Here is a 57,125-nt window from a genome sequence, read left to right as displayed (position 1 = left end):
CTGAATACCCGTTTCAATTTTTCGGAGTTACTCATGAATAAGCTATCGTGTTCGATTGCCGCGCTACTGGTTTCAACAACAGCTCTCTATGCGCAGGCCGCCGATCTGGTCTTTACCAATGCCTCTGTTCTTACCATGAACGACGATGCGCCGACCGCGCAGGCCGTTGCGGTCACGGGGAACCAGATAAGCTACGTTGGCGATGCCGCAGGGGCGGAGGCGCTGATTGGTGATAACACCGAAGTTCTCGACTTGGGCGGGGATACCCTGTTGCCGGGGTTTGTGTCGGGACACGATCACATCGTTGCGTCAGGATGGACATCGCGCGGTGTCAGTCTGTTTGGAATTGAAACGCTTGAAGAGGCCTTGGCGGCCATCAAGGAGTATGCCGATGCAAACCCCGACGAAGAGTTGATCCTTGGCTATGGGTTCAATCAAGTGGCTTATGGCGGGTGGCCCACGAAAGAAGATCTGGATTCGGTGGTTTCTGACCGTCCGGCCTTTATCCTCGACTTCACAATCCACGACGTTTGGATGAACTCCAAAGCTTTCGAAGCGGGTCAGGTCAGCCCCGACGAAGAGGATCAGGTGCCGGGCGTAATGTTCTGGCAGCGCAACGCCGAAGGCAACCAGACGGGAATCGGCATTGAGTTCCAGTGGGCTGCGGCATTTAGAAATGCAGGCGCTTGGGACCCGGCAGGTGAAATTCCTGACATCCAGAAAAACCTCTACGATCAGGCCGTCAAAACCGGGATTACAGCCGTTCACGTGCCTCTGATGGCTATGCCGACAGTTACCGATCTGTCTCTTGTGAAAGATGACGAGAAACTCGCGCTGGCCCACCTACACGAACTGGAAAAGAACGGTGAGCTTACGATCCGCACCTTTGTTGCGACGGGGTTCAAGGACCCAACCGCCACTGCTGACGAAATCGTAGAACACACTCTCGAGTTACGAGAGCAATACGACAGCGACATGCTGCGCATTTGGGGAATTAAGATCCATCCAGAAGGGAACTGGAGTTCAAAGACGGCCTGGATGCTGGACGATTACGCCGATGGGTCTGCAACGCGTGGAGCGGCTGCCATTGAAGGCCCAATGATAACTTCGGTCTACCTGCAGGCCAATCAGAACGGACTTCCGGTGGGCACTCACGTCGATGGATCACAAACAGTGCGCAACACGGTGGACGCGATCATGACCGCGCGCGGCGCAGGTTATGACGTTCCGAACAACCTTTTGCACCATTATTTCTGGGTATCTGATCAGGACCACGAGACTGTTATTGAAAACGAAATCATGGTGAACACGACCCCACTTTTCCACGTTGACTGGGAAGCGCAGGATGTAAACGCGTTGGACTTGTTGGGGCGTGCTAAGGTCGAGGCGATTTTTGCGCGCTATTCGTCGCTGATGGCATTGGGGCACAACGTGTCGATTTCTTCGGATGTGCCATCCGCGCCGATTGATCTGATCGGTCCGCTCCTGAACGTTGAAATTGCGATGACACTGCAAGACCCGCTGAACCCCGACAGCAAGCCGTTCCCATTGTCTCGTAAACCGGCCTCACTGGAAGAGTCGTTGAAGGCAGTCACAATCTATCCTGCCGCTCAGCAGGCGATGCAAGATAAGATCGGTTCAATCGAAGTGGGCAAGTATGCTGACCTCGTCGTTCTCGATCAGGATATTACCGCCGTCGAACCGCGTGAAATCTCGAACATCAAGGTGCTGGGCACGCTGATGGACGGTCGGTTCACTCATCGCGATGGGATCTGACAATGTGATGGCGGTCAGCGTGTCATTGTAGCGCTGTCCGCTCCTACGGGCTTTCTGAATTGGGCTCACTTGGTGGAATACCGGACGTTCCTGAGCCTTTGGGGTGTATCAATCGGAATTCAGATCATCAGAAAAAACCCGTACTAATGAATGGAGGCTGAATTGAACTTTCGACCGCACATCACGGTCTTGGGGCTGATCGCAACTCTGGCGACAGCAACTGCTGCGTTCGCGGAAGAAGTGGCTTTTATTGCGATCCTGAAAGTGCCTGATGAAAACGCACAGGCCTTCGATACCCTTGCCAAGGAAATGGTCGCGGCGTCTGCCACAGATGACGGGCTTTTGGTTTATGAGTTCGTCCGGGTTGGTGAAACGGTATATGGCTATGAGCGCTACGTTGATGCCGCGGCCCACGCACGACACGAGAGACTTATCGAACCGTTTCTACCAAAATTGGTGGAACTTGCGCTGTTTGAACGGATTGTCACCCTTTCACCACTCTCAGATGGCCATCAAGAGCTTTTTGAAAGCATTGGCGCAGAGATTGGTCAACCAATTGCAGGCGTAGCACAGGACCGCCCCCAATAGCCTGAAGCACAAGCACGTGCATCAGGGAAACCCAAAGAGAGGCCAATAGGGATTGTTCATGACAAATCGGGTTTTCATCGTCGCCGCGCTCCTGACGGGAGTTCTGCTTACAGATCCGGATCATGTATTCGCCTGTGACGCAGCATGTCAGGCAGCCCGTAAGGCAGCAAATCCACTTGCGGACACAAAGGCGCTGATAACAGACAACACAATCGCATTCAGGACCGGCACAAATGACGATGATAGTTATAACTTTCAGCTACAGCCGGTATACTCGGTTCCATTGGAGAATGCCTCGCTTGTGCTGCGGGGGATCATTCCCATTCAGGGCGTTCAACCAGGTGCGGTGCTGCCGCCCGGTATAGTCGACCCTTCTCCTGACGACGATCTGACCTGGGGCATCGGTGATTCAACAGTGCAGGCGTTTTATGCACCGATGCCAGGAGCAAGCGGGATTGCATTGGGATATGGGTTACAGGTTTCCATGCCGACCCACACGAATGACGCACTGGCCGGTGCAGGCTGGGGTGCTGGACCTGCGTTCGTGGTATTCGGGCAGGCAGGGGAACTTTCCTGGGGTGCCGTCGTCGCCCATATGTGGGGTGAAGACGATTTCAGCGTAAGTATCCTTCAACCCATTCTGAACTATGGGCTGGGTGAGGGTTGGTACGTTGGGTACAATAATGTCATCTCCTACAACTGGAATGCCCCGGGAAGTGACGAAGCATGGGCCGTTCCGCTGGGTTTGACTGCGGGCAAGACCTCGATCATCAACGAAGCCAAAGGAACGGCTATGGATGTGAGCTTGGGATACTATGTTCTAGAGCGTAGACCTGAAGGCGGTCCGAACAGGCAAGTCAAAATTGGCCTTTCATTCTTTTTCTGATTGGCTGCAGAAATGCTGGAACTGAATACGGATCAGAGACCAAAGCGATAAAGCGAACAAAGCTGCAATTTGTGGTTTGCCCAAAGATATGAAGGGCCGGCTCGCATTAATGCATGGTGAAGAAACGATGACTGTATGTAACCGGAACGCTGACATGATACGCACCGTACTTACCCTTTTTGCATGCCTTTTAATTACGATATGCCCTCAGATCAGCCTAGCGGAATTTGCTCAGAATACGCCTGAATCTTCAGTTGGACGCGCCCCTTCGGGGGCTCCAAGGATCAATCTCGATACACGCGCAATTGATGCCTCGGCATTCTCGGGTGTTTCTGGCTTAAGCGAAACTACTCAGAAACACTTGGCCGTAAGTTGGAAAGAACTTTTACCTCCGCTTACATCGCTTGAAACTCCGTTCGCATCACTGTCTGCACCACAACTGGAAGCTATGCGAACACATGTGCGCTGGCAGACGTCCAGCGCACATAAGCGTTCAGATGAGAGCTTTATTGCGGAACACGATGCAGCAACCGCCCTTCTCGCAAAACACAAGATTGATGTGGAAAACCTCATGCGAGAGCGCCGAAAGATCATTGCCCAAAACAATGCAAATAGTCGCGGCCCGAACCCTCGTATTCTTGGCAAGACGATAGTGATCCCAGGTTACATTGTACCACTCGCGCTCGAAGGCGGTATGGTTACCGAGTTTCTTCTTGTGCCGGTTGCCGGATCTTGCGTTCATACGCCTTCACCGCCCCCAAATCAGATCATTCATGTCGCTTATTCGAAGGGTGTCGAGTTCAGATCAATTTTTGACGCGTTTTGGGTCGAAGGTGAGATAAACGCACAAGAACGGCTTAGTGATGTTTCTTTCTATGATGGTGCAGCGATAGTGGTTTCCAACTACAGCCTCGATGCACGTGCCGTTCTTCAGTTCGATGGCTAAGTATTGGACATCTACGAAGGGTTTGAGGAAGTTACTGCTGAACCGTTCAGTCAACATCTTGCGATTTAGTGAGCGATTTCGGGGTGTAAGCTGATGGATTGGATGCCCCTCCTGCCGGTTAATATTGATCCGGAGCACCCAATGCGGGTCGCGATAGGGAGGAATAACCGATGGAAAACATACACATCTTAGGCATAGATTTGGCCAAGCGCTCGTTCGCTATCTGCGGCACAGATAAGGATGGTTATGAAAAACAACCTGTTGCAACCAAGTAGAAATGTCACTGGTTCTGCAAAGCTGAAGTGTCACCACAGGGCACGACGGTAGCAAAGCCTGTCAGGGCGGAGACTTCAGATATCGCAGCCCTGGCTGGCTTTGCGATCAGCGATGCGCTTGCGGTCAGCCAGTGAATTCCAGCCAGTGTTTCGATGCCCGTTCTTGTTGTAATTGTTCTTCGCACTGACGGGTTTGACCTTTGGCGAAGACGCGGCTTTTTCCTGTTCTTTCTTGATGTGAGCCAAGACAGCACCCAGGCGCTTATTCTCCGTGATTGCTGTGTGTGTGACGCGCTGTTGGTGTGGGTCGAAGATGCTGCAGGGCAGGGCGACGCCTTTGGCACGCACCTGAATACGCCCATCCGGCATCTCGTAGACATCGACATATTTGCCGACGAGGCCACGCGTCAGGTCGTTCACTTCCAACCGTATGCGTTTGCGTTCGTACTTCAGCGTCAAATCCTTGGTGACATAGCGCTTGTCGCGCAGACAGAAGACCTCGGCGAGGCGATCTGGTTCAATGTTCAAAGCGCGGTGCAGGTTGTCTGGCTTGGCCGGGGCCTTTGCAAACTTGGCATTGTACCGTTCAACAAAGCCCGCCAGAAACGCGTTGCCGTCGTCCATGTTGGAGATGCCCTCAATGCGCAGTTCTTTGACCAGCCGGTCTTGCAATGTGCGGTTCGCGCGTTCGACACGGCCTTTGGCTTGGGAAGAATTGGCGCAGATGATCTCGATGTTCAGCTCGGCCAGAGCGCGCCCAAACTGCGTCATGCCAGTCATATGTTTGTTAGGCTTGGGAACTCGAAAGACGGTGTGTTTGTCACTGTAGAAAGCGACGGGGCGACCGTGCTGCAGGAGATAGCTTTCTAAGGCCTCGAAGTAGCTGAACGTGCTCTCGGACGTCACAAACCGCAATTCCATCAATGTGCTGGCGGCGTCGTCAATGAAAACGAGCAGGGTGCAGGGATCGCCCCGATCCTCGAACCATCGGTGATCTGACCCATCAATCTGGATCAGCTCACCGAAGCATTCCCGTCGCAGACGAGGCTGATGAAACGTCCGGCGCTGCTTGCGCGAGAGCCAAATGCCGTCTTCCTGCATCCACTTGCGAAGCGTCCCGCGAGAGACTTTGAGCCCGTGATGTTCGGCCAGCATCTCAGCGGCCAAAGTCGGCCCGAAATCAGCATAGCTTTCTTTGATCAACGCCAAGGCATAGTCGCGCTTTGCCTTGTGAATCCGGTTGTTCGGAGGTTTACCGCGCGCCTTGTGCCGGATCGCAGTTGCTCCATCCACGCGATATCGCTTCAACAGCCGAAACACCTGGCGCCGCGTCAAATCCAGCAGGTTGGCCGCATTATCAACCGTCAGCCGGCCATCATCGACCTGCGCCAACACCTCTACGCGGTTCAACTCGCGCTCGCTCATCATCACCCAACCCATGTCCGCTCGTCCTCAATGATTTTTGAGGGCAAAGTGACATTCCTGAATTGCTCATGGGTGACATTTTAGCTTTGCGGCCACACAACCAAAAACGTAGAAGTGAAATTATGTTGAGTCAGGGGTCGCGAAATGACTTTCCGGAGAGATAGCCCGTAATCGTCCCAACAGACGGATCAAGAACCGTCTCGATGTCTTCGACCATACCTTGCGTTCTGATCATAGCAAAAATCCTAATCTCGGTGTTTGGCATTGCTTCTTGGAGCAGTGACGCACAAGCAAATGTCGTTCGTCCCATCGTCAGAACATCATCAATCAGTGTTACTTTGTCTGGGTAGATTAGGTCAGAGTTCACCCTCATACTGGACTTGTGTTCATCTATCAAAGGACGTTCGCTAGCAGGTGACGAAGAGGACTTTCGAACTGCAGTGACACGCTCGATAAGCGACGAAACGTCTCTTCCATAACCGTTTTCCGCCAAGACTTCAGCTAACACTTTCGATGGCCACAACGCACCTTCCGTCAATGGAGCACTGCGAGGAACCGGGACTAGCGTAACATCAGGGTTCAGAAATGGTTTTAGGACTTCGGCTTCCGGTTTCTTGAGGTGTGGAAGCGCTTTTTCAATTTGCGAAACGCTCCCAGCTTTGATTTTCCCGCAAATTCTGCGTGAACGGATTGACGTTTTGCTCATGCCGCGAGGTGAGTAGTTTGCAAATGTTGCGTACGGGTATTCAGAAAGCACTAACGCCGCCTGCCGTGAAACTCGGAATATCGTAAATGACGTCCGGCAGATCTTCACGCCTCAATACCTGTGCGCCGTAACTAATCATTTCCTTAGGCCACGACAAATCAGGGTTCTGCGCAACGCTTTGCATGATGTAGACGAGGCGACCGAGCCTAATAGCTTCCCACCCTTGGTGGCGCGTTCCACTTTTCTCGCCGGCTTCTACTACGACTGTTGCATCACAGATCAGTGCCATTGTGCGGTTGCGGCGCGGGAAATTGTCACGTTTGGGTGGATAGCCTTCCGGGAATTGAGAAATTGCCAGATGATCGCGCTTGATGGCTTCAAGCAAGTCTTTGTTCTTTGCTGGATAAGCTTGAGATAATGGAGTGCCTAGTACGGCTATGGTCTTACCGCCCATTGCTATCGCAGTTTCGTGCGCAACCGTGTCTATGCCCTCAGCCAGGCCGCTCACAACAGTAATGTCATGCTCCACAAGCGCTTTTGTGAAGGCACGAGCACGAGCAAGGCCTTCCGGGCTGGCTTTACGGGAACCGACAATAGCGACCCGTAGACCCTCAGTAAGTAGCGACTTGTCCCCTTCAAGAAATAGCTCTTCTGGCGCGTTCTTCGCCTCTATCTCGCTCAGATGGCCCAGAATCTGCTGTGTCCTGATTGGCTTGTTCATGCTCTTTTTGACGCCGGCTGAAGTGCCGCTTTCTCCCTTTGTTCTTAAGTTATCCTAATCGGATTTCGTGTTCCAGAAATATGTCAAAGCAAATTCAATTTTGAGTTTTACCATTGGCTGGCTGGATAACCTGCGCTTTTTACCGAGATCCGGTTAATCGCGTTTTGCCTTTAAACGCGTACTATAGAAAACAGAAGTGCTTTTTGAAACAGTGTGCTGCAACGCGGCAAGCCAACTGCACAACGACTTCTGCGAACCGGTTCAAAGGTATCTGATCCACACGCCTTGGTCCCGTTTGAGCCCAAGTTCTTCACGGATCCGTTCCGCATCCTGATTGAAGTCTTTGGCAATTTCTTGGACCTGAATTGCCTGAAAGCTATCAGCGTTCCGAACCAGCCTGCCGTCTTCAAAAGCGATAAACTCGTGAGACCTGCCACCCCAACGGACGATCCCACCACATAGTCGTTGACTTTCCATATTGACCAGTTCGGCCACAGGGTCGGCAAAGAAATCGCTCCACTTAAGAAATCCAGTACTGACTGCCCGCGCCACTGCCTGTTCAATCGTCCGGCTTTTGAGCTTGGTGGTGATCGAAGCAGTCAGTGCCTCTACCATTCGCGAAGAGTGCCCCGTCTGCCGGGCAATGACAGACGGTATCAAACCCGACGCGAGCATCTTCAACACATCCAGCTCGTCGCCAGACAGGGAATCCGAGGGAAAGTTGAATACGGTTTCAATGACATCTAGGGCAAGCAGGTGCAAAACCTGTGCTTCATGGCGTAGGGCAGGGAGCATTCTCGTGATCAATGCGTCCCACTCGGAGCGAGGCGCATTGGACGTGACGGTAAATACGCCCCGCTCTCCGAAGGGGTTGATAACCGGAATGGAAAGACCGTTCTGTCCAACGCCAAATTTTCTGGCAGCGTCGAATAGCGGTGCTTGCTCACGCTGATCATCAAACACAGCCCAATCAATTGGTGCAATCATAGCGGCACCAAACCGAATGAGTGGATCGACGAGAACCAGGGGTCACTGCATAAAAGTGACATTATTGTCCGGTTCGTGCGAACGAACGGAGAACTTATGCGGCATTGCGAAGATCATTTTTCCGAAGTGGCCTGAGGCGATCTGGGTTGAATGGCGGTTTCATGTTCCACAGGTAGTCGCCGGTCAATCCGACATGGGCCCAGCCAAGCGGCGCGATGTGTTTGACGATATCGATTGGGATGGTCACACCGTTTTTCCTCAGATCAGTGATCGAGGCTTCCAGATATTTTGTGTTCCACAGGATGATGGCGGCGACCAGAAAGTTGAGACCGGATGCTTTGTGGATCTGGTGCTCATAGCTGCGATCGCGCATTTCACCGAGTTGGTTGAAGAAGACCCCGCGTGCGAGGGCGTTTCGTGCTTCTCCTCTGGCCAGACTTGCGCTGGTTCGTTTTCGCAATTCCAGGCTTCGCATCCATTCCAGGGCAAACAAAGTCCGCTCCAACCGTCCCAGTTCGCGTAGGGCGATTGCTAGTCCGTTTTGCCTGGGATAGGCGGACAAGCTTTTAAGGATCGCTGATGCGGTGGTGGTCCCGGCCTTGATGGACGTCGCCAGCCTGAGGATCTCGGGCCAGTTATCGACAATGTGACCGACCTTGATGGTGCCGCCGATGAAGGGTGTCATGACGGCCGGAGGCTTCATGCCGGGCAGGAGATACAATTTTCGATCCTTGAAGTTTCGCAATCGTGGCGCAAAGCGGAACCCCAAGAGATAGCACAGTGCAAAGACGTGATCCGTCGCGCCGCCAGTATCCACATGGTGCTCTTCGATTGCGACACCCGATTGGTGGCGAAGCAGACCATCCAAAACGAAGGGCGCTTCGCTTTCGGTGGCGGTGATGACCGTCGAATGAAACGGGCTGAATTGATCGGAGATGTGGGTGTAGAACTTGAGACCCGGGGTACGCCCGTATTTTGCGTTGATGTCTGCCGAAGCCTCACCGCGACCGCCTGCCCGGAAGAACTGCCCGTCAGAGGATGACGTCACGCCATCCCCCCAGAGTTTGGCCAGCGGGAGTTCGCGGTGCATGTCGATCAAACAAGCCAAGGCGCTTGAATATGTTTCCTCACGCAAATGCCAGTCATGAGCCCATGCGATCTGCCGGGCGGACAGATTGTGGGTTGCTGCCGCCATGCGGGATACACTCAGGTTGATTCCATCGGCCAGGACTGCGGCAAACAGGGCCTTTTGATCTTCCGCCGGTCTGCCCGAGCGATAGTGGGTGAAGCACTCCGCAAATCCAGTCCAGGCGTTCACTTCTGTCAGCAGGTCGGGGATCTTGATCTGTGGCAATTGCCCGTAAACCAGACGGCTCATGGCCGTGGCGGCGTCGGGTGTTTCGTCTTTGACCGGGGTAACGCTCAGGGTGCCACCCTGAATGGCGACGTCCGGCAGAGTCCCCGCTTCAGCCCGGGCCGCGACAATGGCCATGGTCACCTCGATCTGCTGTTGCCGCTCCGCAAGATAGGTTTCTGCATCCGCGGCGGCCGCTATCGGCAATGATCCGTCGGTACGCAAGATCTCGAAAGTGGTCTTGGGGATGAGCCGATCATCAAAGTTGCGGCGCTGCCGACTTCCTTCGACCCAGACATCCCCTGCCCGAAGCCGATCGCGTAGTTCGAAGTAGACGCAAAGCTCGTATGCGCGCCGGTTGACCTCCCCGGGCGCCGGAAAGACAAATGGACGCCAGACTTTCCGAATGAACCCCGTTGGCGGGTTGTCAGGCAGACTGCGCTTGTTCGCCTCAAACATGATGCGCAAAAGATCTACTGCGCGCAGAAGGCTGGCAGCGCTGGCCGCACCTTTGAAGCCGAATCCCCTTATTATCATGGGCGCAAATTGACGAGCCGTCTGATATTTCCCGATGAGCTCCGCGTATTTGTCGGGTTTTCCGTCTCCCAGGGCCGTTTCAATTGCGGATGTGGCACTCTCGATCTCATCCCAATTGGCCGTGTCCAGCATCCCGTTGAGATTGCCGCTTTGCAGGCGGGCCGTCAGTGCCTCACGGCAAAAGGCTTTGAGAGACTGCAAGGGGCGGATGATGTCCATCAGGAGCTGTGATGCTTTATCGGAACTTTGCTGTTCCGCCTTTCGAAAGCTTCGACCCAGCAATTTATCGAACACATCCAGTGCAAGGTCGGTGAGCTGTTCTTCCAGCCGCAAACAGGCGGCTGACAAAACCGCCCACAACCGTGGCAAGGCCATACGGCGCAGGTTTTGCACCGTGATCCGCAAGCCTTCGCCGGCCAGATTGTCGAGGGCGGATGTCGAAATGTTCTGCCGCAAACTGGTGGGCAAGCCGATCGCTCGAACCACCAACAGGCGATCCAAAACTGCCTTGATGGACTTGGCCGACGCCGATTTAGGTGCAGCCTTCAACCAACTCAGCGTCGATACCTCGCCCAATTCAGGGGGCGCAATCAAAGCGCGCAGAGCATCGTGGTGGTCCGGATGCAGGTCCTGGGTCAGAGCAGAAATCCTGACATTCTCCGCGCGTCGGATCGCGTGCCTGACAATCAGTTCAACGGTCCGGCGGGCCGGGACCAGGATACGCCGGCGCCTCAGTTCTTCAATCAACGAGATCGCCAAAGGCTCGGCACGTGGGTCTTCTCCGGCAGATGGTGTCAGCCAATGAACAAGTTCCCGGATGAGTGGTCTTGTGAAGGCCTGATATCCGAACCGGGCCATGATTTGCGCGATATGTTCGCGTCGAGACTGTGGGCGTCGATCATAGGCCGCCAGATCGGAAGCACTGGCATCAACCTGATCTGCAAGAAAGGCCAGCATCGCATGATTGGGCTGTTCTCCAACCTCACGAACCCGCCCGGGATGGCGCAGATAAGCCAATGATACGGCATAGCCCAGACGGGCAGCTGCTGTTCGCTTTCTGGCGACAGCCTCAATCTCGTCCGGGGTGAGCGTGCAATACATCGCAACCTCTCGATCCTCCGAGGGCGGCGCCATCAACCGAGACCAGAACCTTGCCGTCAATAATTGTCGCCGTGCCATGAAATACCCTTCTTACATGCATGTCCGTGAAACGCTCGTTTGGCGGAACGTCCCGTTCCGTCCGTCAATATGGCTTGACAACGGGAAGTCGGACAAGTTGATTTAAGGACGGGAAAACGGACAAGGTTATCTTCATGGCGCTGATTGGATATGCGCGGGTCTCGACAACAGACCAAAAGCTGGAACCACAGGTCGACGCACTCAAGGCTGCGGGCTGCGAAACCGTGTTTGAAGATGTCATCTCCGGCGCCAAAGCTGAACGCCCTGGCCTCGATGAATCCCTGGCCTTTCTGCGCAAAGGCGACACGCTTGTGGTCTGGAAACTCGACCGCCTGGGTCGGTCAATGAAGCACCTGGTCGAAACAGTGACAGATCTCGGGGACCGTGGCGTTGGCTTCAAATCTCTGACGGAAGGCGTGGACACAACCACCACCGGCGGCACGCTGGTGTTCCATCTGTTCGGCGCGCTTGCCCAGTTTGAGCGCGACCTTATTGTCGAACGCACACAGGCAGGATTGAAGGCTGCCGCAACGCGCGGCAGAAAAGGCGGGCGCAAGCCTGTCGTAACACCCAAAAAACTGCAGCAGGCCAGAGATCATATCAGCGATGGATTGACGGTCCGAGAGGCCGCAGCGCGCCTCAAAATCAGCAAAACCAGCCTCTACAATGCTCTCAGAGACCAAAAAGCGGACTGAAAATACAGATGTTCCGGTTAAGTTCGCGCGAGCCGGACAATAAAGTCACTTTTATGCAGTGACCCCTCTTTGTTTATTTAATTGTGAAGCCGGTGTGCGATCATCGAAGGGTAAGAAAAGCTGTTACCCTTGCGCGGGAAGACGACTTTGTTGTCAAGACGCGGCTCGACTTCTACGGTCAGGACAATCGTTTGTTGTTCACCTTCAACGGAATATCTTTCAAACGGCTCTAGCGGGGTGCCCGCACCCAAACGTAAGCGAGACTGGGTCAGATAGCGTTGCTCCGATAGGGTGCTGGACAAAAGCTCATCCTCGAACCGAAGAAATTGGGCTCAACCGATATCAATGCGCGGGGATCAGATTCCTTTGAACGGCGTTGGCGTGCCAATACGATGTAGCGGGATATGCAGGGAAGTTTGTTTCTGGATAGTAATGGCAATAAAACACGTTCGTTCGCGCCCAATATTGACTGTTGTTTGCAGCAGCTTATACTACTCAGTAGTATACATGAGGCTTGATATGAGCGTTAAAGCATCAATATCCCTGACTGAGTCACAAGACGCCTACGCGCGGAATCTTGTCGCCCAAGGTCATTACGCCAGCCTGTCTGCCGTGCTTCAGCATGGGCTTGAACTGATGCGTGAGCAATCGCAAAACACTGACGCACTGCGAGAGCTGCTGGATCAGCGTCGAAACGGAACCTTCACTACTCTCGAAGAGGGCAAGGAGCGTACCAAAGACATGATCGCACGCAAGCGGGCTGCGCGTGGTCTATAAAGTCGTTCGCGCCGAAGAAGTCACCTCAGATCTCGATCTCATATTTGACTATCTTGTTGAAACCGCTGAGCACTTTGGCGAAGATCTGGAAACCGCTTTTCTGCGCGCTGAGAAGCGCGTCATTGAGATTCAGGAGAGCCTCGAAAGCCTGGCGAACGTTCCACATCAAGGCACCCTAAGACCACATCTCGGCAATAACATTCGGAACGTAACCAAGATCAAAGCGATCATTTATTTTGAAGTCGACGATGACAAACTGATCGTACGCGTACTCGCTGTCTTCTATAGTGGTCAAAACCACGATGCGCACATTCTGCTGCGCCTATTGTCCTGACCCCACGCATCCATTGGCCGAGCGATCGGCCGGCAGTTCTCATAAGTCGGCTACCTTTTAATAGCCGAACAGTGCTGAATCTCGAGTGCATTCCTGCGGTTCAAAACTAAGACCTAGCCAAGGATTTCAGTCTGGATGCCATCAGGGTCATGGAGGAGAGTGGTCCACTCAGAGCTGGATCTGCGCGATTGGTGAGCTTTGGTCATGCGATGGTTGGTGGTTTCCCGATCCTGAAAGACGCAAAAACGTACGGTCTGGGTGTTGGTTTTGTCTCTGGGCTAAAAACTGGTCAGTCAGCGCCGTTAGCGACCCGTCGGCTTCTCGCTCCGCGCCATTGAACTTGCTAGTGGTCGAAAAATTCTACCTAGACGTGGTGATCTGCACCACTGGCGATGGAGCAGATCTGGATGAGTTCTTCGGCCACATGAGTGTGTGGGACAACAAGGGTTGGGCGACCCGACGAAAAGCACATCGGTTCATTGAACAATCGGAATTTGCCCTTTCGTTTTGGTGACCAGGTCCGTCGTGCTCTCAGAGAAAAGGCAACTCGCAAAGCGTTCCGCCAACCGGTCCAGCGCCACGTTTTACCGTGACCCTGTCGCCGGGTTCGGCATCGACCGAGACCAAAGCAAAGCCGATATTCTTTTTCATCCGGAAAGACCAGGCGCACGTCGTCAAATCACCAATTTTTACCCCCCCTTTCTCTATGTCGTTCCAAGTGAATTCTGGATTTGCAGGACTGCCAGCGTCCAGCACAACCCCCAACTGATGCCGTTTCGGCCCCTCATCCGCAATACGGCGCAACGCATCGATCCCAATCGTGTCGTCAGGCACATGCAAGTCCACATATTTGCCCATGCGGACTTCGTAGGGATTGGTCTGTCCATCGGTGTCGCCTCCATAGGAAACGAGACCGCTCTCGACTCGCTCACTCCAGTTGGGGTTCCCTGGACCAATACCGTGTGGCTGGCCGGCCTCTTTGACGATGTTCCAGAGTGTAGTGCCTTTGGCACTATCCATCAGGTAAATCTCGAACCCACCTTGTTTGGACCAGCCCGACCGGGCGACGGCGACCGGAATACCGTCAATTTCGGTTTCCCGGAACCAGAAGTGTTTCAGGTCTCGCACCCAATCACCAAAGATCGAGGCAACCACAGTTTCCGCCTTGGGACCCTGCACGGCCAGAGGTGAGACATCAGGCTCACTGACTTCCACATCCAATCCGCGCTCTCGTGCGACGGCTTCGGCCCAGAACCAGATATTGCTGTCCGCGATAGACAGCCAGTAGCGGTCTTGGTCCAGCTTCAGTAGGATTGGATCGTTGATAAGCACGCCATGGTGGTTGCAAAGTGGAACATACTTGCCTTGGCCCATCTTGCATTTTGAAAGGTCTCGCGGCGCAAGGATTTGCGCCAGACGCCCGGCATCTGGGCCCTTTAGCTGCACTTGCCGCTCTACCGCAACATCCCACATCGAGACATCGTTGATGATGCGCCAGTACTCCTCCTCTGGGCTGCCATAGGAGGTCGGCATCAACATGTGATTGTAAGTTGTCATGGCACACACACCATCGGCCAAGGTGGCCTCATAGAAGGGTGATGTGCGCAGACGCGTGGACGGAGAAATAGAGAACATGGCTTGATCGCGATTTAAGGGAGACAAGAGAAGGCCGCCGGTCCGGGTGGAACCGGCGACCAAAGGTCAGTTGACTGGTGCCACTGACGGGGAGAAAGCAGCCTTAGGTAAGCCAGATATTGCGTAGAGTCTGACCAAACCCACCAAGAGTTCCAACCGGATGGGGTGTGTACCCCATGACGTTTTGTGCTGTTGCCTCAAGTTGGTTCTGGAACACGGCGTTCACAAAGCCGCCATCGTCGTTCATCATATGCAACATGTCGCAATACATCTGCGCGCGTTTTGCCTCATCCAATTCGGCGCGGGCCGCCAGGATCATGGAATCGAATTCGTCAGAACCCCACATGGTTTCGTTCCAACTGCCACCCCTCATGTGAGCGATGGTCAGGAAGGCATCGACAGTAGGTCGAGCGTTCCAACCCGACATGGTCATTGGTTTCTGCATCCAGGTGTGGGTCCAGTACCCGTCCGATGGGGTTTTTATCACATTTACATCTACCGCTCCCTTTGCAGATTGCTGGAAAGTCAAGGCAATGTCGTTTGCCGAATTCCCAGCAGTCTCGGACGTATGGAGGTCGAAGCCCGAAACCCCTGCCTTGTCGAAGTAGAACTTTGCCTTGTCGGGATCGTATTCGGCAGGCTTTACGTCCGGACACCAGTACTTGTAGGTCGGGCCAATCGGTGTGTCTGCTGAAATAGTACCTATTCCCTTGAACACCTGGTTCAAAACAAGTTCACGGTCCAACGAGTGTTTGACACCTTTACGGAAATTCGCGTCATTTGTCGGAGCGCGGTCCACCATCATCACCATGTTGGTAAACGAACCAGTCGGTGTATTGTGAAGCGTCACAGCGTCGTTGGAGTTGAGCTGATCAACAGCGAAGGCCGGAACGTCGTATACGGAGTCTACATCCCCCGCTAACAACGCGCTCAACATTGCGTTTGCGTCCGGAACAGGGATGAAATCCAAGCCATCTAGGTAAGGCTTACCGTCCTCATAGTAGTTTTCGAAACGTTCGAAAACCACTCGCTCGCCGGGAATGAATTCCATCACCTTGAACGGGCCGGAGCCAATTGCATTCGTGAAATCGCTGTGCCCGGCTGGATGGATGGACAGATGGTAGTCTGACATGATCACCGGCAGGTCTGCATTGCCGGAGGACAAGGTGATCTTTACGGTCATAGCATCGGGTGCATCGATTGCAGTGACTGTCGAAAGCAGAGCCTTGGCAGGCGATTCCGAACCCTCGGCGATGTGGCGCGACAGGCTTTCGACTACATCGGCTGAGGTGACGTTCTGACCGTTGTGGAAAACTAGGCCATCGCGCAACTTGAATGTCCATTCGGTCGCTGCATCGTTGACACTCCATTCCTCTGCAGCGTCGCCTTCGACCTCAAGCGAGGGTAACAAACGAGTCAATCGCTGGTAGACGCAATTGCCGTAGACTGCATCCGAAGTGTCCGTCATCCTGACGGGCTCTAGGGTATCATCGGTGTTGCCCTGCGCGATCCGCAGCCAGCCACCGCGTGTTGGCGACTGAGCGTATGCGGGACCAGCCTGTGCAAGAATGCTGCTTGCTGTGGGCACCAATAAACCAAAAGCGCCTGCGCGTTTGAAAAAACCGCGACGACTGAGCGATCCCGCCTTATATTGGCGTACCAAGCTATCGATATCGGACATTTTTTCCTCCCAGATGACCGATGCGGGTTGCACCCGCTGTTCATCGAAGTTTGAGCGGACGGCACCCTGTACACAAACAACCGATTCCATGACTTTGCCATAACTGAGGTTATGGAAATGTCAGCAGACTTCGAAAAGCCCAGCCGCGCCCATACCACCGCCGACGCACATGGTGACGACCACATACCGAACCCCGCGCCGCTTCGCCTCAATCAACGCGTGGCCAACCAACCGGGAGCCAGTCATTCCATAGGGGTGACCGACGGAAATCGCGCCGCCATTCACGTTTAGCCTTTCGGGGTCAATACCCAGCTGGTCCCGGCAGGGAATGGCCTGGGCTGCGAAAGCCTCGTTCAATTCCCAAAGACCAACGTCATCCACTTTCAATCCGGCACGCTCCAGTAGCTTCGGAACAGCATAAACTGGTCCCATGCCCATCTCCTCTGGAGCGCAACCTGCCACAGCAAGGCCCCGGTATACGCCTAGTGGAGCGAAGCCGCGCCGTTCGGCCATACGGGCCGACATCAGCACACAGGCCGATGCCCCGTCGGACAATTGGCTCGCGTTTCCTGCGGTCACGACACCGGCTTCAACAACCGGCTTCAGCCCCGCAAGCGTTTCGATTGTCGTTCCCGGCCGGTTGCCTTCGTCCTGCCGAACCGTAACGGTTTCTTCGGTAATTTCGCCAGATTCACGGTTTTTGACCAGCTTGGTCGCTGTTACAGGTACGATTTCATCGTCGAATGCTCCTGCAGCCTGGGCGGCGGCCGTGCGCGTTTGCGACAGTGCCGCGAATTCATCCTGTGCCTCACGAGTTACCCCGTGCAGACGCGCTACATTTTCGGCGGTTACAAGCATCGGCATATACGCGTGCTCTGATGCTTGGACTACCGCTGGGTCTTTTTCGTCCATAACCCAGTCGAAATACCTGGCCTGCACCGCGGAAATGTTTTCTTGTCCTCCCGCCACGACAATGCCCATTCCGTCGACCGAAATCTGTTTTGCCGCTGTGGCAATGGCCATCAGGCCCGAGGCACATTGACGATCGAGAGTCTGGGCTGCAGCCGTTGCCGGGAGACCACCTGCAAGCGCTGCCAGGCGGGCGATGTTCAGGCCGGCAGTCCCAGCGGTCAGGACCGATCCCAGCACCACATCTTCTACCTCTGCTGGATCGATACCGGCCCGACTGACGGCGGCTCGTATGGCGTGTCCAGCGAGTGTCGGCGCCTTCGAGTTATTGAAGGCACCCTTGAAAGCCAACCCTATGGGTGTTCGAGCGGTTGATACGACAACGACATCTTTCATATCACGAACCTTCCTATTAGATGAACCGGGCCCTAAGGGCCTTCTTGTCCAGTTTGCCAACCGACGTTCTTGGCAAGCTGTCGGTAAATTCAATCCGGTCTGGGATCGCCCATTTCGAAATCGCCCCTTGGTCAACCGCCACATCGAACGCCATACGAAGACGGTCGTAGGTTTTTTCGGTTTCATCACAGCAGGTAACAATCAGCATAGGGCGTTCCCCCCATTTCGTGTCTGGAACGCCAATGGCGGCCGCTTCACTCACACCTTCAACGGTGCTCGCGAGGTTTTCCAATTCAAGCGAAGACACCCATTCGCCTCCGGTCTTGATCACATCTTTAACCCGGTCGGTGATCCGCAACGTGCCCGTTTCGTCGATGAACCCGACATCTCCAGTATGCAGCCAGCCGCCTTGCCAAAGTGCCCCCGTCCCGGCCTCGTTTTTCAGATAACCTTGAGTTAGCCAGGGCGCGCGCGCCACAATTTCTCCCGTCGTCCTTCCATCGCGAGGGGCATCGTTCATATCCCCATCAACCACACGGATTTGCACAAATGGCGCGGGTTTTCCTGTTGCAATCCGAGCACTCAGCGGTGTTTGCGGGTCCCGCGTGGCCATCATGTCCGCCACTGTCAGGAACGGACAGGTCTCTGACATGCCATAGGCAGCGTGCACGTCAACTCCGTGCTCTAATGCCTGCCTTGCCAGACCTTCGGACAGAGCAGAACCGCCTATGATGACCTTCCAGTTGCTGAGATCTGTTTGCGCGACTTCAGGTGCATTCAGAAGCATCGCAAGTATCGTCGGTACACAATGCGAGAACGTAACACCGTGCTTTTCGATTAGCCCCAAAAGGCGGGCGGGATCGTAACGACCTGGATAGACTTGTTTAAGGCCCATCAATGTGGCGACATAGGGTATGCCCCAACCATGCACATGAAACAGCGGGGTTATCGGCATGTAGACATCGCTCCGGTTCAGCCCGCCGCCTGGTACCGGGCCTAACCCGGCCGCGACCGCCATTGTGTGCAAAACCAGTTGGCGCTGGGAGTAGCTGACCCCCTTGGGATCACCTGTGGTACCGGTCGTGTAGAAAAGCGTCGCTCGGATATTCTCGTCAAAATCCGGGAATTCTTGCTCCGGTTCGCACTGCTGCAGCAGGGCCTCGTACTCGCCTTCCGAGGACTCCACCTCGGGGAACACCCCATCGTCGCTGAGGATTACCAACCGCCAAGGCCGCTCGATCCGCTCAGAGATCTCGAGTAGAAGTGGCAAAAAGTCGACGTGGCACAGGATTACGTCGTCCTCTGCATGGTTGATCGTGTAGAGGATCTGATCCGGCGACAATCGGATGTTCACGGTATGCAGCGTGGCCCCGATCATCGGAATAGCAAAGAAACACTCGAGATACCGATGGCTGTCCCAATCCAGAACGGCCACAACGCTACCCTCACCCACGCCAAGTGAGCGCAACGCCCCTGCAGCCTGGCCGACGCGCCTGGCAAAAGTGCGATAGTCATACCGCTTCGTATCGGCGTGTACAATCTCCTGATCTGGCGTGTTTGCCAGCGGCGTGGCGAGGATTTGCTTGATCAACAATGGGTAGGAATAGGCAGTCATGGGCATCTCCGATCGCCCCAGTCTTTGCGTTCTCCAGCCCTGCGGAACAAACAACAAAATCTCGGTCTTTGCCCAAACAAAAGAATACACATGCCTTTGCTATAACCAAAACGACCCCAAACTGGTCGCTATGGTTGTTTGTCTCGCTTCAAGCTTGCGCCGAATATGCCGGAAGCCTTGAAGGGAGGACCAAGGTGTACCGAATTATTCTGACCCGCCTGGCTCAGGGTTTACTAACCTTGCTCCTTGCTTCCATCATTATCTTCGGCGCGACGGAAATCCTTCCGGGCGACGTTGCTGAAGCCATTCTAGGACAAAGCCGCACCGAAGAATCGCTTGCCGCGCTTCGCGAAGAGATGGGACTCAACCGCCCTGCAGTAGTGCGTTATCTCGATTGGCTGGGCGGTATGATTCAAGGGGATCTGGGGACATCATTGGCCACCAAGCGACCTGTGGCTGACATGATAGAAAGCCGTATGTGGAACACTCTGCGGCTTGCGCTTTTGGCAGCGGCAATCTCGGTTCCGATGTCTTTGGCTCTTGGCCTTTGGTCTGCGATGCGCGCCGGTGGCCGGATCGACAAAACTCTTGCCATGACCACACTTGCGTTGATTGCAGTGCCTGAATTCTTCATTGGTCTCATTCTGATGAAAGTTTTTGCAGTCGAACTAAAGTGGCTCTCCGCGTCGGCCAACACGCGGCCCTACTTTGATTTCTGGCAGAATTTCCGGGCCTTGGCTCTCCCCGTAGCCACCCTCAGTTTTGCCGTTCTGGCGCACATGATGCGGATGACACGTTCTTCCGTCATCAACATCTTCACCTCCCCATACTTGGAGATGGCAGCACTCAAGGGCTTGCCCAAGCGTAGGCTGGTTTTGCGCCACGCGCTGCCTAACGCGCTGTCGCCGATCTTCACGGTTATTGCACTTAATCTGAGTTACATGGTGTCCGGTGTCATTATCGTTGAAACCGTGTTTGGCGTACCCGGCTTAACGCGGCTTCTGGTCGACGGTGTCACTCTGAGGGACATTCCACTCATCCAGGCCTGTGCAATGATTTTTGGCACTGTCTATATCCTTCTGAATCTACTGGCCGACGTCCTGTCCATCATGGCGAACCCGCGCTTAAGGTACCCAAAATGAGCGAAGCAACCGATATCCCCACTCCCCGGGCCTCCGTCTTTGCGGGCCTGCGCCTGACCTGGACTGCAGGTATTGCCGGCGCGGTGCTGCTGTTCTGGCTCATCCTTGCGTTTTTTGGGCCATGGATCGCACCCCATGGTGAAGCCGAAATCATCTCAGGCCAGACCTTTGCACCAATAGGCGAAGGCGGTTTGCTGGGTACTGACAAGCTGGGACGAGATGTATTGTCCCGCCTGATCTATGGAGTACGTACAACGCTGTTGCTGGCACTTGTCACCACCATGATCTCTTTTTTATTCGGCGTCGCACTCGGTTTTGCCGCCGCGATTCTGAGAGGCTGGTTCGATATCGTAGTAAGCCGCGTTGTCGAGGCATTCATGGCTTTCCCCTCCACCCTATTGGCTTTGGTTGTCATAGGCGCCTTCGGTACTTCTATCACAGTGCTTGTTCTGACTGTTGGGTTGGTCCTCTCGACCAGCGTATTCCGTGTCTCTCGAGCACTTGGTTATGACATCGGCGTTATGGATTTTGTCGAGGCTGCCCGTGCGCGGGGCGAAGGCACCTGGTGGATTCTGACACGTGAGATCTTACCCAATTCCATGGCCCCCTTGATTGCCGAGTTTGGCCTTCGATTCACCTTTTCGATCCTGTTCCTTTCGGGCCTGTCGTTTCTTGGCCTAGGAGTGCAAGAACCTGCGGCCGACTGGGGGCTCATGGTGCAGGAAAACGTGGGGGGGCTGTTCCTCGGTTCGTCCGCAGCGCTTATACCAGCTGCATGCATTGCCTCCTTGACCGTTTCCATGAACCTGCTTGTTGACTGGTTCCAACAGCGCCAGCAAGGCGAAACTGTTCTGGAGAAGATCGACCAATGACCGACATTCTGACCATCAAGGACCTGCGCGTCGAGGGACGCCCCCCAGGCGGTAACTATGTGCCAATTGTCAAGGGCGTGTCCATGAGCGTCGCCAAGGGCGAAGTGTTGGCACTCATTGGCGAAAGCGGCTCGGGCAAATCTACGATCTCTCTGGCATCAATGGGTTTTGCCCGCCCCGGCTGTCGCATCTCAGGGGGTGAAGTCTGGCTGAACGGACGGGACATTATGAAATTGCCCCCACGCGACCGCCACAGCTTGCGCGGGGACGAAGTGTCTTACGTGGCACAATCGGCAGCAGCTAGCTTCAACCCTGCGCTTAGGATCGGCAAGCAAGTTATCGAGGCACCTCTTTGGCATGGCACCGGAGATGCCGAAACTCTGACCGCGAATGCAATAGAGCTTTACCGCAAACTTGACTTGCCCGCCGCGGAAACCGTCGGCGACAAGTTTCCACATCAGGTTTCGGGTGGTCAGTTGCAGCGCTTGATGGCTGCAATGGCCATGTCCTGTGGACCCGACCTTCTGATACTCGACGAACCCACCACTGCGCTTGACGTAACGACCCAGATCGAGGTGCTGAAAGCCTTTAAGGACATTATCCGCGATCAGGGTACCGCCGCGATTTATGTCACACATGATCTCGCCGTAGTCTCGCAGGTGGCTGACCGAATTCTAGTGCTAAAAAACGGCGAGATGGTCGAGGAAGGCACAACGGATCAGATCTTGCACCACCCACAGCACGAGTACACTCGCACACTGATGGAGGCTGTCCGTCCTGCTCCACACTTGGTGGATCACGTGGAGACAGATCTGGCTCAGAGGCCGGTGATTTCGGCACGGAACGTGACTGCGGGTTATGGAGCTCTGACCATTCTCTCTGATGTATCCGTCGATGTACCTGCCGCTTCGGTCGTGGGCGTAATTGGCGAAAGTGGTTGTGGAAAAAGCACACTTGCCCGAGTTGTTGCGGGCCTCACACCGTTAAAGGGCGGAGAAGTCCAACTCGATGGCAATACCGCCGCTCCAGCAGTGAAGGATCGGTCGATTGAAACGCTCAAGGATTGCCAGATCGTCTTTCAAATGGCTGACACGGCGCTTAATCCTCGGCAACGGATCAGCGATATCCTGGGCCGTCCTCTGGAATTCTATCTGAACCTCAAGGGGCGCGCACGCGCCCAGAAGGTCGGCGACCTTTTGGAACTGGTCGATCTTCCTCGCGATTTCGCCTCCCGCTATCCCGGAGAGCTGTCTGGTGGGCAAAAGCAACGCATTAATCTCGCTCGCGCGCTTGCCGCCGAGCCCAAGGTGATCCTTTGTGACGAGGTGACTTCGGCGCTGGACACCGTGGTGGCCGCAGGTGTGATCGAACTCCTGAAATCGCTGAAGGACAAACTGGGCGTCGCCTACATGTTCATCAGTCACGATCTTTCCACTGTAGCTTCTTTCGCCGATGAGGTGGTTGTACTGTATGCCGGACGTGTCGTCGAAAAGGGACCATCAAAAGCGGTTTTTCGCCCGCCTTTTCACCCCTACACAAAGCTGTTGCTATCTTCGGTGCCCGAGATGCGCCAAGGCTGGCTGGAAGGCGTGGCAGATACAAGCGAGGCAAAGGCGGCTAGCGCTGGCAGCGTCGAAATCGGTGCGCGGGGCTGCCCCTTCGCCAACCGCTGCACCCATATCATTGCGGGAACATGTGATACTCGGACTCCACCTTTGCATGACCTACCCGGTGGATTGAGCATCGCTTGCCATTTGACCCAGACGAACCTGCCCCTAGACTGACGTCGCCTCAGTCCACCAGCGCCTGGTAACTCAGAACTCTAAGCTCACGGCGCAGGGTATAGGCGCTCGAAGGAATTAGCTGCGTCATAAGTATCACAGTCATCTCCTCGATCGGGTCCACCCAAAAGGCGGTCGAGGCCATACCGCCCCAGGCAAATTCACCGGGTGAGCCGATGATTTTGGCCCGCGCCGGGTCTAACATCACCGACACACCGAGTCCGAAGCCAACCCCCTCAAAGGTAGTTTCGCTGAAATGAGCCTGTCCCCGGCTCGCCAAATCGCCGCCCATGTGATTGCATACCATTAGATCAAAAGCCTTGCGCCCTAGTAACCTGCCTCCGTCACATCTGCCGCGCCGAAGAAGCATCGTTGCAAAACGCTGGTAGTCGTCCATTGTGGAGAGCAACCCACCGCCCCCGCTTTCCAAGGTAACCGGCGCAATGAAACCTTTCTGATCATCAGAAGCAACAAAGCCGCCTGGCGCGCGGTCATAGAGCGTGGCCAAGCGGCCAGACTTATCGGCCGATACGGCGAAGCCTGTGTCCACCATTCCGAGCGGATCAAAGATCTGTGTCTTAAGAAATTCGCCGAGAGGCTGACCACTGATAACCTCGATCAAATGGCCGAGAACATCCGTCGAAAGGCCATAAAACCAACGGTCACCCGGCTGAAAGGCCAAGGGAAAACTCGCTAGCACTTCAACAGCTTCCGCCATCGTCGTAAGACCTCTGTCAAAGTCGAGACCGCTATCCGAAAGGGCACGCTCCAGCTCGTTTCCCTGCGGATCACCATAGACGATCCCCGCCTGGTGTGTGAGAAGATCATGGATTGTAATACCCCGGTCAGCTGGCTCGGTCTCGTTCAGAGCGTGACCAGGACCCTTCCAGACCTGCGGGTTTGCGAAATCTGGGAGAAAGTCGCAAACAGGCTGATCCAGTTGAAACGCCCCTTCTTCGTAGAGCATAAGCAGGGCGAGTGAGGTCACAGGTTTGGTCATCGAATAGATGCGCCAAATAGTATCAGGTAATACAGGCCGCTTCGACTTTGCATCGGCAAATCCCGCACGCTCCGAAAAACATATCTTTCCCCGGCGAGATATTTGCACAGCCAGACCAGAAAGGCGTCCGTCATGCACATGGGCGTTCATCCAATTGGTGATGCGCGACAGCTTAATCGGGTCTAATCCCAAGGTATCTTCTGGTTGCAAGTCGTCAGCTCCATATAGTCTCAACGTCAATCTGCACCGAGATTCTCTTGGCGTTCAAGCGATAGATAATCTATCTATAACCTAACTGAAATTATGCTTGAGTTGGCCATGAGTACACGGCGACTTCCCCACCTGACCTGGCTGCGCGCATTCGAAGCGTCGGCCAGGCATCTGAGCTTTACCCATGCGGCGCAGGAACTGAACCTGACACAAGCAGCGATCAGCAAACAAGTGAAATTGCTGGAGCATTACTTGCGCGAGCCGCTCTTTGAGCGCAAACCCAGAAGTCTGGTCCTGACCAAAGTGGGCGCCGCCTATCTACCGAAGGTCAGAGACGGCTTTGAACGCCTGGCCGCGGGAACCGAGGAAGTGTTTGGCCTGCGGCGCTCCGAAGTCCTGACCGTGCGGGCGCCGGTCGGGTATTCAGTTAACTGGATCGCGCCGCGACTTCAGGGATTCTTTGACCGCCACCCGGACACTGAAGTGCGTCTGGTCTCAAGTGTATGGGGAGATCAGTTCGACAATGAGCGGTTTGATCTCGATATCCAATACGGCACAGGGAAGTGGCCAGGATACAAAGCCGACCGGTTAACTTGGGAGGTGATCAAACCGGTTTGCTCTCCAATTTTGCTTGAGGGTTCCAAAGCGATCCGCAAACCAGATGATCTTGTCCACCATCGCCTGCTACACGTGCTCGGTTACGAGGAGGGTTGGGCTGACTGGTTGCGTTATGCAAAGGCAAGCGGTGTCAACTCGGGCCAGGGGTTACAGTTCGACACCTCGCTGCTTGCTTTCGAGTTTGCCTCTCGTGGTGGCGGTGTAGCTTTAGCACGGTCCTCAATGTGCGGCGTCGAGATCGAGCGCGGACGACTTGTTGAACCCTTCGAGCTCGAAGCGCCCCTGCAGGAGGCTTTCTACTTGATCGCACCGGAAGCGGATCGCGACCATCCTGATGCCCAAAATTTTCGCGAGTGGCTGATCGAGACGTCAGAAAACGACCTCGAGAACAAGCGCATTCGAGAGACCTATCCGGCTTGAAGCCGCACGCCTGCGTCAAGACGAATGGTCTCGCCGTTCAGCATAGGGTTTTGGATGATGTTAACGGCAAGGCGCCCAAATTCCGCGGGCTCGCCAAACCTGTTTGGAAACATCCGGCCATCTAGCATCCCGTCGATTACCTCCTGCGGAATATGATCAGCGATCGGAGTGCGAAATAATCCGGGCGCAATTGTCATGACCCGCACTCCGCGGGGCATGAATTCACGGGCGGCCTGCAATGTCAGACTGGCAATCGCGCCCTTTGAAGCCACATAAGCCCCCTGCCCAATTTGACCCTCGATTGAAGTAATCGAGCCTGTGTTGATGATAATCCCGCGCTCGCCATCTTGATTGAGCGGCTCCTGCTGCATCATCCGGGCTGCGCATTTCGTCATGACGCTGACGGTTCCCATCAGGTTGACGTTGATCACCTTCGCGAAAGCTTCCATATCAACTGGACCGTCCCGTCCGACAAGTCGCATACCGCCGGGGATGCCCGCACAGTTGACAACTATGCGAATTGGTCCGCTCCGGTCTTCGGCCAGATCCAAAGCGGCCTCGACCGCAGAACTGTTTATAACATCACAACCTATGCCAAGCGCGCCGATTTCCGCTGCCGCGTTTTTTACCCGAACTTCATCGAGGTCCAGCAAGGTAACTCGTGCTCCGGCTTTGCTGAGCGCCTGTGCAGTAGCAAGCCCCAGTCCTGATCCTGCCCCGGTCACGATCGCAGATAGTCCTTCAATATCCATGCGTTATAATCTCCGTTTGTTCAAAACTTCTTAACCCAGAACCAGAAGGTAAACATCGAAGTTCTATTTACCCTTTGGCCAACCAAAAAACATTTTGCCTCCGCGTGCAGTGCAATATGTCGGGACGGTCGGGTCACAAACCTGCGCTGTTGTTTCGAACAATTGCTCCGCGATAAGCAACTTCGGGCGGGTTGAGTTACACCCGCGACATGCCTTGTTGACAACTTCGGCAGGATATCACGACAGACGTAAATGCCGCGCTGAGAAGAAGTTCAGTTTAGGTGATCGAAACTGGATGATCGAAGAGTGGGTCGGATCACTCTAAAAGACTCGGCCCAGGTCAAGGACTGCAAAGCGGCCAATCCGTGCCTTCCCCGCTGACACTTAGCTCGGCAACTGCAAACCCGTCAAATGACAGAAAGGCAGACGTCTCGAAGCGTTGTGGCCAGCTCTCCCATATAGGTGTCATCGTAACCCGAGTCATTCTCCAGCACACTTAAGAATGCACAGCTGGTGCCGGTGACCATATCCACCATGAGGAACTGCCCTCCATAGCCAGCATGACCGATTAATCGACCGTCGGTCATGGTCTGGTTTGAGTACTTGAGCCAATTCTTGGGTGATGTCATCGCTGGCGCGCGGCGGATCAGAGTTTCTTGCAGGAAACCGATGTTGGCCATAGGTCGACCGTGCAGGTCGCGGCCTTCCCGCGCCAGTAGCAACCCGAACCGCGCGAGGTCGCGCACGCTAAGGCAACCGCCACCAGAAAACGCTGGGTGCCCGTCCTTGCTGAGGCTGATGTGAAAGGCGCCCTCGTATCCTGCCGCATCAACAATTTCTTCGATTTGTTCAGCTAGTGGAATGGGCGAAACCTCGGCCGCTATCAGGGTCAGGACATCCGTGTTCGCGGATTTATAGTCGGCTTGTCGCACCCCCGAGTTTATCCTGAAACCAGTGATCGAGGCCGCAAATTCCGCAAGCGTGATTTCCTTTTCACCCTCGCCGGGCAAGCGCCAACCCAGGGCGACCTCTTCAGTATAGCAGTCGGCAGCGGGGTCAGCATAATCCTCGGTGAAGTCGTTATCGACGTTCATGTCGAGCAAAGATTGAATGCTGGCCTCGGCATACCCGCTGCCGATACCCGGCAGATAGTCGCGGACTCGCGCGTCCAATGACAACAGCCCCTGTGCAAGCAGACGACCTATGATTAAGTGGATGTGTAGCTTTGTCACCGACTGGATGGAATGCGGCGCTGAGGTCGAAAAGTCATTTGCGGCTTTTTCCAGAATGATCTTGTCGTTCTTTAAACAGCAGAACGCAGAGAACGCCGGATGGGCAAGCATTTGTGCCAGTTCAGGCACTCGGGCGCACAGATTCTGCTCGGCGGCTTCCAGCTGCAAAACCTCACTGGAACGCACCATGAGACATCGGCGGAACAGCCGATATGCGTTGTGGAACCCATGCCGGCGAAATTCCGGCTGGTTCCACCGTTGCTTGTTGTCGTCTCCAACAGCCAGATCGGGATTGGGTATGATCCTATTCCTGCTCATGACCGAGGCACCTGGATCAGGGCATCAACGGCGACGATGTGATCTGGGTAGACAAACATCGGGTTGATCTCGACCTCTGCGACCCGGCTGCGCGCCTCTAGGAACGCCGCACAAAACCGGTGCAGCGCATCCGAAATTCGCGGAATATCCGCTTTTTGACTGCCCCGGTACCCTTCCAACAGTCGAGCTACACGGAGCGAACACAATGCGCGCTCGATCTCGTCTTTTGAGGCAGGCAACAATACAGTGCGCGCATCTCGGACCAACTCGGTCAAAACACCGCCGCTACCAATCACCAAGCTGGGACCAAATTGCGGATCAGCACGCAGCGTGACGATCAGCTCTGCAAGCGGCTTGGGCGACATGGCTTCGATCAGGAAGCGATCCGTCACCGCCGCGCGGTCATAAGCCGCAACCGTTGCCATCATTGCCTTGATCGCCGAGGACAGCCCCTCCGCATCCTTGATCCCCAAAGCGACCGCGCCCGCTTCGGTCTTGTGAGGCAAGCTTGGTGACATCATTTTCAGCGCGACCGGATAGCCGATATCCTGCGCAACGCCAGCTGCCTCGGCCGCGTTGCAGACATGTCCGTTTGGCACAGCAACAGCCCTTTGCCTGAGCCAGGATTTACCTTTGTCTTCGGTCAATACTACTGGGTTCGGGATAGTTGCACCGGGTCGCAAGGCAGCAGGCCGGTCAATCCTTGTCCGCGCCCTTGCTTCGGACCACCAAATAGCATCACGCATGGCATTCAACGTCTCGTGAATACCCTGCATAGGCGCAACCCCCAGTTCAATGAGATGTCTGCGGGTCCCACGATCAAGATTTTCAGGTAGGGTCGCGCAGATCGCTGCCGGGACGGAGTGTTCCTGAGCGGCCTGCGCAAAAGCTGCAGCATCGTTCTGGTAGTAGATCTTGGACGCGTCCAACCCTTCTGCCGGGTAGTCCTGCACCAGAACAGCCAGATCCGCGTTGAGGGCCGATAGCGCCGTGGCAAAAACCGGGTAAGTCTTATCGCCCTGTCCCCAGATCGGGGTCGTATAGTCCAGCGGGTTGGAAACCGTCGCGATCTCAGGCAGCAAACTGGTCAGGCTTTCCTGCCCTGCAGAGCCCACTTTGGGAAAGCACACACCAATCCTTTCCGAGTGATCTGCGAGCATCGTCGCCCCGCCCCCAGAACAGGTAAAGCCAGCGACACGCCTGCCTTGCGGCGCGCCTGCTACGCAGAGGTACTTCAGCGTTTCTAGAAACTGCGACGGGCTGGTGACGTCGATCACCCCGGTGCGATCAAACAGTGCCTGATAAAGCTCGCTCGAACCGGACAGAGAGCCGGTGTGACTGACCGTCAGAGTCGCCCCAATGGCGGAATTGCCGGTCTTCAGTGCGACAACCGGAACCCCCCGATCCAGGGCTTTCAGCGCGGCGCGTTCAAAAGCAGCAATGTCACGCAACCCTTCGATGTGCAATCCAATGGCGCGCACAGCCGGGTCTTCAGAAAAGGCATCCAGGAATTCCTCAATCCCCAAGACCGCCTGATTGCCTGCAGAAACCATGTAGGCCATTGGCAATGAACGCGCGCTCATGGTGATGTCGGATGAGAACATACCGGACTGGGTAATGATCGCCGCACCGTATCCCGGCGACCAGCCGCCATGTTCAAATGACCAAAGAGCGGCATTGTCGATATAGTTGATCATGCCATAGCAGTTTGGGCCGATCAGAGCCATATCTCCGGCGACTTCGATCAGATCTCGTTCCGATTGTATGTCGCCAGTTTCCTTGAAGCCCGCGGAAAAACAAACGACACCACCTGCACCCATCTGTTCCAATTCTCTCAGGGCATCAGTCACCCCGACCGCAGGGATAGCGAGATAGACGGCATCAGGTGGCTCCGGCAGGTCCGAGATGCTGGGAACACAGCCCACGCCATCCAGATCGGCGCGTTTGGGATTAACGGCCCACATTTGCCCTTGAAATCCACGCCGGCGGGCTTCGCGCACGGCAATGGTCGCATCACGTCCACCAATAAACGCGATGTGGCGCGGCTTTAAGAGACGCTCAAGGTTTTCGCGCCGCGCCGGCGTCATGCGCCAAGTGGCCTCAGGATGGACCTGGTGATGATGTGGCGTTGGATTTCGCTGGTGCCGTCCCAAATCCGCTCCAATCGGCTATCGCGCCAGAACCGTTGGATCGGCATTTCCTCCATCAATCCCATGCCACCAAAAATCTGAACGGCATCATCGGCGATTTTGTTGAGCATCTCTGAGCAGTAAACCTTGACCATTGCCGCATCTGCATCACCCATGACACCCGCTTCGGCACGTGCAACGGCGTCTTGCACCATCAAATCGGCCGCACGCAACGTCATCGCACCGTCCGCCAAACGGAAGCCGGTGGCCTGAAACGTACCGATCGGTTTACCGAATTGCTTGCGCGTTGCGGCCCACTCGGTCGCTAGGTCAAGGATGCGTTCGGCCTTACCGCAGCAGGTCGCGCCGACCCAGATACGCCCCATGCCGAGCCACTTTCCCGACAGCTCAAGCCCGCGACCCTCTTCGCCCAGGATCTGGTCCGGACCAAGACGCACATTGTCGAAACTCAACTCAAAAGTCTTGTAACCGCGATAGCTGACGCAATGCGTCCCTTCGCGGCAGTCGAACCCCGGAAGGCCCACATCGACCAGAAAAGCCGTCACCCGTTTGCGTGGGCCGCGTGGTGTTTCATCTGTACCAGTTGCAGCAAAGACAATCGCGAAATCCGGCATGCAGGGACCGGAGATAAAGTGTTTGGAACCATTCAGGATCCAGTCATCCCCGTCGCGTATCGCATTTGTCTTCATCCCCATGACATCCGAACCTGCGTCAGGCTCTGTCAAGGCAAAGAGCTCACGCTTTTCACCGCGCACGGCAGGAAGCAAATATCGCTCGCGCTGGTCTCCTTCGCAGGCCATCAGCAATTCCGTCGGGCGGGCCGCCCAGCTTTGTAGCGCATGGCTTGTACGGCCGTATTCCCGCTCGATCAGGGACATGGGCCCATATCCCAGCCCTCCGCCACCGACCTCTTCGGGCAGGTTGCAGGCGAAGAGGCCCAATTCATGCGACCTCGCCTCAATCTGGCGGCCGATCTCCTCGGGCACATAGCCTAGGCGATCCACCTTTTCTTCATGCGGATACATCTCTGTTTCGACAAATCGGCGAACCGTTTTGACCAGCAGGTCTGTTTCGTGACTGGTTTCCAGATTCATGGCAGCCTCATTCATTCTGCCTGAGCCCGTGCGTTTCGCCGCGACAGTACCGCAGAGACGGCAAAGGCAATCAGGGTGATGGCAATCAGGATCACGGCAGCGGCAGCCACTGTCGGATCGGTGTTTTCACGGATGCCGTTCCACATGCGGCGCGGCAGCGTGTAGACGCTGTATTTCGAGATGAACAAGGTCACCACGATTTCATCCCAGCTGAGGATAAAGGCAAAAAGCGCCCCGGCAAAAACCCCCGGCCTGATCGAAGGCAGGATCACCCGGCGCATGGTGGTCCAGTTAGAGGCCCCGAGGTTCTTGGAGGCTTGTTCAAGCTTAGGATCAAACGTTGCCAAGGACGCGCTGACCGTGATCAGCACCATGGGGGCCGCCAGTATTGTATGCGCAAGGATCAAACCGGCGTAGCTGTCCAGGAGACCCAGAGGTATCCACAACCGATAAAACGCCATGGCGGAAATAATCTGCGGTATGATCAATGGCAGCAACAGAAAAGCGCGCACCAGTTCGCTGAAACGCGACGAAACCCGCCACAGCCCGATCGCGCAAAGCGTGCCCAATAGCGTCGCAAGCGCAGAACAGGACACGGCAATAACACCACTTTGGAAAAAGCTCGAAAGCCATTCTTCGCTGGTGAACAGCTTTTGGAAATGGCGCAGCGAATACTCACCCTGCGGCATGGACAAAAAGCGTTTTGGCGTCAGTGAAACAGGGATGGCGATCAAGGCCGGTGTGACCAGAAACAACAGCAGCACCCAGGCCCCCACGCGGTTGAAAAATGAGAACAGGCCCGGCTTCATCGCGCTGCCCCCCCGAACACCGTGCTCAGCTTCATGAACCGCGACATGATCCAAAGCATCGCCAGAACGCCGAACAACATGATGGCCGCCAGCATCGCCGCTGTGCCCCACTTCAAGGTCACCAGTAGCTGAACCGAGATGTATTCCGCCACCATCAGCACCTTGCCGCCGCCCAATACGGCCGGTGTGACATAAAACCCGAGGCTGAGGATGAAAACCAACAGGGTCGAAGCCACAAGCCCCGGCATGGTCATCGGCAGGTAGACCCGCCAGAAGGTCTGGCTTCCGCTGGCCCCCAGGTTGCGCGAGGCGTCCATCACCCTCTGATCAATGGATTGCATCGAGACCAGCAATGGCAACACCGCATAGGGGATCATGTAATGCACCATTCCAATCAGAACGCCCAACTCATTGCGCATGAAGGCGATGGGTTCAGCAACCAGGCCGATGTCTTCCAATGTGACATTGACCAGCCCCTTGCGTCCCAGCAACATGAGCCAGGCGAAGGTGCGTACGAGGATGGAGATCCAGAACGACACCAATAGCAGGGTCAGCATGTAAGTCTTCTGACGCTGGTGGCAATGCACCATCGCATAGGCGATGGAATAGCCGAAAATGACGCTGAAGACCGTCGTGATGATGCAGATTCGTACCGTGGTCCAGACAATGCGGATCAACGCATCACCTTCCGCCAGTTTGGCATAGTTGCCAAACCCAGGCTCGGGGTCTGTTACGCTCAGCCAAAGAATATTCAGGATCGGCCCGAGATAGAGCGCGACCACCATCAGCAGCAAAGGCGCGATAATCAGCCATCCTGGGTGGATATGACGGTTTAAGGCTTGCATCCAGAGCTTTCGGAAAGGGTTTGGCAACCCGACCCTTAGGATCGGGTGACCATAAGCTAAAGCGATCAGCTGATCGCTTCGAGGAAGGCATTCACCGCGTCGCCGCCGTTTTTACCCCACCATTCAGGATCGTTGTAAACGATCTTGTCGATGTTCATGGCCGAGGTGATCGCATAAGGCTGTTGGTCCTCGGGAATCTGGCCAAAGGCCTCGGGATTCGACGGAGTCATGCCAAGGCAATCCAACAGCGCCAGCTGCGCTGGTATATCCTGCGCCGTGGCGATGAAATCCATGACTGCGGCACCAGCGGGGTTGCCCTTAGGCACGATATACGCCCCCGGCATCGCCATCGCCTGATTGTTCACCAGCTTGTATTGACCGTCAGTGTCGTTTTCGATGTTGCGACCCCGGTTCTGCCAGATGATCGCCATCGAGACCTCGTTGTTGACCACCATCGAGTGAACTTCCGATCCAGAGCCCCAGTAAAGGCTGTCATCTTTGATCGACTGGATTTTGTTCAGAGCGCGTTCCATGTCAAGCGGGTAGAGATCGCTGCCAGCGACGCCATCGGCCATCAATGCGGCCTCGAGCGACCCATTTGCCCATTTGTAAAGCGCACGGGTCCCGGGGAATTTCTCGGTATCAAAGAAATCGGCCCAGTTTTGCGGTGGATTATCGCCATAGGCTTCAGTGTCATACACAAAGGCATACCCGTAGAGGATGATCGACACCCCATATTCCAGCGCATAGCCGGGCAGCGTTTTCTCCTTGGACACCACGGAATAGTCAATCGGCTCCAGATGCCCGGTTGGTCCAAGTGACACGGCGTTGAACAAATCCGCATCCGCCACATCGGCCGTCACATTGCCACTGTCGACCATTTCCTTGATCTTGCCTTCCAGCGGACCAGAGGTATCAAACTTCAAACCTTTGCCGGTTTTGGCGGTAAAGGCCTCACCGATGGCCGAGCCATGGCATTCTTCGGATTGGCCGCCCCAGTTCCACATCACGACATGGTCTGCCGCCGCTTCGGCGTCGCCCGCCAGTACCGCATTCATTGCAACACCCGAGGCACCGCAAAGCGCCAGAAACGTGCGCCGGTCCATGCGGCCAGCCTTGAACGCCTGGGCGCTTTCGGCAAGCATTTCCTTTTTGAATTGTTTATCGTGCATTTTCTTCCTCCCATTTGATCCGAGATTTGACTCGGCTTTCGGTCATGACGCTTCTGGGCGTTCTGTGTTGGGGTGCCTAGCCCGCTTGTAGCTCCACTGCTGCTGTATCCTTCCAAAGCAAATCCACCCTCACCCCCTCTGCCAGATCGGAGGCGTTGCGCCAGACGTCGATATCAACCTCAATCTCGGCCCCCTCGTCGGTGTCCACGATGATCCTCTGCATCGAGCCGAAATAGGTGATGCTGCGAATGGCGCCCCTCATCCGGGCCTCGGTGTTTTCGTTGCCAAGCATCAGATCAATTTTTTCCGGGCGAAGGGCAAAGACCTTCCCCTGTTGATGAATGAAGTTCGATTTCCCCAGAAAGCTGGCGGTGAACTGATTGATCGGGCGCTCGTACAGCTCTTTTGGCGTGCCAACCTGCTCGATCGCGCCGTCGCGCATGATCACGATGCGGTCAGACATCGACAGTGCCTCTTCCTGATCATGGGTGACATAGATGAAGGTGGTGCCAACGCGGCGATGAATGTCCTTGAGCTGCTCCTGCACTTCGACACGCAGCTTTTTGTCCAGCGCTCCCAGCGGTTCGTCCAGCAACAGCACAGGCGGCGCAAAACACAAGGCACGTGCAAGGGCCACACGTTGTTGCTGACCACCAGACAACTGCCCCGGTTTGCGATCTGCAAACTCCTGAAGCTGAACCAGCTCCAGCATCTCGTCGACACGGTTCCGAATTTCGTCGGCGGGGCGTTTACGTACGCTTAGCGCATAACCTACGTTGTCGCGAACAGTCATATGGGGAAACAGAGCATATCCTTGAAACACCATGCCGAAATTGCGCTTTTCGGCGGGCACATCCGAGATGGACGCACCGTCCAGCGCAATCTCTCCTTTCGATATGTCGAGAAACCCGGCGATCATCATTAACAAGGTGGTTTTGCCCGATCCCGACGGGCCCAACAGCGTCAGGAACTCTCCATTTCGGATATCCAGGCAGATGTCGTTGACAGCACGGAACTGACCAAAAAACTTGGAGACATTGCGAATTTGCAAGCTACCGGTTTGGGTTGGATCAGCCATCCGCCCCCCTCAGGTTCAGCTTGTTGCGCGCCTCTTGCGGTGTCAGGATCCGCCCACCCATCCGTTCGACGATCTCTCGGGCGCGGGTGACAAGCTGGCCGTTTGTCGCCAGAACCCCGCGATCAAGGTAGATGTTGTCCTCAAGACCGACACGCACATTCCCGCCAAGCGCGACAGCTGCGGCTGCCATCGGCATCTGCCCCCGCCCAATCCCAAAACTGGCCCAGCTGGCGCCTACGGGCAGTTGCGCCTTCATGGCCGCCATGGTTTCCACCGTTTGATCGGCCCCCCATGGAATTCCAAGGCACAACTGGAACATCGGCGGCGCATCAATCAGCCCCTCCTCCACCATCGCCTTGGCAAATCGGATATGGCCGAGATCAAAGACCTCAAGCTCGGGCTTCACACCCCATTCCTGAACCAGTGCCGCCATCCGACGCAGTGTCGGTGGCGTGGAAATATAGATCATGTCCGTGTCGGAAAAATTCAGCGTGCCACAATCGAGAGAGCAGATTTCAGGCAGGCATTCCTTGATATGGGCGAGCCGTTCTTCTGGTCCAATCATGTCGGTGCCCGGACCGGGCATGGCGGGATTGGACGGGTCTGAAATCCAATCGCCCCCCATACCTGCCGTAACATTGATGACCACATCCGTATCGCTTTCGCGTATTCGATCCACGATTTCCTTGAAGAGCGCCGGATCGCGCGAGCCCTGCCCCGTTTCAGGATCACGCGCATGCACATGCGCGGCAGAGGCCCCTGCCCTGGCGGCTTCGATTGCCGCATCAGCAATTTCTTTCGGGGTCACCGGCACGTGAGGGCTCTTGCCGGTCGTATCTCCCGCACCGGTAACTGCGCAGGTCAGCACAACTTCGTAGGTCATATCCGAGCCCCCCCTTTTTACCTAGATTGCCGCGCGATTGACGGATAAAGATGTCGATTATCCGCCACAGATTAGGTTAGAATGGCGAAAAATCTGACCTAAAGCTTCTTGGTAAAACCAATGCATGTCGACATCACAACGCATATGCCTCGGGCTAAACGGCATGCCGTATTTGTCGTTGTCCCGCGCTTCAACCTGACCACGCTGATCACCATGATCGAAACCATGCGGATCGCAAATTACCTGGCGCCAGAACCGATGTTTTCCTGGGACATCGTCTCGTTCGACGGTCCTGAGATTGTTGCCAGCAATGGCATGACGACCGCAGTTGACACTGATTGCAGCAGCCTCACTCCGGCGGATTTTGTGTTTGTATTGGGCAGTTGGGGCACTGAGTACTACGAAAACACCACTTTACTTTCCTGGTTGCGAAAACGCGCACGCGCAGGCGAAACTATTTGCGGTGTTGAATTGGGCAGCTACATCGTCGCGCGGGCAGGCCTGTTGGACGGCAAACCTGCAACTATTCACTGGTCCTGGTTAAGCGGGTTCCGGGAATCCTTTGATCGGGTCGATGTCCATGAGTGTCTGTTCACTATTGACGGCAAGGTAATGACGTGCGCGGGCGGGTTGGCCGGGGTCGATCTGATGCTAAGGCTGATTGAATCCATCAGCGACAGCGGCTTTTCGGGGGAGATTGCAGACCAGATGCTGCATCACCCCATTCGCGACGCCGCCTCACCCCAGCGCAGCACCATGGGCCGGAGCACGGAAACCATGCTTCCGTTGATCCGAGAAGCGATGACCCTGATCGAAGAAAACATAGAAGAGCCGCTCAAGGTGCCCCAAATCGCTGATGTTCTGGGTGTTTCTCAGCGTCAACTGGAACGCCAATTCAAGAAACACGTGGGCTGTACCGTGGTGCAATTCGGCTTATTGCGCCGATTGCAGAATGCTCGCCTACTGTTGATTTCGACCGACCTCAGTGTACGCGAGATTGCCACCGCATCAGGATTCAATACACTGTCACATTTTGCCTATTCATTCGGTAAATTCTTCGGCCGGCGCCCATCCGAATACCGTGAGGCATGGCCGAAAAGCGAGCCGGCACCCAGCTGGCCCGGCTCTCTCTCGGATTTCTTGTCCATTCTGAACAACGTGCCCGCTCAAGGTTATCCCCCGCGGGACTGACGAAGAGCATTCAGCACTGCAACTATTTCGCGATCTCGTTGGGCTGCCAGGTCCTCGAAATCTCGGTCGCCGGCGACAGCGTTGCAGCCATCGACCATGCGATCGCGCAATTCCTTCGTCAGCTCAGGTGCCTCCAACCGAGTCCAAGGCAGTTTAAGCGCCGGACCGAACTGATCCAGGTTGGTGGCCATGCCTCCGGCACCACAGGCCACGTGAAAAGCCATACACTGACCCTGCGAGACCATACGAGGCGCCGGGCCGTTCATGAGCGCAATGTCGATGTCTTCCGGCGTTGCCTCTCCATTGGCGACCATATGCAGGGCCTCTCGCCACAGCGCTTCTTGCAGTCGGGTCGCGACAAAGCCGGGGATCTCTTTTTTCATCATCAACGGGGCCTTGCCCGCGATTTCGTAGAATTTCCCGGCCCAAGCCACCGCCTCTGGTGATGTCTGTTCGCCGCCCACGATTTCGACCAGTGGTAGCAAATAGGGTGGATTGAAGGGATGGCCGATCACACAGCGTTCCGGTGTCGCGCAAGTCGCTTGGATGTCGGTCATCATCAAGCCGGACGTGGAAGAGCCAATCACGACGTCTGTTGGCAAAATGAGCCCGAGTCGTTGATAAAGTGCCTGCTTGATCTCAAGACGCTCGGGCGCGCTTTCCTGCACAAATTCGGCGCCGTCCAGTGCAGCCTCCAGATCAGTAACAATACGCAAACGGTCAAGCGACGCGCCAGCAGCAAGGCCCAAATCCCTCAAGCTTTTCCAAGCAGTATGCAGGATCGCGTGGAAAGCATCCGTTTCACTTGCGTCATGCAAATAGGCGGTCACATCATAGCCACGCGCAAGAAAATGCGCGGTCCAACCTCCGCCGATGGGACCAGCGCCAATACTCGTGATGCGGGTGATTGAGGAGGGATCAGGATACATCACTCACCCTTGAATTTGGGTTCACGCTTTTCGACAAAAGCCGCGACACCTTCGGCCGCGTCATCAGATTTCAGCATCTTGCGGTAGATCGGCATCGGATCGGTTCGCATTTTGTGAAAAGCCTGTTCAAGCGGCACGCACTCGATCTCGCGCTGCACTTCTTTGACAGATTGCATTGCAAGAGGCGCTGACCAGGCAATCGAGGCCGCCCATTCCCGGGCCGCTGTCATCAATTGATCCTTTGGAACCACCTTGTTGACCAACCCGTAATGCGCTGCCTCGGTGGCGGTCATGCGACGGCCCAATAGAAACATCTCCATCGCGATATTGTGCGGTATTCTCCGAGGCAGGCGTTGTAGTGCCCCCGCATCTGGAACGATGCCCAAAGGCATTTCAGGCAGGCCAAACTCCACATGATCCGCCGCAATCAGCAGATCACAGGCCATGGCCATCTCGAATCCACCGCCGATGGCAAGACCGTTGATCGCCGCGATAACCGGCTTGTTGAGCGCCCAATTCTCGGTCAGACCCGTGAACCCGCCAAACCCGTAGTCATCACTCTCCCACCAGTTGTCGAGTTGCATTTCGCCCTCGTTCAGGGCCTTCAAATCCCACCCGGCCGAGAAAATCCGATCTCCGCCCCCGGTCAGGATCGCGCAACGCAAGTCTTTGTCCTCGTGCAGCTCTTGAAACGCCGCGGCCAAGGCCTGACTGGTGGGCACGTCAATCGCGTTTACCTTGCCCCGCTCTAGCATAACTTCCAGAACGTGGCCGTCGCGGCTTATCTTGACTCCATCTGACATGGCTTCAGCCCTCCTTGAATTCCGGCATGACCTCGTCGCAGAACATGCGCAAGGATCGCTGCTGCGCCGCGTGATCAAGCCCCATCGAGGCATAGTAGATGAATTCGTTCACACCCAAAGCCTCATAGCGCTTGAGCTTGGCGATGATGGTGTCCGGATTCCCGAACATGAGGTTTTCCTCTAGCATCAGCGGATCGTATTGCTCGCGCCCTTTGATCTCATCAAGCGACAGGGGGGCGGGGAAACCGTTCACGACATCACCGGCGTTTCGGAATAGGTTCTCGAATTGAGAAAGCAGTCGGCGAATGGCCGCGAGGGCTTGATCGCGATCGGAATCGTTGTCGTAGACACAGGCGTGCCGCATCAAAGCGAAGCGGGGGTGCCATCCATTGTCTGCCTTGGCGATGGCCTCGTCCAGCTGGCGCTTGTATAGTTCCGCCTCGGCAAAGGGTCTGGTCAACGGCCAGCAATTCACGTGGCAGCGCTCGCGCATGGCATAGTCGTAGGTGATCGGTGATCGCGCAGCGACCCAGACCGGCACCTCGTCCTGAACCGGTTTTGGAACGGATGTTGAGGTCGGAAATTGCCAGAACTCTCCGTCATGCGCATAGTCCCCGCGCCAAAGCGCGCGTACGGCCGGTAGCATTTCTTGCATGTAGCGCCAGGCGTCGGATTGCTTGAGGCCCGGCTTCATGCGGTCAAACTCTCGCTGATAAGCCCCCGATCCAATGCCAAACTCGAGCCGCCCTCCACTGATCAGGTCGGTGAAGGCAGCCTCGCCCGCCAGATTGATCGGATGCCAGTAGGCCGCAGTGGCCACTGCCGTACCAAGCCGGATCCGGCTGGTCTCGGACGACCACCAAGTCAGCAATTGAAACGGGTTCGGGGCAATGGTCATTTCCAGCGCGTGATGTTCGGCAGACCAGACGATATCGAAACCGCCATCTTCGGCGATTTGCACCATCTCCAATGTGTGGCGCGCGACGTCTTTCATATCAATACTGTTGTCGATCCGCTCCATGTTTACGGCAAGTTGGAATTTCATGCTCACCTCCCTCAGCGCATTACAAACGGATTCGCCATCGGCTCATCCGATGTGTTCATCCAGACCGTCTTGGGCCGGGTGTAATCGTAGATCGCCTGGAACCCGCTTTCGCGGCCATAGCCTGATCCTTTAACGCCACCAAACTCCGCTATCGGCGACACAACACGGTAGGTGTTCACCCAGACGATGCCGGCACGCACCGCATTTGCCATGCGCAAGGATCGCGCGCCGTCGGTGGTAAAGATGCCCGCCGCCAGCCCATGTTCGGTATCGTTGGCCAGTTCCAGCACCTCAGATTCGGTCTTAAAACGCTGGACGCAAAGTACAGGGCCGAAAAGCTCTGTATCGACGATACGCAGATCCTGCCGTGGGCAGTCGATGATGGTTGGCTCGAAATATAGCCCTGCTTTGCCTTCCGGCTGCTTGCCCCCCACCAGAACTGTGCCGCCCTCTTCCTGAGCGAAGGCAACCTCGCGTTGGATGTGGTCCAACTGTCCAGGGGTGCAAAGCGGCCCCATCTGAGTTTCCTCGGCCAGTGGATCGCCAATGAGGATCTGCTGCGCCTGCGCCACCATCCTGTCGAGAAACTCATCCGCGATGTCCTCGTGCAAGTAGAGCCGCGATCCGGCGACGCAGCTTTGCCCTGTCGCGCCAAAGATACCGGCAATCGAGGCATTGACTGCACTTTCGATATTGGCGTCATCAAAAACAATGAAGGGCGACTTGCCGCCCAGTTCCAATGAGACCTCGGCAAAGTTGCGTTTTGCGTTTTCCAGCACATGGCGCGCGGCATTTGGGCCACCGGTAAAAGAGACGCGCGCCACCAGTGGATGCCCGGTCAAAGCCCGTCCACAGGGCTCACCATGACCCGTTACGATGTTGACCACACCAGGCGGGATACCGGCCATTTCGACAAGTCGCCCAAACTCCAGCATGGCCGCGCTGGCATGTTCGGATGCTTTCAGAACAACCGTATTCCCGGCAGCCAATGCCGGGCCGATCTTGACCGCTACAAGGAACAATTGCGAATTCCATGGCACCACGGCAGCAACCACGCCCAGAGGTTCGCGCTTGGTAAAGACAAACATGTCAGGTTTGTCGATGGGCAGTGTCTCGCCGCTTACCTTATCCGCACACCCAGCAAAAAAGTGGAAAAACTCGGCAATGTACTTGGCTTGCCAACGCGTTTCCTTGAGCATCTTGCCGGTGTCGATGGATTCAGTTCGTCCCAGCTCTTCGGAATGATCCGCTAGAAGATCGCCCAGCTTGCGCAGGCATTTGCCGCGCTCGGTCGGTGTCATACGCGCCCACGGCCCGCCGACAAAAGCAGTGTGCGCCGCGGTGACTGCGCGGTTTATATCATCCTCAGTTGCCTCTGGAACACGGCTCCAGACCTCACCATTGGCTGGGTTGACGCTGTCAAAAGTACCGCCATCCGCAGCGTCGACCCAGTCGCCATCAATCAGCATCTGATAGTTTTTGACATCAGCCATGGCGTGCCTCCCCCCTGATTGTTGCCTCCCTATTCATGTCTGCTTTCGCGCCTCAGGGTTATGAAAATACGACGCAGTCTGTCGAAAAATCCGGGTCTCGCATCCGATCATGGGTGCAGGCTGTTCCAAAGGGAGGCTTGGAAATGGGTAGCAAAAAGCAGGTTATCGGAGGTCCACTGGAAATTGGCGGACGGGTTCTGTCGCTGTCCCGCGCCGTTCGGGCAGGTGATTTCGTTTTTCTGACAGGGCAAATTCCTATGCGAGACGGCGTGCCTATGACCGATGGCACCATCGAAGAGCAGACCCGCGCAGTTTTGGACGACATCACCAAGACACTGGCCAAGGCAGGCTGCACCCGCGACGATGTCGTCAAGGCCATGGTCTGGCTGCGGGAGCGCGACGATTTCCCTGGATTTAACGCCGTCTACGCCGACTATTTTCCAGTTGAGCCTCCAACCCGGTCGGCTGTGGTCAGCGATCTTCTGGTGGATGCCCGCGTTGAGGTCGAAGTCGTAGCCTATCGCCCCCTCAAGGACCAATCCTGATGGACATTGCACCAGACGGAACCCATTTCAAAATGACAGGACCAGAAGGTGCGCCTGTTGTGGTAATGATCCATGGGCTGGGCCTGAACCAGGATTGCTGGCAATGGACGATCCCTGCACTGTCTGATCGCTTTCGCGTTCTCACCTATGATCTATATGGTCATGGGCAAAGTGCCCCGCCACCCGAACGCCCCAGCCTTTCAATGTTTTCACGCCAGCTAGAGAGCTTGCTGGACCACTGCGCCATCCAAAGCGCGGTTATCGCAGGGTTCTCGTTGGGTGGCATGATCGCGCGTCGGTTTGCCCAGGATGTGCCACAACGGGTTTCAGCTCTGGTGATCCTTCATTCCCCTCACAAACGGACCGACGCCGCACAAGAGGCAATCTTGAAACGGGTGGAACAGGCACGGCGGGACGGACCAAAGGCAACGGTCGAAGCTGCGCTGGACCGGTGGTTCACCGATGCGTTCCGCCAGTCCAACCCTCGTATGATGGAGACGGTACGCGACTGGGTCATGGCCAATGACAAAGCAATTTACCACACCATCTATCGCGTGCTGGCCGATGGTATCGACGAAATTGTTGCGCCAAGCCCGCCGATTTCTTGCCCGGCGCTGGTGATTACCGGTGATGAGGATTTCGGCAACGGGCCTGACATGGCCTATGCCATCGCAAGCGAGATTGCGGGGGGCAGTGCACTTATCCTCCCGGGACTGCGGCATATGGCACTTGCCGAAGACCCGGCCGCAGTGAACAAGCCACTCCGCAGCTTTCTCAACAATCTGGATCTGAAGCCATGAGCACCAAAATCCTCAAAGGCCTGCGTGTGTTGGATTTGAGCCGGATGCTTTCAGGTCCCTATTGTACAATGCATCTGGCGGATCACGGGGCCGAGGTGATCAAGATCGAAGGCAAACATGGCGACACCAGCCGCGGCAACGGACCGTTCCGTCAAGACGATCCGGATCATGCCTGGGCCGGCTACTTTGTAAGCCTGAACCGCGGCAAGAAAAGCGTGCAGCTTGATCTGAAATCGTCCGAGGGCTGCGCGACTTTTCGAGAACTTGCGGCAACGGCGGACGTCATCGTCGAGAATTTCCGCCCGGGCGTGATGGATCGCCTTGGCCTGTCTTATGAAAGCCTTGCTGCCGACAACCCCCGGCTCGTCTATGCCGCGATCCGTGGCTTTGGCGACCCGCGCACAGGCCAAAGCCCCTATGCCAACTGGCCTTCGTACGATGTGGTTGCGCAGGCCATGGGCGGTCTGATGTCCGTCACCGGACCGAATGCTGACACACCCACCAAGACCGGACCTGGGGTGGGTGACATATTCACCGGCATGATGATGGCTTTCGGTATCATGACCGCCCTGCGCGAGGCCGAAGCGACGGGCAAAGGGCAGTTTGTGGATGTGGCCATGTATGATGCCATGATCTCGCTCTGCGAAAGAATGGTTTACTTGCATGACGTGACAGGAGAGGTGCCCGGACCGGAAGGCAACGGGCATCCATTCCTTTCCCCGTTTGGCCTTTACCCTGCAGCCGATGGCCACATCGCGCTTGGTATTGTCGATGACGCGTTTTGGCAGCTTTTGACGCGGCTGATGGGGCAACCGTCACTTGGACAAGATGACCGCTTCTCCACAAGGGCGGCCCGGGCCAACCATGCTTCCGAAGTCAACAAAATCGTACGCGATTGGACCCGACAACGGACTAAGGAGCAATTGACGGCAACACTGGGTGGCCAGGTCCCGTTCGGCCCGATGAACACTATCTCGGACATCGCGGCCGACCCTCATGTAGCCAGTCGCGGCATGCTGGCGAAGGTCCCCCATCCGGATGCGGGACATGAACCTTGGATCGTAGCAGCAAACCCGTTGCGGTTCGGTCGACACCGCCAAGGTGCACTGACGACCCCTCCTGCGCTAGGTGAGCACAATAGCATTCTGGAAGGATTGACCCCACCGGAGTCGACGGAACCCTTAGCCGGGAAGGCGCTGCGCGACGCCTTCGGGCGCTTTGCCACCGGTGTGACAGTGGTAACTACCCGGCAGCCGGACGGGACCCCGCGCGGGTTCACGGCGAACTCATTTACCTCCGTTTCTCTCGACCCACCTCTACTCCTGGTTTGTGTCGGTAAGCAGGCCTTGTCCTTTGAAACCTTCCTGCAGGCGGATCATTTCACGGTCAACGTCCTGTCGGACGACCAAAAAGAAATCTCGGGCCTTTTCGCGTCTCAATCAGCCAAAAAATTCGACATTGCAGCCTGGCAACCTGACGCGCGGAACATGCCCACGATAGACGGTGCGCTCGCCCGGTTCAGCTGTGCCCGACACCGTTTGGTCGATGCTGGTGACCATCTGATCCTGATCGGCCGCGTGGAGGACTTCGAAACGCGCGAGGGACATCCGCTGGGCTACTTTCGCGGTGCCTATTTCGATTTGGGGCTCAACAGTGCCCTGACAGAGGCCGCCACTGCAGGTGGTGTGACCGTCGGAGCGGTACTGGCCAACGAAGATCGGGTCCTACTCTCCGTTGACAAAAGCGGGCACATTTCAGTGCCGGTTGCTCCTGCAAATAACAATTCTGCAGATGGGCTGATCACTGATCTGTCAAACCGAGATTTGATTGTAGAGCTGGCGCATCCTTATGCGGTTTATCGAATATCCAAAAGTGGGACGCAGCGGATCATCTACCACGGAAGCGTTCATGGGCAGCCCCCTGACGGCATGCAATACTTTGATCTCGGCGACTTGCCGCTGGAACGCGTACGCGACGGGGCTGAAAATTCGATGTTGCGCCGTTACGCAAAGGAAAACAGCCACGGTACATTTGGTTTCTACCACGGAACTGAAGTCGAAGGCGTCGTACACACACCGACCGGGCACCACAGCTATCACGTTTGACAGGAGAAGCAATATGATCCCCGAATTGCGCAAGGTAGTCACCTTTGATGAGGATATTCACACAGAAGGAGGCCGACCTTCGGAACCCGTGTTGCGCATGATCGGCGTGGCAGCGGTGGTCAGAAACCCTTGGGCAGGACGTGGCTTTGTCGATGATCTTTCACCAGAGATTCAGCGCATGGCGCCAGTTCTGGGAGAGATGCTCACCAACAGACTGATCGCTCTGGCGGGGTCAGGCGATGCGATAGAAGCCTACGGAAAAGCCTGTATCGCCGGGACAAGTTGTGAGATTGAACATGCCTCCGCGCTTATTCACACCCTGCAGTACGGAAATTATTATCGTGAGGCAGTGGGTGCAAAAAGCTATCTCGGTTTCACAAACACGCGAGGGCCCGCGAACACCCAAATTCAGATCCCGCTGATGGACAAACATGATACCGGGCGGCGGTCGCACTACCTGACCGTCCAGTTTTCAATCTACGACGCGCCGGATGTGGATGAACTTGTTGTGGCTCTGGGGGCATCAACCCGTGGTCGCCCGCACCACCGGATCGGCGACCGATACTCAGACCTCGCTGCCTTGGGAAGGGATGTGGAGAACCCGGCTGGGGTCTAGTTTGTTACGATGATGATGCGTATCAGGTAATTGGCTTGAGGCAAGTTGTTGTCTTCGATGCAGACCAACTCAGCACGAGACCTGACAATCAACAAATAAGGATTGGGCGCAAAATCGCCAACGACCGCCGCCTCCTTGATGGGGTATTCTGGGTCGGCTAAACCGGAGTCACTTCGCGTTCAGCCGGAAGCGTTTAGAAATGCTCAGACACTCATCATCAGGCAGCGAGCGCCAAACATGGAGTTCGCTCAGGGACACCAACCTCATAAAAAGCGGCTTTACAACTACTACCCACTTCCCTTTTTCTAGTGCGTCTAGCTCATTTGGACAGAAATAACAGCAAGGAAGTTTGTTCCATGCAACTGTGTCAGCCACAGACAAAGCTCTCATTCGCAGCGGCTACATGAAACCCTTAATCAAAACCTGTTGCGGACATCCTGTGTTTAGTCTGATAGATCGTCTGTTGATGTGTGATCGCCGGAGCCGGAAAGACTGAAATGCTTGTTACAGTTGCTGTCGCCGGTTATCGATCTCTCCGAAATCTGGTTCTGCCACTTGCTCCCCTGACGGTAATTACCGGTGGCAATGGGGTCGGAAAGTCGTCGCTGTATCGCGCGCTTCGAATGTTGAGCGAGGTGTCACAAGGTAGTGTCATCTCTACACTCGCGTCTGAAGTAGGGTTGGGCTCCACAATGTGGGCGGGGCCTGAAGTGCTGTCTCGAGGGATGAAAACGGGTGAAGTACCCATCACCGGAACGACTCGGAGCAAACCAGTCGGCCTAAAGCTTGGCTTTGCGTCCGAAGACTACGGGTACGCAGTCGAGCTTGGATTGCCAGCAGAAACCTCAGCCTTTTCTAATGATCCTGAGATCAAGTCCGAAGCATAGTGGATCGGCGAGACATTGAGCCGACACAACGCGCTTGCAGAGCGCCGTGGCCCGTGTGTACGGGTACGGTCGGAGTACGGTTCTTGGAACCAGGCGGCCACTACCCTTCCACCGTTTGACAGTATGATGACCCACGCAGCCGATCCGAATAACGCATTAGAGCTGCTGCATTTACGAGACCGTATGCGGAATTGGCGGTTCTATGATCAACTTCGGACTGATCGTGAGGCCCCGGCCAGAAGGCAACAGGTCGGCACCCGAACTCCAATTCTTACGAGTGACGGCTCGGACCTGGCGGCAGCTATTGAGACAATTCGGGAAATCGGCGATGTGGCAACACTTGAAAAGACCATCATGGACGCATTTCCGGGAAGTTCAATTGAGGTTTATGCGAAAGATGGGTTATTCAGCCTCACAATGAAACAGCACGGGTTGCTGCGCCCGCTCAGCACTGCGGAATTGTCGGATGGGACCCTGCGATACCTGCTCCTCGTGGCGGCCTTACTGACGCCACGACCTCCTAGCCTGATGGTCCTAAATGAGCCCGAAACAAGCCTGCATCCTGACTTAATCCCACCTCTAGCTCGGTTGATCAAAGAAGCCTCCGCGCGAAGTCAGATCATCGTCGTTTCTCACAACCGAGCGTTAGCCAAAGCTTTGAGCAAGGGTAATGCGCTCACGCATCACCTCGGCAAAGCCACTGGGGAAACCTTTGTCGAAGCGGCGGAACCCATACCTTGGTCGTGGCCCAAACGATAGCCTTTAGGGAAGTGCTAACAACGCGCGCGATTGAGTTGTGCGTTACACGGAATCGCCTTGACCCACACTGACCTCGCGCGCGATATAACCGCATGGTTTCCAAATCTACGGTACATCTTGCCGCTATCTTGTATGGCTTGAGTTCATCGATTGTAGTGGCCGAAAAGGTTCATTTTTCTGGACTCTATGTCCCGGAAGGTCTTTCGTGCGCGGAAGGCGCGCGGATTTCGGAGGAATATGGGGACCTTCGTGCCGGATACGTCATCTATGACGACGAGGGGCGCAAATCGGACGACGGGTCTTGTGCTTACGCTCAAGTTCAGGCTCTTCGCGGAACCGCGGTGCAAATCGTTGATCTGGCCTGCTCATTTGACGGTGCAACCTATTCTTACCGCCAGCTCTTAACCCCGCTTGAGAAAAATAGGCTGCTGGTTGTAAACTCACCAGACGAAGAAACCTCCACTTACCAGATCTACACTTTATGCGGATGGGTTCCTGAGAGCTGAATGCGGTAGCGCTCTCCCGGCGACTTCGTGAACTAGTCTTAAAGGAAACTCATCAGGCGGTTGGCCACACTAGATTTAGCAAAAGAATAACGACTGCAAAGGCGACCGCAAGTGTCAGCCGCTGTCTTCCCTTGCTCTTTCCGTCAAGGACACCGGTAAGCTGCATTAACCAATAGGTGGCGTAAAGTAAGGCACCAGAAGCAAGCGCGTGCGCGACATCATAGTTCATAGGTTTTCCGTCATTTGATGATTCCATAAATCTCAATGATGAGTGCAGATTCCCGTTATTTCCATGGCTAAGATGATCTCCGGGCCGTATTCTGCATAACCTAAATCGGTGCAAGGTTAGTTACATCTGGGTCGCCCGTTGAAAAGCCCCTCTATGGCCCACTTATATCCCTGCGGCGTCGCAATCAAAGAATAAGGGCAACGATACTAATAGGGCTCGAACGTAGTAGATGACGTATTCGCTAGGGTAGAACATAAAATGTCGTTTTCTACATTCGTCGTTGCGTTGGTTACAATCGGTTGCGTGCCTGTGAATTCGACAATCCACTAGTATGCTCGCCGACCATCGTTGAGCCGCTCGATATTGCTGGGCGGACCCTGATCCAAAACCACCGACAGGGTGTCTTGTCACGCGCCGCCTTGCCGGACGGAATCTGCACATCCCGCCAGAAGCAGAAAGCTGAAGATCAAGGCTGCGGCAGAGAGTGCTATCTAAGTTTTTCGACCATAGATTTTCCTCTAGCAGACCCGCACAATTGTTCTATTTCGATGCAGGAAGCTGCGCTAGCTGAGTCATTGGTATTCACGCACCGCGAGATCGGCGGCCTCCTTGGGAAGGATGAGGTTCCATCGCCTGTTCGCGATCTCCTCTCTGACCGTCACGGCGCTAACCATCCTGTTCCCAACTCGCAGCTCAAGGTCCTTTCCGATCTTCGCTCTTGTCAGGCCCGCCACGGCGAAAGCAGCGTCTTTGTTTAGCTCGAGCCGAAGGATCACTTGCTCATTGCCGGTCTCTTCGGTGCTCATTTCGCGGACAGCAGCAGGCATTAGAGCAATCGGGCCGATGGAAAGCCAGTCAGGAAATCGCTCTACCACGCATACCGGGTAGTCCCCTGGATGTCTTCCACCGCCGAGGTCCAGGCAGTTGTCCTCCTGTACGGCCAGCTGTACACGCGCGCCCGCCCAGAACGCGGCAGTCACCAGCACTACCATCGCCGCGACTAAGGCGAAGAGCCGCATTAACGGTTCCAAAAATAGAGAAACAGCGACGTCAGAAGCATCGCCACTGCACCTAAGGTGAATATCCATCCAAGGCCGAGAAGGAAAAACGCTTCGCGCAGCACTCCGTCCTCGTCAATCTGCACACCTTGCACCCAATAGAGGACCCATAAAACCGCACCAATGGTCAAAGAGAACAGCGCCGAGATCAGGGTCACTTTCGCGGCGCGCCTAGTTGCACTGATCATATCGATAGTCTCCGTATTCGATCCAACGCTCTGAACCATCTTCAAAAACGAGAAACTCGGAACGGTCCTGGCCCAAGAGAGCGACGATAAAGCCACGCGGCGGCTCTGCATTGCCGAAGTAGCTGTAGGACGTCATTGCGTCCATCGTTTCACCGTTGACCGTAACACGCGCGTCCCAGTCGCTGCCGGTGTCGACAATGGCATATTCGATCTGTCGCTGAGTGCCGCCCCCGCCGCAGTAGACTACGCCTTCAGGTGCTTCCGGACGGGAACCTGAACCCGACGAGGCGAGGTTACTACAACTGCGTTTCAACGAACGGATGGCCGCCGAAGACCCCTTCAATTCGAGGATCGCATACGAAATGTCCTGATCGGTCATAGAGAGATTGAGCGTCGCGTTAGCGGCAATCTGATCCAGAACAAACACGTAGTCATTGGCGTCATTGAACTCAATTTCGACGGGGTAATTGTCCACAACCCGGAAGGAACTGTTGGCCCGCCCGGCCTGAAACGCACCGACTTCAGCTGTGCCGTTGCTCATGAATCGAAACGAAAGCCCCTGCTTGTTCACGATGTCTTGGCTGTCTTCATAGCCTGCTGGAGCAAACCGTATGCGGTCGCATTGCAGTTCTAAAGTGATATTGTTCGCCTGAATGAATGCATTAGGGCTTGGGCCTGAACTAAACTGCCAATCTGCCATTGCCGACAATGGAGCAGCGAGCAAAAAGGACGTAAATAATGTGGAAAGCCAGTTCATTTATGACCTCATTATTGTAGAGAGCGAAACCGGCGGCTGCCGGTGTTCAAATTCGTGAGAGCCGGTTGACTCATCAACCTAGTGCCCAAAGCCACACCCGCTTCACATCTTTTTTCCTCTTGGAATAGGCGGCTCTTTAGACCGCACGCTTCAAAGAGCTTATCCCTCACCCATGAAGAACACGGACGTGACAGCGCCGGACGGAGTCGTCTCGCAGACCCAGAAATTTTGCGCGCCGGGTACGTTCATGAGCAGGCTAAAGCCATCGTCAAGGCGAGTAACGTCGTTCACTGACGAACCGGTGACACCGACGGTAGAGTTGACATCTGCGACGCAATTGGCGCGCGCGACGGCCTCACCGTCACCAGAGCCGGGTTGCGTCGTCTCGACACAGCCTGCGACAGCCGTTGCAACGAAGACTGCAAGGCCAATTTTTGAATAGTTAGACACTTATTCCCCCCAATTTGATTCTGTTGGTTGTTGACAGTCGGAATAGCGAGACCCGTGCAGGCAAACCGTAGATTCTTCCTTAGTATTCTCCCAAACAACTTTACTACGTCCCCGCAAAACCTCTGACCAAGTCTGCGTCATAGCGTCAAACTGGAGCGGGACCGTATGCATTATCGCCTTCTTGTGACGGTCGACTCAGCCACCAGATCATGAGCACTGAGAGTATGAGTTGCAGAATACCGACAACCATCAACCCGGTGACACCGAGGAAAGCCGCTGGGCCCCTCAGAGTTTCAGGATCATTCGCGCCTTGCTCGAGCGCAGAGAACACTGCGATGCCACTGAACAGCATGAGCACAGTCGCGATGCTTAGTGCTGCAGGCAAAAGCAAATACCAGCCCGGTCGTCCTGTGTCGTGCAGTCGACGCCATCCAGCAGCCAGCATGGGTATTAGAACGGCAAGCTGAAAAATTGGGGTCAGGACTTGGATGCCTTGTCCGGTTTCGGGATCCGTCCCAAAGATTGATGCGTCGACGATTGCAAAGACGAGGCTTACGAGAACAACAAACAGCACAAACCACCAGTACTCAGACCTCACTGCACGCCCGGAAAAAACAAAGTACTTTCCAAAGCACGTTTTGGTTGCTTGAACAAATCCCATATTTCCGAACTCCTTAGAGCGGCGGCCCGATCTCTCTGAAATCATGGACCCTACTCCACGGCTTAGTCAATCGCCTTGGCACTGCTCCCTCAAAACCGGTGAGTGTCCAAATTCGCCACCTTAGAATCTTCTCTGAAGCAGCGCTCGGTTTCCCTGCTGCGGTAGTACAAAATGCACCTGGTAATCCCGACCCATACCGTGGCCTCCGTGTCACCTCATCATGCTTTTTGAGTGAAGCACGCTTCTGGGGTAAACCAGACGCGAAGACGCACGCACTCTTTCTCGGGCGTCGATACTAAACTGTCAGGTGGGGTCGGCCGGTCAAAATGTGGGCGCGCGCCGCCATTCGGGATCGAGAGCCCGCAACTCTTGCAGGGTCCCCGCGCCATGCGCTGCGCCATAGAGGACAACGACGTTACCCGGAGCGGCATCGATCACGGCTGCCAAGTGCCTGTTACGTGCGTCAATTGTGATCTGCGTGACCCGCGCGGGGTCCGCAGTCGGCAGAACGAAGTCTCTCATGGGCGTCGACAGGTTCTCTTCGCTGATTTCGAGTGGTCCAATCAGCATTTCATAGGCGTCTGCGATTTGTGCTGGTGTCAGATCCACGTTCACATCCTGACCACCGGGGAAGCCAAGGAAAGCCTCGTTGTCCTGTGCAACAAGACCGTCCGACACGTTCTCGGCATAGAAGGCCGGCGAGGGAAGCATGCCCAGCATTGCGCGTATCCTTAGTTTGTCGGCGACGCTGGCCGTGTCGAAGTCGATAAACTCGTAATAGAGGTCCGCTCCATTTAGCTTGAGGCGTTCGACCTCAGCGGCAATACGATCATAGAAAGGCTGCTCGGCGATATGGATCATGGGGATGAAATACAGGCTTCGCTCGCCATTGGTGAAGGTAAAGCGTTTTGCGCCACCTGCAGATCCATCGACAATGAAGTCTTCCTCGGTCAAGGTGCCAATGTCGCCAGGTGGACCCTCGGGTATAGGATCCCCCGCAGCGTTGTTCCCGATCACAGCTGCAGCCAATAGTGAGATGGCAAACGATGTTGACAACTTTTCTCTGAAAGATTTCGTTGCACTCCTCGCAGTGGCCGTGATTCTTGTAATGGTTGCCATTGTTGTGGGGACGCAAGAAAAAATGAATTGGGACGCGGACATGGATGTTTCTTACCTTCGCGGTACGCTGAAAAATGTGTAGCTGTTCGTCTGGGTCAGGATTGGCACACCAGTCTGTGCCATGAGTTCATCCATATCCGTCGAACCGGTTGAACACGCTACAAGATCGGCAGCGTCGTCTAGGAAATCGAGGGTGAAAGCGCTTTCGCCAACGAGGCGGCAATCATCAGCAGCGCTTCTGTAGCCGCGGACGAAGATCAATTCCGGATCAGGTTCGCTTATGGCAACCTCAGGAGTAGTTTCAATGCACCCCGAAACAGCCAGCACCGATGCGATAGTGCCGATATTGAGCATAATCATTTCGAGGTGTCGTTTCAAATACGCTACTCCCACTCTGCGCGCGTGCTGCGCCACACCTTTTCTTCTGCATCCCATACGCTGGCTACGATGCAGGGCGTTGGGTTGATACCTTCACACTGCGAGCCATGCACATCCGCCAGAAGCACCCGGAACGGGCCGATGTTCGCCATCTCCCAACCCTGATTGAGAAGCGAAAACGCACGATCCTCGATCAGGAAATGGGACATGCAACCGCCTGTACCACAATAGAGTGATGCAGCGGTCGAACACGAGAATCCACTTTCGTCCAGCCCCCAGTCCCGCTGGAGGTCTCCGTCCAGATCCACGCGGCGAACCGCACCGAACTCCAGGGCGAACTGTCCGTTCTCGAATTCAGAACAAGCCCTTTGGGCGGCTTCGACCTTTTCGGCCAACCGCGCCGGCAGCGCAGACCAATCTTGTGCAATTGCTGGACCAGTGTTGAATGCCGTCAAGATTGCACAGAGAAAGAACGCCCATTTCCGGGCATCGTCGCGGTTGCTCTTTCTGGCTATCTTAGTCTCCATTTTCGATTCTCCATCATGTACCTAAGGTTCCGCTGCATGGTTCGCCGGTGTTGTCACCGAATTCGATTTAGTTTCGTCACCATCACTGAAGACAAGGAATTTCGACCGTTCTTCGCCAAACAGCCCGAACTGGAACCCTGTCGGCGGCTGTGATCGAAAAAGCTGTGCGACGTCATCGCGCGAATGGTATCGCCATCAAAAGCAACGCTTACACTCCAAGGGTCGTCTGGCTCTCTCACGAAAGCGTTGTCGATGACCTTCTCTGCGGCACCATTTCCGCAGCAGACTATGCCTTCAGACGCTTCCATGATCCGAGATTTCGACACGCCGGAGTTGCAGGCTAAGCGCTGGGAATTGACCGCCGTGGACGAGCCTTTGAGCGTGGCGAAACCGATATCCAGTCCAACTTTCCGCACTTCCACCTTGGGGCTCCTTTCCCTGCAGAAGAGTACATCTGCAGTTCGCCGCGACGCGTGACAGTTGGGAGCAAACATCATCCGCGCAATCCATAATTCGAACACTGGCATTCGACAACTCGCTGCACTTTGCTTGAACGGCCGCTTTAAGCGCTTCGTCGCAGCAGACGGACGTAACTGGTGTGCTTTCTGCATGCGCGAATACTCCGGGCAGAGTTCTTGCAGTTTCGTGAGTAAATTCTATCGCGAGGCGAATAATCTTCAAGCGGCACTGTTGCACCGCGGCCCCCCATCAAAAACCATTTGCCATAGCGGTCTTTCATTCGAATATTTTTTTGTGCTCAAATATTCTCCGGATGATCGCAAAAGGTTGTGGCCGCGTTTGTGAAGTTAGTGGGGAGAGCTTATGGAAACAAAGGATCGAGTTCAGGCAAGCGTAGCGCCGTACGTTGATCGCGCACTTTTCACTAAGCTCACACTCGGAGCCTTGGCGTACTTCTTACTGCCCGGCATTGCCCAGGCCCAAAGTTCGCAATCTTGCGCTGAAGTTGGTGCTCCGCGTCAAGAATACACTGCTGGAACAGAGACCATTCTTAGCGGGCAGACGATATCTTCTACTGTTAAAACCTGCCTGCCAATTCCAAACGGGCCCATCACGGCGCTTCTGATTGGTAATTCCACCATAACGCCTTCTGGGGAAATTGAGCTGTATGTCCCGGGGCAGAGTCAAAATCCAGACAGAGCATCGGTACTGACTTTGTTGAACGTCGATGTCGCGGCAGGGAGCGGCGACTTTGTTTCACGGGAGGCCCTGACGACGCAAATCAACGGCAGACTACGAGTCAATATTGTAGGGACTTCGATAGGATCAGGACGGTCCATGACATTTGCGCCCGCAAATGGGAGTGATGTTGACCCAACCGAGGTATTTTTCCAATCAGACACGCCGTTAACTTACGATAATTTGACAGTAACAAACGCGACGGAAATCGCGTTTGGTGTGATCAACATTCAGACAAGAAGCGCTCAAGCGTCTGATTTTACACTGACCAACAGTTCAATGTCGGCCACCAGCAATATGGTGATCGGTGCTGGTTCAACACTTCGGCTTGACGCGTCCAGCAGCTTAACCACGGTCGATTTTGATAACTTTGGTACTCTGGCCGGCAACGGCACCGTGAACGCATTCAATTTCAACGTGAGAAATGGCGCTGTTCTTTCACCGGGCTCCTCGATTGGGACGTTGAATATTAATAGTGCAATTTCCTTCGCTGCGGGGTCGACGATTTTGTCGGAAGTCGACCCCGCAGCGGCACAAAAAGCGGATCTGGTTTCGTCAACAGACGCAGTCACTGGTATCAACAACGCCACCATACAAGTCGAAGCCGCTCGTCCAGGCTTGACTGCGCAGGACTATGCTGCTGGCAACGACTACACGGTTTTTCAAGCCTCGCGTTTCGATGGAAACTCCCCAACTCTTGTTGCCGGAGGATCTCTGCCCGCCCTATCCAGTCTGAGTATCTCAAACACGCCAACCGCAGACGGTAGAATTGATATTGCGTTTTCGACCCTCCCCGTTTCGAGTTTACCGCAACATCCATCAGTTGTTGGATCTCCCAATGCAAGCAACCTTGCTGGTGCGGTGGCCAACACCACAAACACGTCTCCAGGAACCAACCTGACCAACGGCACAACCTTGGGCAATGCCGTTAACACGCTTACCAATTCAGGTTTGGCTGGGTTTAATAGTGTGCACGCAGAACCATATTCCTCCAATTTGACCGTTGGTCTGGAGCAACTTGACCTGATAACCAACACCGTGCTGAGCCACGCTGACTGCCGCAAGTATCAAGCGGTCGGCTTCAGCAATGAGGATCAACCTATTGCATCGGGAGACATCGACTCGGCCCAGAGCCCTAGTGGCGCAATAGACTGCTCTGATCGGCGCTGGTGGATCGACACGGCCTATGTGAGCGGGGACGTTGATGGAAGCAACGGCCTTGGGACATTCGACTATTCGCTGGGCACCATTCTGGTCGGAGCGGATGTCGCAAGCACCGATAGAGGTGTGGTCGGCGTGTACGCAGGTTTTGGGACATCCTCCATGGATGAACACGATCAAGTCGATCAGGACTTTTCGACCGACAGCTATCATGTGGGCGTCTATGGGCGTACAACAACAGGAACCTGGGAGTTTTCCGGGCTGATCGGTTACATGTTCGGTGAAACTGACGCCAAACGGACTAACCCTTCTGTTGATGGCTTTACAGGAGGCGAGGCTAAATCGGAATTGGACCAAGAGGGAATCCACGCCGGTATCCAGGCACGGAAGCTGTTTAGCCTGGACAGCGGTGCTAGGGTTTCTACGGTTTTTGGATTGAACTACGGGCGTATTCAACAAGGTTCAGGCACAGAGACTGGCGGTGGTGACTTCAACTACTCGATTGAAAAAGCGAATGCAGAGTCTCTGGTCGCTTCCATTGGGTTTGACTACCAACGGGACTTCTTGACAGAGAATGGTTTGCTAACCCCAATCGCCTTTGCTCGTTACGAGTATGACTTCTTTGCCAACAAGGATAGTGAGCACGAAATCACTGTCACGAGCCCGATATTTGGCACGTTCACACAAGTCGGACAAAACCGAGGTGCAAATGGTTTCGTTCTTGGTCTGGGGCTAGGGTATCAGATTTCTGATCTGGCCAGACTGACGGCAGGATATGGTTATTCAGTTCGCTCCAACGGCCAAGAGCACGGCCTCGGTGCAAACTTAAGTGTTCGGTTCTGATTAGGGCGGACCAACGAAGAGGAGTGGTAAGCTAGCAGCAACAACTTGCGGAAGCTATTGTGGCGATGTGAGCTTCATTCCCTAGCGATCAAAATTTGGGGATATTAAAAACATAGAGCCGCGATTTCTTGGCGTCGTCTGTCAGGATGTAGAGAAGCCCTCTGGTCTCATCGAGAGCGATCCCTTCGGGATGTTTAACTTCCTTTTGTTTTCCATCTTCTGTGAACGTCAAACTGATAGACTTCACTGACTTGGATTTTGGATTGTAGACGAAGATCTGACGGCTTTTGTCACTCACAATCCAAAGAGAACGTGAGGACCGGGACCATGCCAGGCCGCTCAAATCCAGTTCATCGTCCCCTACGCGATCAGACATAAAACCAGCCTCGCGATCCAAAGGGATGATTTCCTCAATATCAGTCAGCTCTGGTGACAATACCAACAACAGCCGCGGCTGACCTTCGATAACCACGAATACTCGGCCGGTGTCCGGATCGACGGTGATGCCCTCAGGTCCCTTATTCAATGGATTGCCGACGAGCAATTCAGCGGCGTCCGAGTAGCCTTTGAGAGATGTGAGAGGGATTGTAGTTAGTTGAATGGGGTCTGTCGGGTGAACGACTAGAATTGATCGATCAGTTTCCTGAAGTACTAAAACAGACCCATCTTTTCGTGATGCGACGCCCTCCAGATCTGATCCCGCCAATGAAGGCAGCTTGAAAGAGTTTCCTAACACCCCGTCGGTTCCAAGTAGGTGCAGTCCAGGTTCAGCGTCGCTTACGGACCACAAGAAGCCTTCAGCGATGGACAAAGACAATCCGGAAGGCTCTGAGAAGCCTTCCGATTTATCTGCCACCTTGAATGAGGCGATGAGAGTCAAACCGGGGTTGTCGGCGTGGGCGAGCTCAATCCAAGCCAGAAATGCAATAGTAGCGCTTGCAAAAGAAGCCAGTGTCCTAAGCTTGGGGAAGCGCCGTGAAAAGCCAATTTTCGACCGAAGCAGCTTGTGTTCTGACATTGGATATTCTCGCGCTTGGACCACATCCCTGTATCAGCGTTCGTATCACAGTCCGGATGCGA

Annotated in this window: 56 protein-coding genes; 21 read left to right on the top strand and 35 right to left on the bottom strand. The window is 55.2% G+C overall.

Going from position 1 to position 57,125, the window contains the following annotated elements:
* The first annotated feature begins 33 nt into the window (after window positions 1-33).
* The 4 genes from I9187_RS20400 (at window position 34) to I9187_RS20385 (ending at window position 4,196) form a co-directional block, all read left to right on the top strand.
* A complete protein-coding gene (locus tag I9187_RS20400; protein WP_171175672.1) occupies window positions 34-1,776 on the top strand; it encodes an amidohydrolase family protein in 1,743 nt (580 codons plus the stop codon).
* A 162-nt stretch (window positions 1,777-1,938) separates the two neighbouring features.
* Window positions 1,939-2,364 (top strand): antibiotic biosynthesis monooxygenase, encoded by a 426-nt coding sequence (locus tag I9187_RS20395; RefSeq protein WP_209940312.1) that lies wholly within the window; start codon window positions 1,939-1,941, stop codon window positions 2,362-2,364.
* Window positions 2,365-2,422: 58 nt separating this feature from the next.
* Complete coding sequence (locus I9187_RS20390; protein ID WP_171239106.1) at window positions 2,423-3,250, top strand: hypothetical protein; 828 nt, start codon at window positions 2,423-2,425, stop codon at window positions 3,248-3,250.
* 109 nt (window positions 3,251-3,359) lie between these two features.
* A complete protein-coding gene (locus tag I9187_RS20385; RefSeq protein WP_209940311.1) occupies window positions 3,360-4,196 on the top strand; it encodes a DUF3299 domain-containing protein in 837 nt (278 codons plus the stop codon).
* A gap of 350 nt (window positions 4,197-4,546) precedes the next feature.
* Here the strand turns inward: I9187_RS20385 and I9187_RS20380 are convergent, their stop codons facing one another.
* From I9187_RS20380 to I9187_RS20360, 5 genes are all read right to left on the bottom strand, one after another.
* Entirely contained in the window at window positions 4,547-5,911 is a 1,365-nt protein-coding gene (locus I9187_RS20380) for an ISNCY family transposase (RefSeq protein ID WP_209509654.1), read from the bottom strand.
* A gap of 115 nt (window positions 5,912-6,026) precedes the next feature.
* Window positions 6,027-6,653: a hypothetical protein gene (locus tag I9187_RS20375; protein ID WP_348540163.1), complete on the bottom strand. Its 627-nt coding sequence runs from the start codon at window positions 6,651-6,653 to the stop codon at window positions 6,027-6,029.
* Window positions 6,643-7,323, bottom strand: coding sequence for a DNA-processing protein DprA (locus tag I9187_RS20370; protein WP_170709394.1), 681 nt, complete (start codon window positions 7,321-7,323; stop codon window positions 6,643-6,645). Before I9187_RS20370 ends, I9187_RS20375 begins: the two co-directional genes overlap by 11 nt.
* Window positions 7,324-7,584: 261 nt before the next feature.
* A complete protein-coding gene (locus I9187_RS20365; protein WP_280922857.1) occupies window positions 7,585-8,349 on the bottom strand; it encodes an autoinducer binding domain-containing protein in 765 nt (254 codons plus the stop codon).
* Window positions 8,350-8,404: 55 nt separating this feature from the next.
* Window positions 8,405-11,380, bottom strand: a complete 2,976-nt coding sequence (locus I9187_RS20360; RefSeq protein ID WP_209509656.1) for a Tn3 family transposase — start codon at window positions 11,378-11,380, stop codon at window positions 8,405-8,407.
* A gap of 134 nt (window positions 11,381-11,514) precedes the next feature.
* Here I9187_RS20360 and I9187_RS20355 point away from each other — a divergent pair, with 134 nt between their 5' ends.
* Window positions 11,515-12,075 (top strand): recombinase family protein, encoded by a 561-nt coding sequence (locus I9187_RS20355; protein WP_170516133.1) that lies wholly within the window; start codon window positions 11,515-11,517, stop codon window positions 12,073-12,075.
* A 77-nt stretch (window positions 12,076-12,152) separates the two neighbouring features.
* On the opposite strand, the gene I9187_RS20350 is transcribed toward I9187_RS20355, so the two are convergent.
* Complete coding sequence (locus tag I9187_RS20350; protein ID WP_209509657.1) at window positions 12,153-12,377, bottom strand: hypothetical protein; 225 nt, start codon at window positions 12,375-12,377, stop codon at window positions 12,153-12,155.
* A 217-nt stretch (window positions 12,378-12,594) separates the two neighbouring features.
* Between I9187_RS20350 and I9187_RS20345 the strand changes: the two genes are divergently transcribed.
* The 3 genes from I9187_RS20345 to I9187_RS20335 all read left to right on the top strand — a co-directional run bounded on the left by I9187_RS20345 (window position 12,595) and on the right by I9187_RS20335 (window position 13,700).
* Entirely contained in the window at window positions 12,595-12,852 is a 258-nt protein-coding gene (locus I9187_RS20345; protein WP_170418358.1) for a type II toxin-antitoxin system ParD family antitoxin, read from the top strand.
* Entirely contained in the window at window positions 12,842-13,186 is a 345-nt protein-coding gene (locus I9187_RS22025) for a type II toxin-antitoxin system RelE/ParE family toxin (RefSeq protein ID WP_170418355.1), read from the top strand. Before I9187_RS20345 ends, I9187_RS22025 begins: the two co-directional genes overlap by 11 nt.
* Window positions 13,187-13,532: 346 nt before the next feature.
* Window positions 13,533-13,700 (top strand): hypothetical protein, encoded by a 168-nt coding sequence (locus I9187_RS20335; RefSeq protein WP_209509658.1) that lies wholly within the window; start codon window positions 13,533-13,535, stop codon window positions 13,698-13,700.
* 17 nt (window positions 13,701-13,717) lie between these two features.
* On the opposite strand, the gene I9187_RS20330 is transcribed toward I9187_RS20335, so the two are convergent.
* The 4 genes from I9187_RS20330 to I9187_RS20315 all read right to left on the bottom strand — a co-directional run bounded on the left by I9187_RS20330 (window position 13,718) and on the right by I9187_RS20315 (window position 19,422).
* Window positions 13,718-14,821: a glycine cleavage T C-terminal barrel domain-containing protein gene (locus I9187_RS20330; protein WP_209509659.1), complete on the bottom strand. Its 1,104-nt coding sequence runs from the start codon at window positions 14,819-14,821 to the stop codon at window positions 13,718-13,720.
* A 103-nt stretch (window positions 14,822-14,924) separates the two neighbouring features.
* Window positions 14,925-16,502, bottom strand: coding sequence for an ABC transporter substrate-binding protein (locus I9187_RS20325; protein WP_209509660.1), 1,578 nt, complete (start codon window positions 16,500-16,502; stop codon window positions 14,925-14,927).
* A 120-nt stretch (window positions 16,503-16,622) separates the two neighbouring features.
* Window positions 16,623-17,807, bottom strand: a complete 1,185-nt coding sequence (locus I9187_RS20320) for an acetyl-CoA C-acyltransferase (protein WP_209509661.1) — start codon at window positions 17,805-17,807, stop codon at window positions 16,623-16,625.
* Between the two features lie 16 nt (window positions 17,808-17,823).
* Window positions 17,824-19,422: a fatty acid--CoA ligase gene (locus tag I9187_RS20315; RefSeq protein WP_245223335.1), complete on the bottom strand. Its 1,599-nt coding sequence runs from the start codon at window positions 19,420-19,422 to the stop codon at window positions 17,824-17,826.
* A 194-nt stretch (window positions 19,423-19,616) separates the two neighbouring features.
* Here I9187_RS20315 and I9187_RS20310 point away from each other — a divergent pair, with 194 nt between their 5' ends.
* Genes I9187_RS20310 through I9187_RS20300 form a run of 3 tightly spaced genes read left to right on the top strand, consistent with a single transcriptional unit; the run spans window position 19,617 to window position 23,220 of the window.
* On the top strand, window positions 19,617-20,564 hold the full coding sequence (locus I9187_RS20310) for an ABC transporter permease (RefSeq protein ID WP_170568174.1): 948 nt from the start codon (window positions 19,617-19,619) through the stop codon (window positions 20,562-20,564).
* A complete protein-coding gene (locus tag I9187_RS20305) occupies window positions 20,561-21,436 on the top strand; it encodes an ABC transporter permease (protein WP_142638852.1) in 876 nt (291 codons plus the stop codon). Before I9187_RS20310 ends, I9187_RS20305 begins: the two co-directional genes overlap by 4 nt.
* The gene (locus I9187_RS20300; protein ID WP_170667826.1) at window positions 21,433-23,220 is read left to right on the top strand and encodes an ABC transporter ATP-binding protein; all 1,788 of its coding nucleotides are present in this window, start codon (window positions 21,433-21,435) and stop codon (window positions 23,218-23,220) included. Before I9187_RS20305 ends, I9187_RS20300 begins: the two co-directional genes overlap by 4 nt.
* A gap of 7 nt (window positions 23,221-23,227) precedes the next feature.
* Here I9187_RS20300 and I9187_RS20295 read toward each other — a convergent pair whose 3' ends face one another.
* Window positions 23,228-24,427: a serine hydrolase domain-containing protein gene (locus I9187_RS20295; protein ID WP_245223334.1), complete on the bottom strand. Its 1,200-nt coding sequence runs from the start codon at window positions 24,425-24,427 to the stop codon at window positions 23,228-23,230.
* Window positions 24,428-24,520: 93 nt separating this feature from the next.
* Between I9187_RS20295 and gcvA the strand changes: the two genes are divergently transcribed.
* The gene (gene gcvA, locus I9187_RS20290) at window positions 24,521-25,465 is read left to right on the top strand and encodes a transcriptional regulator GcvA (protein ID WP_245223333.1); all 945 of its coding nucleotides are present in this window, start codon (window positions 24,521-24,523) and stop codon (window positions 25,463-25,465) included.
* Here the strand turns inward: gcvA and I9187_RS20285 are convergent.
* From I9187_RS20285 to I9187_RS20245, 9 genes are all read right to left on the bottom strand, one after another.
* The gene (locus I9187_RS20285) at window positions 25,453-26,217 is read right to left on the bottom strand and encodes an SDR family NAD(P)-dependent oxidoreductase (RefSeq protein WP_170667828.1); all 765 of its coding nucleotides are present in this window, start codon (window positions 26,215-26,217) and stop codon (window positions 25,453-25,455) included. The genes gcvA and I9187_RS20285 overlap by 13 nt on opposite strands.
* 407 nt (window positions 26,218-26,624) lie before the next feature.
* Window positions 26,625-27,767, bottom strand: coding sequence for a serine hydrolase domain-containing protein (locus tag I9187_RS20280; RefSeq protein WP_170667829.1), 1,143 nt, complete (start codon window positions 27,765-27,767; stop codon window positions 26,625-26,627).
* The gene (locus I9187_RS20275; protein ID WP_170667830.1) at window positions 27,764-29,854 is read right to left on the bottom strand and encodes an acetate--CoA ligase family protein; all 2,091 of its coding nucleotides are present in this window, start codon (window positions 29,852-29,854) and stop codon (window positions 27,764-27,766) included. Before I9187_RS20275 ends, I9187_RS20280 begins: the two co-directional genes overlap by 4 nt.
* Complete coding sequence (locus I9187_RS20270; protein WP_170667831.1) at window positions 29,851-31,011, bottom strand: acyl-CoA dehydrogenase; 1,161 nt, start codon at window positions 31,009-31,011, stop codon at window positions 29,851-29,853. Before I9187_RS20270 ends, I9187_RS20275 begins: the two co-directional genes overlap by 4 nt.
* 11 nt (window positions 31,012-31,022) lie before the next feature.
* Complete coding sequence (locus I9187_RS20265; RefSeq protein ID WP_170568163.1) at window positions 31,023-31,820, bottom strand: ABC transporter permease; 798 nt, start codon at window positions 31,818-31,820, stop codon at window positions 31,023-31,025.
* Window positions 31,817-32,665: an ABC transporter permease gene (locus I9187_RS20260; RefSeq protein ID WP_170667832.1), complete on the bottom strand. Its 849-nt coding sequence runs from the start codon at window positions 32,663-32,665 to the stop codon at window positions 31,817-31,819. The genes I9187_RS20265 and I9187_RS20260 overlap by 4 nt, the downstream gene beginning before the upstream one ends.
* A 65-nt stretch (window positions 32,666-32,730) precedes the next feature.
* Window positions 32,731-33,837 (bottom strand): extracellular solute-binding protein, encoded by a 1,107-nt coding sequence (locus I9187_RS20255; protein ID WP_170667833.1) that lies wholly within the window; start codon window positions 33,835-33,837, stop codon window positions 32,731-32,733.
* Between the two features lie 76 nt (window positions 33,838-33,913).
* Window positions 33,914-34,915 carry an ABC transporter ATP-binding protein gene (locus tag I9187_RS20250; protein ID WP_170667834.1) on the bottom strand — a complete coding sequence of 334 codons (1,002 nt, stop codon included), beginning with the start codon at window positions 34,913-34,915 and terminating at the stop codon, window positions 33,914-33,916.
* Window positions 34,908-35,798, bottom strand: coding sequence for a 3-keto-5-aminohexanoate cleavage protein (locus I9187_RS20245; protein WP_170667835.1), 891 nt, complete (start codon window positions 35,796-35,798; stop codon window positions 34,908-34,910). Before I9187_RS20245 ends, I9187_RS20250 begins: the two co-directional genes overlap by 8 nt.
* A 120-nt stretch (window positions 35,799-35,918) precedes the next feature.
* On the opposite strand from I9187_RS20245, the gene I9187_RS20240 reads away from it, so the two are divergent.
* Window positions 35,919-36,989, top strand: coding sequence for a GlxA family transcriptional regulator (locus I9187_RS20240; protein WP_209509662.1), 1,071 nt, complete (start codon window positions 35,919-35,921; stop codon window positions 36,987-36,989).
* Here I9187_RS20240 and I9187_RS20235 read toward each other — a convergent pair.
* From I9187_RS20235 to I9187_RS20220, 4 genes are read right to left on the bottom strand one after another with little or no spacing between them, the layout of a single operon-like run.
* On the bottom strand, window positions 36,971-37,918 hold the full coding sequence (locus tag I9187_RS20235) for a 3-hydroxyacyl-CoA dehydrogenase NAD-binding domain-containing protein (protein WP_170686488.1): 948 nt from the start codon (window positions 37,916-37,918) through the stop codon (window positions 36,971-36,973). The two genes, I9187_RS20240 and I9187_RS20235, sit on opposite strands and share 19 nt — an antisense overlap.
* Window positions 37,918-38,721: a carnitinyl-CoA dehydratase gene (locus I9187_RS20230; protein ID WP_170686487.1), complete on the bottom strand. Its 804-nt coding sequence runs from the start codon at window positions 38,719-38,721 to the stop codon at window positions 37,918-37,920. Before I9187_RS20230 ends, I9187_RS20235 begins: the two co-directional genes overlap by 1 nt.
* A gap of 4 nt (window positions 38,722-38,725) precedes the next feature.
* Window positions 38,726-39,766, bottom strand: a complete 1,041-nt coding sequence (locus I9187_RS20225) for an LLM class flavin-dependent oxidoreductase (RefSeq protein ID WP_209509663.1) — start codon at window positions 39,764-39,766, stop codon at window positions 38,726-38,728.
* Between the two features lie 11 nt (window positions 39,767-39,777).
* Window positions 39,778-41,259, bottom strand: a complete 1,482-nt coding sequence (locus I9187_RS20220) for an aldehyde dehydrogenase (RefSeq protein WP_170740612.1) — start codon at window positions 41,257-41,259, stop codon at window positions 39,778-39,780.
* Between the two features lie 143 nt (window positions 41,260-41,402).
* Between I9187_RS20220 and I9187_RS20215 the strand changes: the two genes are divergently transcribed.
* From I9187_RS20215 to I9187_RS20190, 7 genes are all read left to right on the top strand, one after another.
* Window positions 41,403-41,804: a RidA family protein gene (locus tag I9187_RS20215; protein WP_209509664.1), complete on the top strand. Its 402-nt coding sequence runs from the start codon at window positions 41,403-41,405 to the stop codon at window positions 41,802-41,804.
* On the top strand, window positions 41,804-42,604 hold the full coding sequence (locus tag I9187_RS20210) for an alpha/beta hydrolase (RefSeq protein WP_209509665.1): 801 nt from the start codon (window positions 41,804-41,806) through the stop codon (window positions 42,602-42,604). Before I9187_RS20215 ends, I9187_RS20210 begins: the two co-directional genes overlap by 1 nt.
* The gene (locus tag I9187_RS20205; protein ID WP_209509666.1) at window positions 42,601-44,709 is read left to right on the top strand and encodes a CoA transferase; all 2,109 of its coding nucleotides are present in this window, start codon (window positions 42,601-42,603) and stop codon (window positions 44,707-44,709) included. The genes I9187_RS20210 and I9187_RS20205 overlap by 4 nt, the downstream gene beginning before the upstream one ends.
* 13 nt (window positions 44,710-44,722) lie before the next feature.
* Entirely contained in the window at window positions 44,723-45,325 is a 603-nt protein-coding gene (locus tag I9187_RS20200) for an amino acid synthesis family protein (RefSeq protein ID WP_010443804.1), read from the top strand.
* A gap of 497 nt (window positions 45,326-45,822) precedes the next feature.
* Window positions 45,823-46,212: an AAA family ATPase gene (locus I9187_RS22020; RefSeq protein ID WP_245223332.1), complete on the top strand. Its 390-nt coding sequence runs from the start codon at window positions 45,823-45,825 to the stop codon at window positions 46,210-46,212.
* 126 nt (window positions 46,213-46,338) lie between these two features.
* A complete protein-coding gene (locus I9187_RS22015) occupies window positions 46,339-46,971 on the top strand; it encodes an AAA family ATPase (RefSeq protein WP_245223331.1) in 633 nt (210 codons plus the stop codon).
* A gap of 92 nt (window positions 46,972-47,063) precedes the next feature.
* The gene (locus tag I9187_RS20190; protein ID WP_068337444.1) at window positions 47,064-47,477 is read left to right on the top strand and encodes a hypothetical protein; all 414 of its coding nucleotides are present in this window, start codon (window positions 47,064-47,066) and stop codon (window positions 47,475-47,477) included.
* Between the two features lie 52 nt (window positions 47,478-47,529).
* On the opposite strand, the gene I9187_RS20185 is transcribed toward I9187_RS20190, so the two are convergent.
* The 10 genes from I9187_RS20185 to I9187_RS20140 form a co-directional block, all read right to left on the bottom strand.
* On the bottom strand, window positions 47,530-47,706 hold the full coding sequence (locus I9187_RS20185; RefSeq protein WP_157769979.1) for a hypothetical protein: 177 nt from the start codon (window positions 47,704-47,706) through the stop codon (window positions 47,530-47,532).
* A gap of 572 nt (window positions 47,707-48,278) precedes the next feature.
* Entirely contained in the window at window positions 48,279-48,725 is a 447-nt protein-coding gene (locus tag I9187_RS20180; RefSeq protein WP_209940310.1) for a hypothetical protein, read from the bottom strand.
* Complete coding sequence (locus I9187_RS20175) at window positions 48,725-48,952, bottom strand: DUF3955 domain-containing protein (RefSeq protein ID WP_170568172.1); 228 nt, start codon at window positions 48,950-48,952, stop codon at window positions 48,725-48,727. The genes I9187_RS20180 and I9187_RS20175 overlap by 1 nt, the downstream gene beginning before the upstream one ends.
* Window positions 48,936-49,709: a hypothetical protein gene (locus I9187_RS20170; RefSeq protein ID WP_170418289.1), complete on the bottom strand. Its 774-nt coding sequence runs from the start codon at window positions 49,707-49,709 to the stop codon at window positions 48,936-48,938. Before I9187_RS20170 ends, I9187_RS20175 begins: the two co-directional genes overlap by 17 nt.
* 159 nt (window positions 49,710-49,868) lie before the next feature.
* Window positions 49,869-50,159, bottom strand: coding sequence for a hypothetical protein (locus I9187_RS20165; RefSeq protein WP_170418286.1), 291 nt, complete (start codon window positions 50,157-50,159; stop codon window positions 49,869-49,871).
* Window positions 50,160-50,304: 145 nt separating this feature from the next.
* Entirely contained in the window at window positions 50,305-50,820 is a 516-nt protein-coding gene (locus I9187_RS20160; RefSeq protein ID WP_029622284.1) for a DUF805 domain-containing protein, read from the bottom strand.
* 321 nt (window positions 50,821-51,141) lie between these two features.
* Complete coding sequence (locus I9187_RS20155) at window positions 51,142-51,876, bottom strand: hypothetical protein (RefSeq protein WP_010443788.1); 735 nt, start codon at window positions 51,874-51,876, stop codon at window positions 51,142-51,144.
* 114 nt (window positions 51,877-51,990) lie between these two features.
* Entirely contained in the window at window positions 51,991-52,317 is a 327-nt protein-coding gene (locus tag I9187_RS20150) for a hypothetical protein (protein ID WP_170418283.1), read from the bottom strand.
* 5 nt (window positions 52,318-52,322) lie between these two features.
* A complete protein-coding gene (locus I9187_RS20145) occupies window positions 52,323-52,844 on the bottom strand; it encodes a hypothetical protein (protein ID WP_010443783.1) in 522 nt (173 codons plus the stop codon).
* 53 nt (window positions 52,845-52,897) lie between these two features.
* On the bottom strand, window positions 52,898-53,455 hold the full coding sequence (locus I9187_RS20140; RefSeq protein WP_010443781.1) for a hypothetical protein: 558 nt from the start codon (window positions 53,453-53,455) through the stop codon (window positions 52,898-52,900).
* 211 nt (window positions 53,456-53,666) lie between these two features.
* Between I9187_RS20140 and I9187_RS20135 the strand changes: the two genes are divergently transcribed.
* Window positions 53,667-56,045, top strand: a complete 2,379-nt coding sequence (locus I9187_RS20135) for an autotransporter outer membrane beta-barrel domain-containing protein (RefSeq protein WP_245223330.1) — start codon at window positions 53,667-53,669, stop codon at window positions 56,043-56,045.
* Between the two features lie 88 nt (window positions 56,046-56,133).
* Here the strand turns inward: I9187_RS20135 and I9187_RS20130 are convergent, their stop codons facing one another.
* Window positions 56,134-57,063 carry an SdiA-regulated domain-containing protein gene (locus I9187_RS20130; protein ID WP_209940309.1) on the bottom strand — a complete coding sequence of 310 codons (930 nt, stop codon included), beginning with the start codon at window positions 57,061-57,063 and terminating at the stop codon, window positions 56,134-56,136.
* Window positions 57,064-57,125 lie beyond the last annotated feature (62 nt).

It is taken from the genome of Ruegeria sp. HKCCE4148 (assembly GCF_017872495.1).
Lineage (GTDB): Bacteria > Pseudomonadota > Alphaproteobacteria > Rhodobacterales > Rhodobacteraceae > Ruegeria.
Note: the sequence above shows the minus strand (reverse complement) of the source record. Positions and strands in the feature narration are given on the sequence as shown.

Excerpts from the sequence above, each read along its gene's own strand:
- I9187_RS20400 (WP_171175672.1), top strand. The coding sequence starts at position 34 with ATGAATAAGCTATCGTGTTCGATTGCCGCGCTACTGGTTTCAACAACA.
- I9187_RS20390 (WP_171239106.1), top strand. The coding sequence starts at position 2,423 with ATGACAAATCGGGTTTTCATCGTCGCCGCGCTCCTGACGGGAGTTCTG.
- I9187_RS20385 (WP_209940311.1), top strand. The coding sequence starts at position 3,360 with ATGCATGGTGAAGAAACGATGACTGTATGTAACCGGAACGCTGACATG.
- I9187_RS20380 (WP_209509654.1), bottom strand. The coding sequence starts at position 5,911 with ATGGGTTGGGTGATGATGAGCGAGCGCGAGTTGAACCGCGTAGAGGTG.
- I9187_RS20370 (WP_170709394.1), bottom strand. The coding sequence starts at position 7,323 with ATGAACAAGCCAATCAGGACACAGCAGATTCTGGGCCATCTGAGCGAG.
- I9187_RS20360 (WP_209509656.1), bottom strand. The coding sequence starts at position 11,380 with ATGGCACGGCGACAATTATTGACGGCAAGGTTCTGGTCTCGGTTGATG.
- I9187_RS20355 (WP_170516133.1), top strand. The coding sequence starts at position 11,515 with ATGGCGCTGATTGGATATGCGCGGGTCTCGACAACAGACCAAAAGCTG.
- I9187_RS20345 (WP_170418358.1), top strand. The coding sequence starts at position 12,595 with ATGAGCGTTAAAGCATCAATATCCCTGACTGAGTCACAAGACGCCTAC.
- I9187_RS20330 (WP_209509659.1), bottom strand. The coding sequence starts at position 14,821 with ATGTTCTCTATTTCTCCGTCCACGCGTCTGCGCACATCACCCTTCTAT.
- I9187_RS20325 (WP_209509660.1), bottom strand. The coding sequence starts at position 16,502 with ATGTCCGATATCGATAGCTTGGTACGCCAATATAAGGCGGGATCGCTC.
- I9187_RS20320 (WP_209509661.1), bottom strand. The coding sequence starts at position 17,807 with ATGAAAGATGTCGTTGTCGTATCAACCGCTCGAACACCCATAGGGTTG.
- I9187_RS20315 (WP_245223335.1), bottom strand. The coding sequence starts at position 19,422 with ATGACTGCCTATTCCTACCCATTGTTGATCAAGCAAATCCTCGCCACG.
- I9187_RS20305 (WP_142638852.1), top strand. The coding sequence starts at position 20,561 with ATGAGCGAAGCAACCGATATCCCCACTCCCCGGGCCTCCGTCTTTGCG.
- I9187_RS20300 (WP_170667826.1), top strand. The coding sequence starts at position 21,433 with ATGACCGACATTCTGACCATCAAGGACCTGCGCGTCGAGGGACGCCCC.
- gcvA (WP_245223333.1), top strand. The coding sequence starts at position 24,521 with ATGCTTGAGTTGGCCATGAGTACACGGCGACTTCCCCACCTGACCTGG.
- I9187_RS20285 (WP_170667828.1), bottom strand. The coding sequence starts at position 26,217 with ATGGATATTGAAGGACTATCTGCGATCGTGACCGGGGCAGGATCAGGA.
- I9187_RS20280 (WP_170667829.1), bottom strand. The coding sequence starts at position 27,767 with ATGAGCAGGAATAGGATCATACCCAATCCCGATCTGGCTGTTGGAGAC.
- I9187_RS20275 (WP_170667830.1), bottom strand. The coding sequence starts at position 29,854 with ATGACGCCGGCGCGGCGCGAAAACCTTGAGCGTCTCTTAAAGCCGCGC.
- I9187_RS20270 (WP_170667831.1), bottom strand. The coding sequence starts at position 31,011 with ATGAATCTGGAAACCAGTCACGAAACAGACCTGCTGGTCAAAACGGTT.
- I9187_RS20265 (WP_170568163.1), bottom strand. The coding sequence starts at position 31,820 with ATGAAGCCGGGCCTGTTCTCATTTTTCAACCGCGTGGGGGCCTGGGTG.
- I9187_RS20260 (WP_170667832.1), bottom strand. The coding sequence starts at position 32,665 with ATGCAAGCCTTAAACCGTCATATCCACCCAGGATGGCTGATTATCGCG.
- I9187_RS20255 (WP_170667833.1), bottom strand. The coding sequence starts at position 33,837 with ATGCACGATAAACAATTCAAAAAGGAAATGCTTGCCGAAAGCGCCCAG.
- I9187_RS20250 (WP_170667834.1), bottom strand. The coding sequence starts at position 34,915 with ATGGCTGATCCAACCCAAACCGGTAGCTTGCAAATTCGCAATGTCTCC.
- I9187_RS20245 (WP_170667835.1), bottom strand. The coding sequence starts at position 35,798 with ATGACCTACGAAGTTGTGCTGACCTGCGCAGTTACCGGTGCGGGAGAT.
- I9187_RS20240 (WP_209509662.1), top strand. The coding sequence starts at position 35,919 with ATGCATGTCGACATCACAACGCATATGCCTCGGGCTAAACGGCATGCC.
- I9187_RS20235 (WP_170686488.1), bottom strand. The coding sequence starts at position 37,918 with ATGTATCCTGATCCCTCCTCAATCACCCGCATCACGAGTATTGGCGCT.
- I9187_RS20230 (WP_170686487.1), bottom strand. The coding sequence starts at position 38,721 with ATGTCAGATGGAGTCAAGATAAGCCGCGACGGCCACGTTCTGGAAGTT.
- I9187_RS20225 (WP_209509663.1), bottom strand. The coding sequence starts at position 39,766 with ATGAAATTCCAACTTGCCGTAAACATGGAGCGGATCGACAACAGTATT.
- I9187_RS20220 (WP_170740612.1), bottom strand. The coding sequence starts at position 41,259 with ATGGCTGATGTCAAAAACTATCAGATGCTGATTGATGGCGACTGGGTC.
- I9187_RS20215 (WP_209509664.1), top strand. The coding sequence starts at position 41,403 with ATGGGTAGCAAAAAGCAGGTTATCGGAGGTCCACTGGAAATTGGCGGA.
- I9187_RS20210 (WP_209509665.1), top strand. The coding sequence starts at position 41,804 with ATGGACATTGCACCAGACGGAACCCATTTCAAAATGACAGGACCAGAA.
- I9187_RS20205 (WP_209509666.1), top strand. The coding sequence starts at position 42,601 with ATGAGCACCAAAATCCTCAAAGGCCTGCGTGTGTTGGATTTGAGCCGG.
- I9187_RS20200 (WP_010443804.1), top strand. The coding sequence starts at position 44,723 with ATGATCCCCGAATTGCGCAAGGTAGTCACCTTTGATGAGGATATTCAC.
- I9187_RS22020 (WP_245223332.1), top strand. The coding sequence starts at position 45,823 with ATGCTTGTTACAGTTGCTGTCGCCGGTTATCGATCTCTCCGAAATCTG.
- I9187_RS22015 (WP_245223331.1), top strand. The coding sequence starts at position 46,339 with ATGACCCACGCAGCCGATCCGAATAACGCATTAGAGCTGCTGCATTTA.
- I9187_RS20190 (WP_068337444.1), top strand. The coding sequence starts at position 47,064 with ATGGTTTCCAAATCTACGGTACATCTTGCCGCTATCTTGTATGGCTTG.
- I9187_RS20185 (WP_157769979.1), bottom strand. The coding sequence starts at position 47,706 with ATGAACTATGATGTCGCGCACGCGCTTGCTTCTGGTGCCTTACTTTAC.
- I9187_RS20180 (WP_209940310.1), bottom strand. The coding sequence starts at position 48,725 with ATGCGGCTCTTCGCCTTAGTCGCGGCGATGGTAGTGCTGGTGACTGCC.
- I9187_RS20175 (WP_170568172.1), bottom strand. The coding sequence starts at position 48,952 with ATGATCAGTGCAACTAGGCGCGCCGCGAAAGTGACCCTGATCTCGGCG.
- I9187_RS20170 (WP_170418289.1), bottom strand. The coding sequence starts at position 49,709 with ATGAACTGGCTTTCCACATTATTTACGTCCTTTTTGCTCGCTGCTCCA.
- I9187_RS20160 (WP_029622284.1), bottom strand. The coding sequence starts at position 50,820 with ATGGGATTTGTTCAAGCAACCAAAACGTGCTTTGGAAAGTACTTTGTT.
- I9187_RS20145 (WP_010443783.1), bottom strand. The coding sequence starts at position 52,844 with ATGGAGACTAAGATAGCCAGAAAGAGCAACCGCGACGATGCCCGGAAA.
- I9187_RS20140 (WP_010443781.1), bottom strand. The coding sequence starts at position 53,455 with ATGCAGAAAGCACACCAGTTACGTCCGTCTGCTGCGACGAAGCGCTTA.
- I9187_RS20135 (WP_245223330.1), top strand. The coding sequence starts at position 53,667 with ATGGAAACAAAGGATCGAGTTCAGGCAAGCGTAGCGCCGTACGTTGAT.
- I9187_RS20130 (WP_209940309.1), bottom strand. The coding sequence starts at position 57,063 with ATGTCAGAACACAAGCTGCTTCGGTCGAAAATTGGCTTTTCACGGCGC.